Consider the following 57,671-nt stretch of genomic DNA (forward strand, 5'->3'; position numbering starts at 1 on the left):
GCTTCGTCGGGCATCCCACCAACGGCGGGGCCCCAGCCCTGGCCTATCCAGTACGCCTCCCCTTGATCCACCTGCACGGCCCACTCACTCGATCGGGTCGGCGGTCGGTTCGGGCCAGCCTTGAGGAGGGTTACCGGATAACAATCAATCGGGCAGCCTTATCCACAACGAGGATCGGCGAGCAGCGTGGACGTGACGCCGCACGTTGCGCCACCCGAGCCGGGAACCATCACCGAAAGCAGCCACTTCACCGTCGAACCTCGGAGTCCCGAACCATCAGCCCACAATTGGTAGTCGGACAAAAGGCGAAGGCCGTGGTGTCCACGAAAAGGCGCACGCAGACGACGCACCGAGGCGACAGCCCCGCTGGAAGTGGGTCCGTGACCGCGGCACCATCGTCCGTGTGTCGCCCGCAAGTCGGCGGTCGACGACCGGCGGGTTCGCTCGATCGGGGTGGTGCGGCTGTCTGTACGGTGCCCGCATGTCACAGCCACTGATCGGAGTGGTCCTCGCCGCGACCGGACGGCTGGCACCGCTCGGCGTGCCGTTGGACTTCGTCGCACGCGCCCTGCCCTGGCCCGTCGGTGTGCTCGTGCGTGACAGCGGGTCGACCGCTGGCGGGGCACGGGTCGCCGCGCTGTCTCTTGTGGAGGCCGGTGTACGGGTCGTGGTGACATTGGGTGGGACCGAGACTTTGCCCGCGGTGGCGGGTGTCTGCACCGAGCGCGAGGTGCCGTGCGTGTCCACGACGCTGCCGTGGCAGGTGTTCGCCGCCGGCCACCAACCGGGGTGGGCGTTCCATTTCGGTTGGGGGCTGGACGACATCGCGGTGGTGTTCGCCGACCTGTGGGAGTACGTGGGCCAGGCCCGTGTGGTCGGGTGCCTGTGGAACGACGGCACCCAGGGCGAGGCGTTGCGGCGGTGGTTCCGGCCGGTCGCAGCGGCGCGGGGGCACGAGCTGGTTGACCTGCCGTACCGGGAGTCCGGCGGCGAACTGCCTGATGTGGCGGGTGTGGAGGTGGTGACCGGGGCCGCGACCGCCACCGACCTCGCGACGGCGCTGCGCCACCGCCGACCTCGGCTGGTGACCTGCTCGCGTTGGTTGACCTACCCGTTCAGTGTGGCCCAGCACGGTCTGGACCGGGTCGCCACGATCGTGTCGTGGACGCCGGAGCATGCCCACCGGGCTGCTGTCCGCACACCTCGTGACCTCGCTGCCGCTTACGAGGCGGCGACCGGGTCGGGGTGGCTGCAGCCGCTCGGGTTGGCACACGCCCTGATGGAGGTGGCGTGCCACGCGGTGGCCAGTGCGGACTCCCGAGAGGGCTTGGCGGCGGTGCTGGCGCGTACTCGCCTGGCGACCCTGGCCGGTGTACTCGACTGGACGGCCGGGCCGGTGCCCGGCGTGGCGACGATTCCGTTGGCAGGTGGGCAGTGGCGCGCCAGGCCACAGCCGGAACTGGTTGTCGTGGACAACCGTCGCGCGCCGGTCGTGCCTGTCGGTGGCGAGCTGCTGGTTGGGCCGTGACCCGCGTTCAGTCCGTGGCCAATGTGAAGGTGAACCGGTAGGCCACCTCCGCCGCGCGCCCCGACGTGCGTGTCACCTTGCCCTCGCCCCGGGTGTTGGCGTATGCGCCGGTGCCGCCGACGACCGCCAGGGTCGTGTCTTCGAAACCCGTCGCGAGCGTCTTGTAGGTGCGCAGTCCGGACAGGTGCAGCTCGCCGTCCTTCAGCCGGAACACCGATGTGCAGTGCGCCGTCACCGCCGGCGGCACGGTCACCGATATGGACACCACGCCGCAGTGGGAGTATCCCTCGCCGACCTTGGCACGCCCCTGCTCATCGAGCAGGTCGCCACCAGCGACGAAGCCGCTGCCTACAGCAGGGTTTACGGGCGCGGACATCAGCGACCGTTTGGCCATCACCTCCACTGTGTCCGCCTTGGGGTCGACTGCGGTGCTGACGCCCGCGGCACCGGCGCTGACAGCACCAGCGCTCAGGAGCGCCCCGGCGAGCACGAGCACGTGCCACGGCTTGATCCGCACCCCACACCTCCATGTCCAGAACCGATGTTGTCTTCGACGCTAGTTCTGTTGCGGGGTAACGGACATCGCTAGATAGCGTGGCCACGAACGGTGGACCGACCGGCTACTCGGCACGGTCGGTATACCGGGTGCGCGGCACAGAACGCACCCATGTTGGGACGATGGTTCATACCGACGTCGACCACGTCTGGTCACGCCGACGACGTTCCTCGCGGTGACAACCCGAGAAGCGGTTCGTCCAGATCGCCATCGCGATGCTGGCGAACCGGAAGCCTCGGTTGGACACGATCCGCGGGCGCGGCCGGCGGTGGTCCACGTGCGGCGGGTTACGGCTCGAGCTGGATCTTCGGACAACCTGCAGGCGGTGCGTCGGCGGAGATACACGTGCACGTAACAGGATCGTCGGCCCGCGGTGAAGGCGGTGGGTGCGAGCGAAAGGAGTTGTCGTGCGTAGCATCACATTGACCGCAGCTGCTGCGGTGGTCACCCTGGGGAGTTTGCTGGGGCGGCGGGAACCGCTTCGGCAGAACCCGACGTCACCATCGAACAGTGCCTCGACAGCGGCGGGATTCCGCACCTGGGAATCGATACGTCGAATGAGGAACGATCCGGCTGGTGCGAAGGCGGATGGTACGACGGGCACATGCTGCGCTTCCGCTGACGGCCTTGACCTACGGGACCAGGGGGCTGACGACGCGGTCGCCGTCAGCCCCCTGGTCCCGCCACCCACCAGCTCGTACTCCGGACCGAACCGTCAGCGGAGTGGGCTCGCAGGAGCTGACGACAGCGAATCCGAGACTGTGCCAGTAACGTGAGGGTGTGAGTTCTGTTGCCCGCACCGCCGCCCCTGTCGCCGCCGTGCCTTCTCCGCCACCACCGGGCGCTCTTCGGGTCGTCGCGCTGGGTGGTCTCGGGGAGATCGGCCGAAACATGACCGTGTTCGAGCACGACGGCAAGCTGTTGGTGGTGGACTGCGGGGTGCTGTTTCCCGAGGAGCACCAGCCCGGAGTGGACGTGATCCTGCCGGACTGGTCGGTGATCCGGGACCGGCTGTCCGATGTGGTGGCCGTGGTGCTGACCCACGGTCACGAGGACCACATCGGCGGCGTGCCCTACCTGCTGCGCGAGCGTCCCGACATCCCGCTCATCGGCTCCCGTCTCACGCTGAGCTTCATCGGCGCCAAACTGGCCGAGCACCGCATCCAGCCGGTGACGATCGAGGTCCGCGAAGGCGGCCGGCTCACCAGGGGTCCGTTCGACCTGGAGTTCCTCGCTGTCAACCACTCCATCCCGGACGGGCTCGCGGTCGCGATCCGCACCGGCGCCGGTCTGGTGCTGCACACCGGGGACTTCAAGATGGACCAGTTCCCGCTGGACGACCGGCTCACCGACCTGCGGGGTTTCGCCCGGCTCGGCGAGGAGGGCGTCGACCTGTTCCTCGTCGACTCCACCAACGCCGACGTGCCCGGCTTCACCACCGCGGAACGCGACCTCACCCCCGCCATCGAGCAGGTGTTCCGCACCACGCCCGGACGGGTGATCGTCTCCAGCTTCGCCAGCCACGTGCACCGCATCCAGCAGGTCCTCGACGCCGCCCACGCCAACGGCCGCAAGGTAGCCCTCGTCGGCCGCTCCATGCTCCGCAACATGGGCCTGGCCATCGACCTGGGCTACCTCACCGTTCCCGCCGGTCTCATCGTGGACCAGAACACCATCGAAGGGCTCCCCGCCCACCAGGTCGCCCTGGTGTGCACCGGATCCCAGGGCGAACCCATGGCGGTACTGGCCCGCATGGCCGCCGGCACCCACCCCATCAGCGTCGGCGAGGGCGACACCGTCCTGCTGGCCAGCTCGCTCATCCCCGGCAACGAGAACGCCATCTACCGCGTCATCAACGGGCTCACCGCACTGGGCGCGAACGTGGTGCACAAAGGCAACGCCAAGGTGCACGTCTCCGGGCACGCCAGCGCGGGCGAACTCGTCTACTGCTACAACATCGTGCAACCGTCCACAGTGCTGCCCGTCCACGGCGAACACCGCCACCTGCGGGCCAACGCCGAACTGGCCGTGCGGACCGGAGTGAAGCGAGACCGGGTGCTCGTCGCCCGCAACGGAGACCTCATCGACCTCCACAACGGACGCGCCACGATCACCGGCACCGTCGAGGTCCACAACATCTATGTCGACGGCCAGACCGTCGGCAGCGCCACCGAAGCCACCCTCGCCCAACGACGCGCGCTCGGCACCGAAGGCGTCCTCACCGTCGTCGCGATCGTCGACCCCGACACCAGCAGGCTCACCGAGGAACCCGACATCATCGTCCGCGGCTTCGAACACGGCCCCGACGACTTCGGCCCCCTCACCTCCGCACTGGAGAAAGCCCTCACCAGAGCGGCCGAACGCGGCGCCACCACCCTGGACGACCTCGAGGACACCATCGCCCGCGAAACCGTGAAGTGGGTACGCAAAACCTTCGGCCGCCAACCCGTGGTCATCCCCGTCGTCATCGACGCCTGACACTCCGAACCGCTCCCGGCCGTGTCATGACACGCGACGCATGGGAGCCGGTCTTCGCCGCAGCAGTCCAGATGGGACCGTCCGGCCACGTGTACCGCTTCCGTGAGAGTTGGACACGCCGAGAACGCCGTCCGGTAGTTCGTCGGCTTTGGCCGCAGTCATCCACGCGTCAGTTGCACGCCGTCCGGACCTCGTGCGCGGCCTCGTGATGGCAGGCAGCCCGGTACTCGACGCCGATCCGAAAGTGGCGCGGGTAGCCCGTTTCCTCACCCAGCTGTCCAGTTCTGGATTGTCAGCCTGCTGCTGGTGAACGCGGCCAGGATGCGCTGGTGGGTCTGCCGCGGGAGTTGTCGGCCACCGGGTTCTCCGAAGGGGGTGCCGGGTCTTGCGGGTGCCTCACGGAGGAGGTCGGGTAGGCCGGGGCGGGTGAGCATGAGCAGGCCGTGGGTCGCGCGGGTGCAGGTCACGGCCAGTCTGCCGAACGAGGAGTTGAACTCGTCGAGTCGGGTGGCGCCGGACAGGGGGTGGATGGCTACCGTGATGCCGTTGGTCTGGCCCTGCCAAGAGTCCACTGTGGACGCGACGATGTCCGTGGCGGCCAGGGAGTGCTTGGTGCGCAGGCGGTCGACCATGTCTGTCGCGTCGTCCACTGCCTGGTTGCGGGTGGCGAGGACGGTGATCAGGGGGTCGCCGCCGTCGCCGGGGCGGGTGGTGAGTCGACGGCCGGTCGGGGTTCCCGTGGTGTCGTATTCCGCTCGGGTCAGGGCGAAGTCGGCGGCGAGCAGGGCATCCAGCAGTGCCTCGATCTGTCCCAGGAGTGGCTGGTCCACGTCGGCGGCTTCCGGGGTCGGCAGGCCCGCTATTTCCAGCAGTGTGGGCACTCCCGTTCCGACTGTGTGCCAGATGTCGGCCGCTGCGCCGGTCAGGCCGTCGGCGACCAGTGCGCGGTCGCCCGGGGCGGCGACGCAGTTGAGTTCCCGCCATTCCGGGTAGAACGCCCGCCAGAGGTGGAGGTGGCCGGCGGCGGGCCGCCACACGGCGGGCAGCTCGATGGCGACGGTGTGGTCGTCGTCGTCGAAGTCGGTGGGCCAGGCGCGGTACGGGTTGAAGCCGGGGTCGCCTCGCCACGGGTTCGCGCCGATCTCCAGGGGCGGCAGCTGGCCCACGTCCCCGACGCCCACGGTGATCGGGGCGGCCTTCGCGACCTTGTCGAACAGGTGGTGCGGTAGCTGCCACGCCTCGTCGACGAACAGCACGTCGAACACCGGCGGCGGTTCCTCAGGGAGGTCCCCGTCGGTGAAGTGCGCTGCCAGGCGGAAGAGTTCGCCCCGGGCGCCCAGCTTGTGGGACGTCGCGACGACCACCTTGCTCTCGACCGGGATGCCTGCCGTGCTGGTGACCACCGTGGCGTGCGCGTGGGTCTCCTCCGGCACGTCGTCGTAGCGTTTCTTGCTCGCGAACAGGCACACGCTGTCGCGGCCCAGTGCCTTCCCGAGCGCGGTCGCCAACGGGTAGACCTGCTTGTTGGTGAAGGCGATGATCGCCACGCGCGTGCAGCCGGGGTGCGCGACGGCCTCGGTGACGAGCTTCTTCAGCACGTGGGACTTCCCGGCGCCCGCGGCCGCCTTCAGCAGGATGCGCTCCACGGCCACCGTGCCCGCCAGCGCCGCGCGCAGCACGTCGACCGCCTCGTCGGCCACGGCCGTGTTCCCCGCGGCCGCGCCCGCGTGGTGGACCGCCTCCATACTCGCCCCGGGGGGCGGGGTGAATGCGAGGGTCACGGCGTCACTCCAGGTCGTCCAGGGTCAGGTCGTCCGGTGCCTCGGTGTGCGCCACCGCCACCAGTTCGGCGACGAGCGCACCCGCCGGGGTCACCTCGAACGCGTCCTCGTCGAACACCGGCGGCCACGCCTGCGGGTTCAGCTCCCCGTTGTCGCGGCGCTCGGCGAGCCGGTCGGCCCAGTCCGCCTCCGCGTTCTCGTGGGGGCGGCAGCAGTACTGGTGCTCGTCGGGGGAGTCGTCGTACGAGTACGGCCCGCAGTCCTGTTTCGGCGCGGACGTGTCGTCCGCCGCCGGTCTCGCGACGCTGAGCGCCTTGTTGCCCTTGAGGTCGCAGTACCAGCTGAAGTCCGCGACGACGAGCCGGTCGCCGGGCGCCACGTCCGGCGTGGTGTCCGGGGTCCACGCGAACCGGCGCGGCTCCTCTCCCACCGCCGCCAGCGGGCCGATCGCCATGCCTGCGAACTTGACGCTGCCCTTCAACGGGGTCATGGCCGTCCCCGGCCGTTCCACGCAGGCCTCGCCGTTGACGTGCAGCAGCACGATCCGCACGCCCGCGCCGATCCGCCGCGACTCGACGTCCAGCACGAGCGGTGCCGTGCTGACCACGGTCGCGGGCACGACCTCCCGGACCCCGGCGTCGGCGGCCATGTCCGCCGCGGCCTGCGGGTTGCCCAGCGCGGCGAGCTGGTGGCGGCATCGGCCGTCGCTCTCGATGACCGGCACGAGCGAGTTGCGCCAGTGCCGGTAGGTGCGGCCGAACCGGACCAGGTCGGAGGCGTGCAGGTCCAGCCTGCGCCGCCACACCGCCTGGGCGTCCGCCTCGATCGCGTGGTGGACGTCGCGGAGGGCGGAGTCACGCACGGCCCGCAACGCGGCGAGGGCCCGGTCGAGCACGTCGCACTTGTACGCGAGCTCCTCGGTGACGAGCGCGGTGTACCGCTGCGGGTTGGGTTCCCCGCCGCGCCCGCCGGTCAGTGCGCGGTGCACGGCGTCCGAGCGCCTGCCCGTCAGCCGGGCACCCGGTGTGTGCTGGGAGCGTTCGACGTCGTCCTCGAGTTCGCGCGGTTTGACCGGGCCCCGGGTGAGCGTCTCCGCCCACGCCACCAGGTAGTCGAGGCGCAGCGACGACGACGCGGGTCCGCCGGCCACCACGTGCTGCGCGAGGACCGCGCGCAGGTCGAGGACGGGGGAGCGAAGCGACAGGGCGCGGGCGCGGTCGTCCTCGAGGAGGAACGACACCGCGGTCCGCTCGGCCGTGTGCAGCGCGGCGGGCACGCGCGCGGGTTCGCCGCCGAACGTCAGCGGCTCGCGGCCCACCGCGCGGTCCCGTTCCCAGCGCAGCCTGCTGAGCTCGACCCCGGCGAGGTTGTCGGCGATGGAGGCGAGGACGTCCGCCGTCACGGCGTCGGGCACCACGACGTGCACCGCGTATGCGCCGTGGCGGGCGTTCTCGGCCATCGCGGCGGTGATCTCGTGACCGAGCAGCCGCATCACCCGGCGCCGGGTCTCGACCGACTGCGGCTCGTCGAACACGGTGACGGACCAGTCCCCGGGACCCGCGTCGGTGTGGCGCCGCAGCGCGATCCCGTGCACACCGAGCGCGGCGGCGTCCGCCTTGGCGAGCACCACGTCGACGGTGCCGGGGCGGCCCGCGCCGTCGACCCGCAACTGCCCGGTCCGCCTGCCGACCCCGTCCAGCGTTGCGCGCACCTGCGCGACCACCGACGCAGGTGCGCGCGCGGCCGCCTCGCCACCGGTCACCAGACAGGCGACCTGGGCACGCAGCTCAGGCGGGACACCGATCTCCACCAGCAGGTCGGCCGGGTCGGGCGAGGTCCGCACCTCGTAGCGGCAGTAGGAGAACAGGGGACAGGTGGTGCAGGTGGCCGGGTCGTACGTGGCCCGCAGGTGCGCGACGAACGGCGCGACGTCGGTGCCCGGCAGATACCGCGACTCCGCCGCCTCGCGCCGGCGTTCGGCCACCCGCATCCGTACCTCGGCGCGGTGGTCGTGCAGTGCCTCGACGAGCGCCTCGGGCTGCAGGAACGAGTTCCTCGGCACCGCCAGCACACCGTGGGAGTGCACGGCCATGCCCCGCGGCAGCCGCGACCACTCCGCCGCCGACTCCGCGCCGAGCGCCACCTGGAGGAAACCCTTGAGCAGCCGGGCGTCGTCGATCCGCGAGCGCACCCGCTCGTAGTCCTTGGCGTCGCCGACGATCAGCCACGACTCGCCGGCCGCTCCTGCGGCGACCACCGCGAAGTCCGGCTTGACCTCGGTGGCCGCGCCGTCCTCGAACCCGGCGAACGGCACCGCGAGACCGTGTACCAGGGTGGCGGCGCCTTCGGCGACGGCACGGTCGTGCGCGGCGGCCAGCAGGCCGGCGGTCTCGTCGGCGTGCACGTGGGCGTTGACGGTCACGACCTTCGTCGGCCGCTCCAGCCCGACCCGTCCGACCGTGGTGGTCGCGACCTCGCCCGCGAACTGGGCGTCGCGCACCAGGTGCTCGAACGTCATGGCCCGCGTCCACCGGGCCGCGGGAATGTAGCCGGAGTCGTCGGGGAACCCGAGTTCCAGTGCCAGCTGCCTGCGCGTCCGGCCGACGACGAGCGGATCCGTGCCTCGGAACCGCGCGCATGCCGCGTGCGTCGACGCCGCGACCGCGCCGGAACCGCCGCCAAGTGACTTGCCCGGCATCCCGGTACCCCACCCCTCATACAGCGAACGGCCACCAGGACCTGTCGGCAGAGATCAACTGCCGGGCCCGTGAGCTTACTGACCGAGGTGCGGATGCGGCCGGAGGCCGGGACGGCGCGCCGCCGATGTCACCCCGGACCTGAAGCTCGCGGCGGCGTACCGGCCATCGGCTGGGACCTGGAGTGCGTTTGGGCGTTTCTGAGTGCTTGCTCGGTCAGTGGACCGAATTGGCGATCATCCGCGATGTTCTGGCCGTAACAACTGCGCAGTGATACCTGCAGGACACGGACGGCGTCGCCGACGTTTCCCCGTCCCTCCCCCGCGATGTAGGTGGAGGTCGTGCACTGCGGAGTCGCGGCAGCGGCCGGCGTAGACGTGACGAGCAGCGCGGCGAACACAACGACTACCGCCAGCAACCATACTGTCGACCGTCTGCCTGGCTTCAGATGTGGCATCCTGCGTCATCGCACCATGGCGTCGAGTTGTCCAGTAGCGGTGTCCGGCGTTGAACAATCACGCGAAATACGAGGTCAGGACAGAAGGCGGATCAACTGCCGTGGCAAGGACGGGAAGGCCAGTCGAGTCGCGCCGGTGTGGTGAGAACGGCGTCGTGGCAGTAGAAAGCGCCATCGATCGCGGTGAGGTCACCCTGCACCCCGATGCTCGGGGGAGGTGAATGTCGAGCCGGAGATTCTCACGTCGCCGGTTCGTGCTCCGTACAGCGATATGGTGATCACCTCGGCGCGGGTACGACGGTCCGCGCTCCACTGCTCCCCCCTCGTGTGGGGCCGTCGTCGGCGCCGGTTCGGAAGTCGACCGCCATCCTCCGGCGGCGTTCGCGACCAGGTACTGCTCGGAGTGGGACAGGTCGTCGGGCATGTCGTGTCCGATCGAGGGCGCGTCCCACTTCGACCAGTGCAGATCCGCGAGATTGGGCCGGTCGTCGAGGCTGTCGTGCACGTGACCAGCGCGGCCGCCGTGTTTCGACAAGAATGGGCGAACATGGACGAGTTCTGGTCGACACTGAGTGTGATCGGGATCGTGGCGGTCGGCCTCGTGGCCCTCATCGCGGCGGTGCTGGTCTACCGGTTGGTGCGCAAGTACCGGCAGGTCCACCGGCCGGGGGTGCCGGTCTCGGCCAAGGTGGCGTTCTGGGCCCCGCTGGTCTACACCGTCTTCCCGGTGGACGCCCTCCCGGACCCGATCTACCTGGACGACATCGCCGTACTGATAGGCGGTCTGGTGTTCGTGACCGCGAAACTGCGCCACCGCGACGACACCAAACACCTGGACGCCGCTGAACGGGGCCGCTGGCCGGAACCAGGGGCCCACTCCTCACAACCCTGAACCGCGGCGGGCGAACCAGATTCTGAAGTCCGCGGCGAGTTTCTTCGCAGCGGAGTTGTGCGCCACGAGGCGCTGGGTGATCGAGAGGTGGTGAGAGACCGTCTCCCTTGGGTCGTCGCAGCGGCCTGAGTGAAGCTGGGGGCAGCCTGATCCGGGGAACGCCGGTGAGGGTGGCAAGCGGCCCCGACGAAGGCGGGCATGCCGCTGTCGGAGTACGTGCGCCGGCGCCGCATGACCGTCGCCGCTGCCGACCTCATCCGGGGTGAGGACGATCTGCTGAGCATCGCAGTCCGGCACGGATACGGGTCGACCGAGGCGTTCGGGCGCGCGTTCTGGGCCGTCCACGGTGTCGGCCCTCGTGACGTTCGTCGCGACGGAGGCCCCCTTCGCACACAACCGCAGCTCAGGTTCCGCCTGACCGTCGAAGGGAACATCCCCATGGACACCCGTATCGTCGATCGCCCCGCGTTCCGGCTCGTCGGGCACGCCGCCCGGGTTCCGCTCATCCACCAGGGCATCAACCCCCACATCCAGCAGCACATCACCGCACTGGCGCAGGAGGAGCACGCCCGGCTCAAGGCCCTCAGCGACGCCGAGCCGGCAGGCCTGCTGCAGGTCTGCGACGACCTCGACCCCGATAGCACCGAGGGCAGCGAACTGACCTACCTGCACGGCGTCGCGGTCTCCCGGGACACGCCGGTCCCCGATGACCTCGACGCCATCGAGGTACCGGCCGGCAGGTGGGCGATCTTCCGCACCACCGGACCCCATCCGCAGGGCCTGCAGAACACCTGGGCAGCGACAGCGACCGAGTGGTTCCCCTCCAACCCGTGGCGGCTGCGACCAGGTCCCTCTATCGTCACCGTCCTCGAACGCGCGGACGACTTCAGCACCGCGACCTGCGAGCTGTGGCTACCCGTCGAACCCACCTGACAACCCCCGACAAGAACCCAGGAACCGGCTCGCCAACCCCGTTGCCTGACGGGGAAGGCGGGCCAGTTTCGCGAAGCGAACACTCGCTCGTCGGCAGAAGAGTGCGTTCTTGAGAGTTGAGGTTTCTGCCGAGCAGGTGCCGGGAGCGGCACCGACGTCGGCAATGGGAGGGGGAGGACTGCCACCGCCGGCCAGATCGACCCTGGTAGCTGCGGCCAGGGAATCGCGACGCCGTCGAGTCGGCCAGTGGGTCGAACACGCGCACATGTTCAACCCTCCGATCTGCCCGTGTGGTTCGACCTCGCGATGGCGCGTCAGCGCACGTCAGATCATGCCAACGAGGTGGTCGGCAAGTAGTACCGCGGTACCGCCTCTCTCCCGCGGATGACTACCGCAGTACGACGAAACAGGACGGAATCAGGCCTAGCGTTAAGGCTATGACGAAACCTGACAGTCCACTGTGGAGGTTCGGGGTGGCCACCATGGCGCTGGCGACGGCGTTCGCTGTCGTCGCCGCCTGCGGGTCGGACGCCGGCAACAGCGCGGCGCCCGCCGCGACCGGATCGCACGGCGCGCACGCGGGCGGGTCGTCGGCTCCACCGCAGCCGCTGCGTGCCGGCGAGCGGTTCGTCGACCTGAAGATGGTCGAGGCATACACGCCCGCGCCGCCGGAGGGCGGCACGGACGAGTACCGGTGCCAGATGATCGATCCGGGCCTGACCAAGGCGGCGTTCCTGACCGGGACCGAGTTCACGCCGGAGAACGTCGCCATCGCCCACCACGCCATCGTGTACGCGGTGCCGCCGGGCGGCGCTGCCGCCGTGCGCGAGCAGGACGCGGAGACCCCCGGCCTCGGCTGGCAGTGTTTCGGCGGGACCGGCGTGGCCGGCGCCGAGGTGGAAGAGGGGGACGCGGCGTGGGTGGACACCTGGGCGCCGGGCGCCACGGAGACGCTGCTCGACCAGGACGCCGGCTACAAGCTGGAGCCGGGCAGCCTGCTCGTCCTCCAGCTCCACTACAACCTGCTCGCGACCGACGGCAAGCCGGCCGGGTCGGACCGCTCGGCGGTGCGGCTGCGGCTGACGGACGGCACGCCGCAGACCCGGGAACTCGAGACGTGGTCGCTCGACGCGCCGACCGACCTGCCCTGCGCCGCCGACGAGTCGGGTCCGCTCTGTGACCGGGCGGCCTCGATCGCGGACGTGACGAAGCGGTTCGGGCCAGATGTCGGCGAGATGGCGGACCGTCAGGTGGAGGAGTGCAACCAGGGCGGCGCGCCGAAGCCTGGTGACACCCAGACCTGCGACCACAAGGTGGAGGCGCCGATGACGCTGTTCGCCGGTTTCGGCCACATGCACATGCTCGGGCGGGCCATCAAGGTCGAACTCAACCCGGGCACGCCGAAGGCCAGGGTCGTGCTGGACGTGCCGCAGTTCGACTTCGACAACCAGCGGCTGGTGAAGCTGCCGGCGCCGGTGGAGATCGGTCCGGGGGACACGCTGCGGGTGACGTGTACGCACGACGCGGGGCTGCGCAAACGGCTGCCGCAGCTGAGCAAGCTGCCGCCCCGCTACGTGGTGTGGGGCGACGGCACCAGCGACGAGATGTGCATTGGCATCATGACGGTTTCCCCCCGCGAGCCCTGACGAAGGGGTCGAACGTGTGTGAATTCACTGAGGTATCGCAGCTGTCCACTCCTGTCGACTTCAAGCGGGGAGACACGCTGCGGGTCACCTGTACCCATGACGCCACCCCTGCGGCAGAAGCTGCCGTATTGAGCAAGTTCCCACCGCGCTATGTGGTCTGGGGCGACGGTTCCAGCGACGAGATGTGTGCAGGCCAGATGATGGCCTCGGCCACGACATGACCCGGTTGCGTTTGGATTCCCCGAGGCGGTCGCCGGTCTGGGTACTGCTGCCGCTGCGTGCTTTTCTCGGTGGCACCTTCTCCTACGCCGGTCTCTCCAAGCTCCTCGACACGCACTACTTGGACGACACCTCGCCACTCGGTGTCCACGCGCAGATGGTGAACGCCGCCCCGACCTCCCCGATCGGCCCGCTGGTCTCGCTGGCCGCCGACCACGCGACCGTCGCCGGGCTGGCGATCGCTTTCGGGGAGATCGCGGTCGGGCTCGCCACCCTGCTCGGGCTGTTCACCCGGCTCGCCGCACTCGGCGGTGTCCTCCTCTCACTCAGCTTCTTCCTGACGGTGAGCTGGACGACTCGGCCGTACTACGTCGGGGCCGACATCCTGTTCGCCGTCGCCTGGACCCCGTTGCTGATCGCGGGCGACGCCGGGGTGTTGTCACTGAGTGCCCGGCTGCGTGCGAAGGTGCGGCACAGGCTCGGCCTGCCGGTGCACCCCACGCCGGAGGAAGGCGGGACAGTACAGGACGACGTCGAGCGGCGTACCGTGCTGCGGGGCGGTCTGGTCGCGGCGGCGGCGACCGCTGCCGGAGTCACCGCGGGCAGCGCGCTGGCGCTCGCCCGGCGCCCTGCTGGCTCGCCAGCGGACTCGGTAAGCCACGGTCCGGTGATCGCTGCCGTCGACGACATCGTCGTCGGCTCGTCGAAGAGCTTCACCATGCCGAAGGGGACGCCCGCCTATCTCCTGCGCCCGGCGCCGGACACCTTCCTGGCGTTCAACGCCACCTGCCGTCATCAGGGCTGCCCGGTCTCCTACGTCGGCCCTGGCTTCCGGTGCCCTTGCCACGGCGCCACCTACGACGAGAACGGACAGGTGACCGGAGGGCCGGCACCCGCACCGCTGATCAAAATCCCGGTCAAGGTCGTTGCGGGCCAGGTCATGCTTGCCTGATCTTCGGGGCTCCGGCGGATCAGTCTGGCGTTCGCGTTCGGTGAGCACCGCGAGTCGGTTGTCCGCGGCCTGGGTGGCTGTGCGGTGTGCGGTGAACTGGCTGATGAGGCGTCGGGTGGTCCGCGGCGCGAGTAGCGCGTCGCCGGCGTCTTTGAGCAGGAAGCCGCTGGCGCCGGCCTGTAGTGCCTCGAAGACGTTGTCGTCGGTGTCGTAGGTGGTGAGGATGAGGACGCGGACCTGCCCCAGCCCGCGTGTCCCGGCGATCTGGGTGGTGGCCTGGATCCCGTCCAACGTGGGCATGCGGATGTCCATGAGGACGCCGTCGGTGCGGGTGGCGCGGGCCCGCTCGACGGAGGTCCAGCAGGACCTTGAACCCGGATCGCACGAGACCCTCGTCGTCGGCGAGCAGGACCTTGATCGGGGCGTTCACGGGCATCATGACGGTCTCAACCCCCCGGAAGTCCTGACGAAGCGTCGAACGTGTGTGAGCTCACTGAGGTCAACAAGCCGAAACAGCTCTGAGCTCACACACGTCCGCACTGAACTCACACCCGTGCGGCGTCGTGGCGGTCGGACGGGCGGTGACGTGGGCGGCTGCACGCGGACCCCGGCAGCGGAGCGGTCGATCACGCGGAGCGGTGCGGCTGGGAACCACGGTCGCGCCCCCGACGGACGCGCGAGATGAAGCGCTAAATCGGCCGGGTGAGTCTCAGGTCGTAGGCGAGGATGACGGCCTGGATCCGGTCCCGTGCGCCGATCTTGGCGAGGACCCGCCCGACGTGGGTCTTCACCGTCGACTCCGACAGCGTGAACCGTTGCGCGATCTCGCCGTTGGTGAGGCCGTGGCCGATGGCGACGAGGATCTCGCGCTCGCGGCCGGTCAGGGAGTCCAGTCGGGGATCTTCCCGCACGGGTCCGCAGAGGTCATCGTCGAGCCGGTCGGCGCACGCGTCGAGCAGCCGCCGAGTCAGTGCCGGCGCGATCACCGCGTCCCCGGCGGCCACGGCCCGGATGCCGGCGAGCAGCTCCTCCGGGCGGGTGTCCTTGAGCAGGAAACCGCTTGCTCCGGCCCGCAGCACGGCGAGCGCGTACCGGTCCACGTCGAACGTCGTCAGCACCAGGATCCGCGAACGCCGACCGGCGGCGACGATGCGCCGGATGGCCTCGATCCCCTCGACGCCCGGCATGCGGATGTCCATCAGCACTACGTCGGGATGCAGCTCGGTGGTCCATCGAACGGCCTCGGCGCCGTTCTCGGCCTCGCCGACGATCTCGGTGTCGGGGGTGTTCTCCAGCAGCATGCGAAACCCGAAGCGCTGCAGCGGCTGGGCGTCCACCACGAGTACAGAGATCATGAATGGCTGCCTTTCAGGTTCTACCGAGCGGACCTGAGACGACTGTTGAAACGGCGCTCAGGCCGGTTGGCCGCCGGCGCGGGTTCGTCGTCGGGCGGGCCGCTGTCGTGCACGACGATGTGGACCCGGCAGGCGTCGGCCATCAGGCTCAGGTCGACGGTGGTGCGCGGGCCGGCGTGCTTGAGGACGTCGCTGCTCCAAGCCACGCACCCGGCGTTCGCTCGGAACTCGGCGATGAGCCGTTCGTTCCAGCTGCCAGGGAACATGGTTTCATTCGTGTTGGCCGGGGTGGACAAGGTATTCCCTTCACTGTTCGGAGCACTTGCGGCTCACCGCTGGCGGGCGGCGACCATCGGGCGTGCGGTGATGTCGAGGTAGACCCTTTCGAACTGGTCCAATGTGGACCCCAGGTCGTGGGCCGCGATCAGGTCCAGGCTCGCCTTTCCCATCGCCGTCCTGGTGTGCTCGTCTGCCAGGACCGCGGCGAGCGGCCTGGCCAGCTCGGTCACGTCGCCGGGTGGGTAGAGCCAGCCGTTGTGTCCTGGACGCACCAGGTGGGGGAGCGCCATCGCGTCTGCGGCGACGACCGGCTTGCCCGCCGCCATCGCCTCCATGGTCACGAGGCTTTGCAGCTCGGCGGTTCCTGGCATGCAGAACACGGCGCAGCGCCGGTAGGCCCGCACCAGTTCCTCGTCCGGGACGAAACCGTGGAACCGCACTCGGTCCGCGATGCCCAGCCGCGCGGCCAACGCGGCCAGCCGGTGGCGTTCGCTGCCGTCGCCGACGAGTTCGACGTGCACGTCCGGCAGCAGGGCGGCGGCCTCGAGTAGTTCGTGGACGTTCTTCTCCACGTCCAGCCTGCCCACGAACAACACGGCCGGCGCACTGGTGGGCTCCGGCGGGCCCGCGTAGTGCGCGCGGTCGATCCCGCAGGAGATCGCCACCACGGCCCGGTTCAGGCCGTTGCGCTCCAGCAGCTCGGCCGCACGGGGAGTCGGCGTCGTGCACACCGTCGCGCGGCCGAAGACCCGGGCCAGGTCGCGCCACGCCAGCCGGGCGAGGGGACGGTGGGTGAAGCGGGGCAGCGGACCGTAGCCGAGCAGGTTCTCGGGCATGAAGTGGTTGGTGGCGACCACCGGGACGCCCGCCGCCGTGGCGGTGCGGACCGCGCTGCGGCCGATGAGGAAGTGGGCCTGGGTGTGCACGACATCGGGCTCGATCTGGGCCAGCAACTCCGGTACGGCTTTCGACGCCCGCCACGGCGGGCAGAACCGGAACGTCGGGTGGAACGGCGTGCGCAGCGAACCGATCCGGTGCACCGTCACCCCGTCGGCTGTCTCGGTGAACGTCCGGCCGCCGGTCGACGGGCAGATGACGTGTACCTCGTGCCCTCGGCCGGCCAGTCCGGACGCCAGCCGGTACGCGAAGTTCGCCGCACCGTTGACATGCGGCGGGTAGGTGTCCGCGGTGATCGCGATGCGCGGTGGGCCCTCCCGGCGTTTCCGGCGGGCGGGCGCGGCGGGCTTGGTGGTCGCGGGTACCTCGCGGGCGAGGAGCACGAGCCCGGCCACGGCGACGGCGCCGGGCACGACCATGCCGGCGAGCTGGCCGAGCGTCATCTCGCCGTAGGCGAGGACGCCGATGAGGACCGCGCTGAGCGGGTCGACGATCGTGGTCGCGCCGACCACGACGGCGGCGGGTCCGCTGGCGTAGGCCTTGTGCAGCAGCCACACCCCAGCGGGGACCGCCGCCAGAGCCTCGGCGACCACGAGGACGGCCATGCCGCTGGACAGCGGTGCCATCGCCGCCGCCCGCACGAGTGCTGAGGTGAACCCGAACAGCACGGCGGTCGCGAGCGCGAGGAACAGGCATCGGGCCCGGTCCCTGGTGTACCGGGCCGCCACGGCCAGCGCGGCCGCGCCGAGCACGGCCCACTGTGCCGAAGCGAGGTCGGGTGCCGGCAGGGCGGCGTTCGTGGTCATGGCGGACAGCACGACGAAACCGGCCACGCCGGTCACGCTCATCACCAGCGCGGTGAGCACGGCACGGGTGAGCACGGTCCGCGCGAGCAGCACCGTGAGCACGAGGGTGAGCACGCCGATCGGCTGCACCACGGCGAGTGGTGCCATGGTGAGCGCGAGGACGTGCAGTACGGCACCCAGCCCGGCGAGCCCGATCCCGGCGTACCAGCCGGGGGTGCGCAGGATCGTCTGGACCGCGGACAGCCCCAGTGCCCGACCCTCCCGACCGGCGCTCGCCTGGTGGACGGCGCGGTGTTGCAGGTGGACGGTGCCGGCGAAACAACACGCACCGGCGGCGGCGAGGCCGATGGCCAGTGTCAGCATGGTTTTCTCTCCGTTCGCAGTACGGCGAGTGCCAGCTCGCCGAGCAGGACGAGGTAGACGACGAACAGGAGCCGCTCGGTGAGGCCGTGGAACAGCGGGCCGTCGTAGGACGACGGGAGGAACACCGGCACGTGGCTCAGCAGGAACACCGCGAGGCACCCCATGCCCAGCGGGTCTGCCGCCGCAGCCGTTCGGCGAGACCGCGGTGCGCCAGCTGGTGCTCGGCGTGCCGGGCGATGAGCCCGGCCGCGGCCGGCAGGCTGACGAACAACATCAGGCCCGCGTAGCGGTGGATCTCAGCGGAGAACGTCCACGGCGCGCCGGTAGGAGTGGTGGGGAAGAACGCGCACAGCGCCAGCCCCACACACCAGCAGCACGCCAGGACCACGACCGGCCGGGTTACGGGCAGCCCCGCCCTGGCCATACCGAACAGCAGATAGCCGGTGCCAGCGGCCAACATCAGCACACAGAAGGCGAAGCTGGCCGCGCCGTACAGGCCGTAGTCGCTGACCACCTGACGTACCGGGTCGACCTCGGCGCCCAGCACGACATGTAGGACGAGTGCGGTGAACACGGACAAGCCGAAGCAGGCGAGTGCGGCGGTCGCCCACACGTCCGCGTTGTCCCGCCGGGGACGAATCAGTTCGACGGAGTACACGATTCGACTGTCATGTCCCCGAATGAAAGAACACTAAGAGTGGCCGCCGAGCAGGTTAAGAAGTGCTCAGCGGGTCAACGGCAGCCGCACCCGCAGCTCCGCGCCGCCGCCCGGCGCCTCCCCGGCCACCACACTGCCCGCGTGTGCCTCGACGATCTGCGCCACGATCGCCAGCCCGAGCCCGGAACCAGGCATGGACCGAGCGGCGGTGGCCCGGTAGAAGCGTTCGAAGGCTTTCGGCCGGTCCTGCTCGTCGATCCCCGGTCCCTCGTCGCCGACGGCCAGCTCCACCTGTTCGTCTACCGGGGATAGTCGCACGTAGACGGTGCCGCCCGGTGGGCTCCACTTCGCGGCGTTGTCCAACAGGTTCAGCACCACACGCGACAACCCGCCCGGCTGGCCGGTCAGGTCCGCCGGCACGGTCGAGACGGCGAAGACGACTCGCGGCCACCGGGCGCGGGCGCGGATGACGGCGCCGCCGACCACGTCGGCCAGGTCCAGGGGCTCGAACGGCTCCGGGTCGGTGTTCTCCGCGGCCAGCTCGACCAGCTCGGTCGTGAGGGTGGTCAGCTCCGCTGCCTGCACCCCGAGATCCCGCAGCAGCCGGGCACGGTCCTCCTGCGAGAGCACCTTGCCCGAGTTGAGCTGCTCGTCAGCGTAGGAGAGCAGCTCGACGTTGTTGCGCAGGCTCGTCAACGGGGTCCGCAGCTCGTGGCCGGCGTCCTGCACGAGCTGCTGCTGGGCGGCCTTCGACGCGCCGAGAGCGACCAGCATGCGGTTGAACGCCGTGGCGAGCCGGGCGATCTCGTCCCGCCCGTCCACGGGGATCGCGCTGTCCAGGTCCTGGGTCCTGGCCACCTTCTCCACGGCACCCGTGAGCCGGTGGACCGGCCGCAGGCCTGCCCGTGCGACACCCCAGCCGACCAGGCCCGCGAGGCCGGCGCCGGAGAGCCCGATCATGGTGAGGAGGAACTGGAGATCGTCGAGGGTTCCCTCGATGCCGGTGACCCGCCGTGCGACCTGGACCGCGCCATCGTCTCGGGGGACTGTGCTCACGCGGTAGAACGTGTCAGGGCCGGCGTCGGCGAGATCCTGGCCACTGCCGCTCGCCGCGACGTGGGCAGCCTGGGCGGCCACCGGCCCCAACCACATCGACCCCGCGCTGCTCGACACCGGCTTCCCGTCGGCATCGAGGAACCGGACGACGACGGGTGGCGGTGTGCCGGCCACCTCGAGCATCCGCCTGGCCTCCGGTGGCAGTTCCTCGATGTCCTCCCGCCAGTCGCTCGGCAGCTCATCGAGCGCGTGCATGGCCCGCAGCGCCTCGTCGGGCGTAGCCGCCCGCGCTGCCGTGTCCGTGTCGGCGCGCAGCTGGACGGCCAGGTTCCCGTACATCCGGATGTGCATCAGCCACCAGCCCGCGAGGGACACGACGACCACCGCGAGCGCGACCCCGAACGCGGAGAGCACCGCGACCCGCGCACGCAGGCTGAGCTTGTGCCGTCCCCACCTGCCCAGGCGGGTGCCCACGCGGAGCCTCACAGCGGTTCCTCGCGCAGGACGTAGCCGACGCCGCGGACGGTGTGCAGGAGCCTGCTGTTGCCGTCGGACTCCAGCTTCCGGCGCAGGTAGCCGAGGTAGACGTCGAGGCTGTTGGAGCTGCTGCCGAAGTCGAAGCCCCAGACCTGTTCGAAGAGGACGGTCCTGGTGAGCACCTGCCGAGGGTGGCGCAGGAACAGTTCGAGGATCGCGAACTCGGTCCTGGTGAGCCGGAGCTGTCGGCCCGCGCGCACCACCTCCCGGGTTGCTGGGTTCAGCGTGAGATCGTCGAACCGCAGGTCCGAGGAGGGCGTGGCCGTGTCCACCTCGTACCGCGCGCGCCGCAGCAGTGCTCGCACCCGCGCGAGCAGCTCCTGGAGGGCGAACGGTTTGGCGAGGTAGTCGTCCGCGCCGGCGTCCAGGCCCGCGACGCGCGCGGTGACGTCCCGCCGGGCGGTGAGCATCAGCACCGGCACGAGGTTCCCCTCCGCCCGCAGCCGACGACAGGTTTCCAGCCCGTCGAGCACGGGCATCGTGACGTCGAGGATGACCCCGTCCGGACGGCGCTCCCGGATGACATCGAGCGCCTCCTTCCCGTCCTTGGCGATCGTCACGTCGTAACCCTCGAACCGGAGGGTGCGCGACAAGGAGTCACACACCGCGTCCTCGTCGTCCGCGATCACGATCAGCACCCCACCACCTCCGCTGCCGATTGTTCGGGATCAGGGGCGTGATGGCCCGATGGGGCACTAAGAATCGATTAAGAACGCGGTGCGTGCCGGCCGGTCATCAGCTCCGCACGTCAGCAGCACTGCTCGCCGCGACGGCCGGACGCGCGAATCTGCGAAAGCGCCCCAGCGCCTACCGTTCGAGTGATCATTCCGTTCTGCCTGGTTCGGGTTCTCCACGCCGCCGTCCGGTCACCAGACGAGGACGGCGGGCTCGCGGGCGCGAGGGCTGGAGTTGATGACGCGGCTGGGTTTCGATCGTTTCGCCGTGCAGCACGGTGACATTGATGCGGGCAACGCGCCGGAGGTCGCGCGGCGCGTTCGGCGGGTACGTCTTCAAGCTGCCCGACGACATGCTCCCGACCTGCTAGAGCAGGACCGCGTGCGCAGGGTCGCTGAGTTCGTGGGCGACGAGTTCGGCTAACTGCCCCGGCCGGATCTGCTTGGCGCGATGGCCGCCGACGTCCGGTCACACAGCTGCCCTCCGGTTATGGGCAGCTCAAGGCGTGGACCCCGCCCGGCCGACGTGCTGCCGGCGGACGTTGTCAGCGCTGGGGTTCCGCGACAAGCCCACCCCGGCACAACTGCTCACAGTGTTCGCGTACGTGTTGCCGCCATATGCCGGGCTTCTGACCGTACGTGGCCGCCGGGACGCGGTGCTTCGTGAGACTCGAGCAGTTCATCTGTGATGAAGGAAAAGGAGAAAATCGGGAGAGTTCACTATGCCGTTGATGAGGTAAACTACGATCAACGGACCTGAGCTGCTCTGCTTTGCGCAGGGGATTCTTTATTTCCGCAGGTCAGGGAATTGCGATAATGACGTTGCAAGTCAAGGAATCGTGGTAACGGCGCTGACGGCCAAGTCCACTTGTCGTTTGGTAAAGGGGTCGCCTCTTCGGGTGTGTGTCTGCGCGGAGCGTCGAGATCCTACATCGTATCGCGTCATCGGCTCATCAAATGACTGCTGTCGGTGAGAGGGTGTCCTCGAGGTCGTCGGCCGACCGGTCGGCCTTTGGCGGGATCAGCAGGACGATGGCGGCGACGAGCGCCGCGGCGGCAACGGCCAGCCCGGCCTGTACCCCAGCGCGGCGGCCCGCGCTCTGCCGGACACGGCGTCCAGGGGCGATGAGACCGCCACATGGTCCGGCCCCGGCCGGCGGGCGTATCCGACGACCCCGGTGCGGTGTCGGTGCTGGCGCTGCCGTTGCGGCGGCGTTCGCGGTCGCTGGCCTCGGCCAGCTGGTGCCGGGCGGCGTAAGCTGATCGAGCTCCTCCTCGGACGCGCCGAGCTTCACAAGGAGAGCGTGGAACGTGGTCACGTCACTCAGCAGGGCACTCTTCCAACCGTGCTCCATTGGTGCTTTCGGGTCTTTCTGACGAAGATTCAGCATCCGGTGCTGCCCGAAGGGCTTCGATGGGCAGATGTCCGTGGAAGCCGGGTTGATCGTCCTGGGCACAGCCGCTGTTCGAGCGGCCACGAAGCTGTGGCTCGGTGACCATGCGATCGCGGCGGAGGTCGGTGGTGCCGCGGTCGACCACCTGGTCGGCCAGCTGACGAAAGAACGGGATAGGCGTAAGTTCAAGCGGCTCATGGAGGACTTCGCGGAAGCGGTGGTTGACCGGATCGAACCCATCCTCGACACCGAGTTCCGCACCTTGCCGGAGCACGAACAGCTCGCGGCGATCGACGCGGTGCGTGACACCTTCGACAAGGCCTCCCTGGCCGATGACGACCTGTTCGCGGCCGACCTCGACGCCGGGCACCTGGACCGCCTGGTCCGGCGCCGCGCCCCGCGCCAGAGCGCGCTGCTGTCAGCCGACGGCACGGCCCTCTACGACCTCCTGCTGCGGGAGTGCTGCGGCTACGTCATCGAGATCTCGCGCGGGCTGCCCGCGTTCTCGGCGAACGCGCTCACCGAGCTGCTGCGCCGGGACCGGGAGATGCTCGACGGCATCCGGGAGGTGCTGGCCCGCCTGCCACAACGAGACCGCAGCGCGGGCTTTGACTACGACTACCGCCAGCTCGTCGCACGCAAGCTCGACCACGTCGAGATGTTCGGCGTGACGCTGGCGGACGCGAGCCGCCGGTACCCGCTGTCGGTGGCCTACATCAGCCTGACCGCATCCACGGACGGGCTCGGGCCGGTGCACCGCGTCGAGGACCTGCTCGCAGGCACGCAGCGGATCTTCATCCGCGGTGAGGCCGGGCTCGGGAAGACGACCTTGCTGCAGTGGATCGCGGTACGCAGCGCGCTCAGCGACTTCCCCGCACAGCTCACGGACTGGAACGGGACGGTGCCGTTCTTCATCCCACTGCGCCGGTACGCGAGCCGGGATCTGCCCGCACCCGAGCACTTCCTCGACGAGGTCGGCAGGTACATCGCGGACGAGATGCCGGCCGGCTGGGTCCAGGCCAAGCTCCGGGACGGCAGCGCAGTGCTGTTGATCGACGGGGTGGACGAGCTCGCCGCCGGCCGCCGGGAGGAGACGCGGGCCTGGTTGCGCGACCTGGTCGGCGTGTTCCCGAAGATCAGGGTGATCGTCACCTCCCGGCCGGCCGGGGCGCCGCCGCAGTGGCTGCGCGATGCCGGGTTCTCGGTGATGGACCTGCAACAGATGAGCCGCGGGGACGTGCGGCTGTTCGTGGCGCGGTGGCACAGCGCCATCCGGTTGGGGTGCGTAGACGACGAGTCGCGACAGGCCCTCCACAGCTACGAGACAGCCTTGCTCGGGCTGCTGGAAAGCCGTGGTCATCTGCGGAAGCTCGCCGGGTACCCCTTGCTGTGCGCGTTGTTGTGCGCGCTGCACCAGGACCGCCGGGCGACATTGCCCTCCAACCGGATGGAGCTGTACGAGGTTGCTTTGCAGATGTTGCTGGAGCGGCGGGATGTCGAACGCAAGATCGGGACGATCGAGGGCCTGGGCCGGACCGAGAAGCTGTTGCTGCTGGCCGACCTCGCGTACTGGCTCATCCGCAACGGGTACACGGATGTCGACGTGCCCAGGGCGACGTACCGGATCTCCCAGCGGCTGCACCTCATGCCTCAGGTCAAGGCGAGCATCCAGGACGTCTACCGGCACCTGCTCGAACGGTCCGGTCTGTTGCGCGAGCCGGTCGAGGGCCGGATCGACTTCGTGCACCGAACGTTCCAGGAGTACCTGGCCGCGCTGGACGCCATGAACACCGACGACGTCGGCACTGTCGTCCAGAACGGTCACCTCGACCAGTGGCACGAAGTCGTGGTGATGGCGGTCGGCCACGCGTCCAAGAAACAACGCGAGGAGTTGCTGGGCCGGCTGCTGGAACGAGGCGACCTGCACCTGCTCGTGCTCGCGTCCCTGGAGACCGCTCCCGAGCTGGACGCCGACCTGCGCCGCGAGATCCAGGCGAAGACCTCGCGTCTCCTGCCGCCTGCCTCGATGCCCAAGGCGAAGGCGATCGCGGCTGCGGGCGAGTACGTACTCGACCTGCTGGCGTCCTGCCAGCCGCAAACCATCGACGAGCTGACCGCGACGATCCGTGCGCTGGCCGAGACGCGCCTCGAGGAGGCACTGCCGGTGATCGCACGATTCGCATCAGACCCACGCAGGCGTGTGTTCGAGGAGATCCTTCATTGCGTGTCCCTTTTCGACGAACAGGAGTACGGTGAAACGGTTCTCGCGAAGTCGACCCTGACACAGCTCGCGGTGCACGAGGATTACACGCTCATGGCGGCACGCTACATGTCCACTCTGAGACAGCTCGAACTGCACCACTTCGACCACGCACCGGAATCCGCGCACAACTACTCGCGGCTCCAGCCGGTGTCGACCCTGCGGCTCTTCGGATGGCCGGAGCAGGATCTCGCCGTGATCGGCACGAGGTTTCGCCTGGCCTCCCTCGGGATCTACCACATGGAGCTCGACGATCTGACCGCGCTGGACTTCGTGGAGTCGGTGGCCGAGATACGGTTCGAAGGTGGCACGTTGTCCTCGTTCGCCGGGGTGGAGCGGTGGCGGGAGTCCCTGCAGAAGGTTGTCGTCGTCGGTTCTCGGGCCACTCATATGGCGCTGGCGGACCTCAGGCGCCGCATGCCCCACCTGAAGGTCTGACGTGGACGTCCGGCGCGGCAGTCGACGGCGATCCAGTTCTCTCCCAGGTGGTGCCGCCGTACATCGACGTGGTGAGCAGTCCGTCGCGGGGGTTGACGAACGTCAGGCTCCAACGGCGCGCCTGGAGCTCGTAGGCCGTATGTTGCGGCCCTTGATCCGGCCTCGTCGAGTTTTGTGGCCAGGCGACGAAGGTCGTCTATGAGAACGACAGCGAAACCGAGTTGCCTACGACGCCCTCGGTCGCTCGGCTGAGGTGTGGCTGCTCAACCGGCCAGGTCGGGCCACGCCAACGGCAACTACAAGTACTGCTACCCGATCCGCAACAACGGTCCAATCGTGGTCAGCACGAAGAAGCTCGCCCCAGCGGCATCTCTGCAGGTCATCCGCCGCGCCGGTCACGCAGTCGCGAGTTCGCATCTGACGCGATCGGCGATCCTCTACCGGCGCTGTCCCGGATTCAACTGTCCCGAGTTCTCGACCATGATCGCGCGTCACGTAGGCGACGTGCCTCTCTGGGCTGGCGACACCTGTAAGGCGGCACGCGAGGCGGCTATGAAGCTGCCGAGGATCGGTGGCCGGGATCAGCCTGTGCCGTTCCGGGGCGTCAGTGCTTGGTGCAGGTCGGCGATGAGGTCGTCGGCGTCTTCGAGTCCGGTGGAGAGGCGGACCATGCTGTCGGCGATGCCGCGGCGGGCTCGGTCGGTGGGGTCGAGGCCGTGGTGAGTGGTGGTAATGGGTTGCGTGACAAGGCTTTCCGCGCCGCCGAGGCTGGCGGCGATGCTGAACACACGGAGTCGGTCGACCACGGCCGCGGCCGCGGTGGCGATGGCGTCACCGTCGACGAGGAAGCTGAGCATGCCACCGTGGCCGCGCATCTGGGTTTTGACGATGGCGGCTTGGTCGCCGCTGGCCAGGCCGGGGGTAGTTGACCTGGGTGACACGGGGATGCTCGGCCAGGTATTCAGCGACGGCGGTGGCGGCGACGTTCTGTGCTCGGACGCGGACGACGAGGGTGCGGATGCTGCGGGCGAGCAGTGATGCGATTTCGGGGGCGATGACCTGGCCGAGGTTCTTGCGCCAGCCGGCGATCGGGGTGAGCAGTTCGGCGGGGCCGGCGACGGCTCCGGCGGTGAGGTCGCTGTGGCCGCCGAGGTATTTGGTGGCGGAGTGGATGACCAAGTCGGCGCCGTGGTGCAGCGGGTTCTGGTTGACCGGGGTGGCGAAAGTGTTGTCCACCAAGACCAGGGCCCCGGCTTTGTGGGTGTGGGCGGTGATCGCGGCGATGTCGAAGATGTCGAGGTCGGGGTTGGACGGGGTTTCGAAGAACACGATCCGGGTGCGGTCGGTGAGCACGTCCGGTAGCTGGTCGGTTTCGCCGGCGGTGAGGAAGGTGGTCTCGATTCCGAGCCGGGGCAGGTTCTCGCCGAGTAGTTCGAAGGTGCCGCCGTAGACGTCGCCCAGGCACACGATGTGTTCGCCGGTTTTGATGTGGGACAGGAAGGTCGCGGCTTCGGCGGCCGCTCACCGTCACCGGAGTGCTCGCCGCGTTGATGCCGGCGCCCTTCGTGTGGTGGGCCGGACGCGACCCCCAACCTCTCCATGCGTCGCCCGTTCACCACATCCACCATCTCGACGGCCTTGACGAGGCACCGCACGTCGAGCCGGCCGCGCCGGTTCGTCGTGGGTCCGGTGCCGCGCGTGAGCCGCAGCACTTCCAGGCGCGCCCGGCGGAGGTGGACCAGCTGCTGCGGCTCGCCGATTCGGGCGAGGTCGCCGTGATCGGCGCGGTCACCGGGCAGCGCGGGGTGGGCAAGACCCAGGTAGCCGGGGTGTATGCGCGGCGACGGATCGCCGCGGGATGGTCGGTCGCGTGGATTCCAGGGACGCCAGTCCTCACTGGTGCCCTCCACGTTGCCATCAGAGCGGAGTGCGGCCACCGGGTCTGTCCGCAGACGTCCGAGTGTCATAGACGTGGCTTATCAGCTGATCGTAAAGTTTGCTTTGATCTGTAGCAGCACAGAATGACACAGTCGACGTCATGACGACCGACGTCTCTGGCCTAACGAGGGTGCGAGCTGACCGCGTACGCGGGATCGCCGTGGGGTTGCGGCACCTGCGGGGCCCGCTGCTCCCGATCTTGCATGCCGTCCAGCGGGATCTTGGTTACATCGATGCCGTGGATGTGCCCGTGATCGCGGATGTGCTGAACCTGTCGGTGGCTGAGGTGCACGGGGTCGTGACGTTCTACCACGACTTCCGCCGCGGCCCCGGTGGTCGGGTCATGGTGCGGGTGTGCCGTGCGGAGGCTTGCCAGGCGGTGGGTGCGGAGGCGCTCGCCGAGCACGCCACGCGGCGTCTGGGGGTCGGGTTCGGGGGGACGACCGCGGATGCCGCCGTCACGCTCGAAGAGACCTTCTGCCTCGGCAACTGCGCGCTCGGGCCGTCCGTGCAGGTGGACGAACGGGTGCACGGCCGGGTGAGCCCGGCACGGTTGGACGCGCTGCTCGCCGAGGCCGGCCGGTGACGGGGCCGGTGCGGGTGTTCGTGCCCCGTGACTCCGCGGCCCGTTCGGTGGGTGCCGATGCGGTGGCCGAACGCATCCGGGCGGTGGCAGGGCGGGAGGTCGAGGTCGTCCGGACCGGTTCGCGGGGGATGTTGTGGCTGGAGCCGTTGGTCGAGGTGGCGACCCCGGCGGGTCGGGTGGGGTACGGGCCAGTCGCGCCGGAGGACGTCGACGGGCTGGTCGCGGCGGGGCTGCTCGACGGGCGGGGCGAGAGCCTCGGGTTGGTCGAGGACCTGGCGTGGATGCGCCGCCAACAGCGGGTGACGTTCGCCCGGGTGGGGGTGGTCGACCCGCGTTCCGCTGCGGATTTCGAGGCGCATGGCGGTTGTGCCGGGCTGCGGGCCGCGCTGGCGAAGTCACCCGCTGAGGTGGTCGAGGAGGTCGTGGAGTCGGGTCTGCGTGGCCGTGGCGGGGCCGGTTTCCCGACGGGTGTCAAGTGGCGCACCGTGCTCGGCGCGGCGGCGGACGTCAAGTTCGTGTGCTGCAACGCCGATGAGGGCGATTCCGGGACGTTCGCCGACCGGATGTTGATCGAAGGTGACCCGTTCACGCTCATCGAGGGCATGACGATCGCCGCCTACGCGGTCGGTGCCCGCGAGGGCTACGTCTACGTGCGGTCGGAGTATCCGGACGCCGTCGTAGCACTCGAGGCGGCCATCGCCTTGGCGCGGGAACGCGGCTGGCTCGGCGAGCGCGTCCTGGGCTCCGACCTCGCGTTCGACCTGCACGTGCGGGTCGGTGCGGGCGCGTACATCTGCGGCGAGGAGACCGCGATGCTGGAGAGCCTGGAGGGCAAGCGCGGGATGGTCCGCGCCAAGCCGCCGATCCCCGCGCTGGCGGGCTTGTTCGGGCGCCCGACCGTGGTCAACAACGTGCTCTCGCTCGCCTCGGTACCCGCGATCCTCGCCGACGGTGCTGCCGCCTACGCCGCGCTCGGGACCGGCCGCTCCCGGGGCACCAGCGTGTTCCAGCTCGGTGGCAACGTTGCCCGCGGCGGGATCGTCGAGACCCCGTTCGGCATCACGCTCGGCGAGCTCGTCAACGACCTCGGCGGCGGCACGGCATCCGGCCGCCCCGTGCGGGCCATGCAGGTGGGTGGCCCGCTCGGCGCGTACGTACCGGTGTCCCAGTTCGACCTGCCGATGGACTACGAGGCGTTCGCCGAGGCGGGCGCCATGCTCGGCCACGGCGGTGTGGTCGTGTTCGACGACACCGTGGACATGGCCGCGATGGCACGGTTCGCCTTCTCGTTCTGCGCCAAGGAGTCGTGCGGCAAGTGCACGCCCTGCCGGGTCGGCTCCGTGCGCGGCGTCGAAACGATCGACCGCATCCGCGCCGGCGTCGACCGGGAGAAGAACCTCGTGCTGCTCGACGAGCTGTGCGAGCTGATGACCGACGGGTCGCTGTGCGCGATGGGCGGGCTCACCCCCATGCCCGTGCGCAGCGCTGTCCGCTACTTCGACGAGGATTTCGAGGGCGCATCATGAGCCTGCTCAAGGAACCCGACTACGGCACGCCCGCCCGCGAGGGCGCGGCCACCGTCGAGCTGACGATCGACGGGATGGCGGTCACCGTGCCACCGGGTACGTCGGTGATGCGCGCGGCCGCGCAGGCCGGGGCGGCGGTGCCGAAACTGTGCGCCACCGACAGCCTCGAGGCGTTCGGGTCGTGCCGGCTGTGCGTTGTCGAGATCGACGGGGCCAGGGGCACGCCCGCCTCGTGCACGACGCCGGTCGCGCCCGGGATGGTCGTGCGCACGCAGACCGAGCGGGTGGGCAGGCTGCGCCGCGGGATCATGGAGCTCTACATCTCCGACCACCCGCTCGACTGCCTGACCTGTTCGGCCAACGGCGACTGCGAACTGCAGGACATGGCCGGCGTCACCGGGCTGCGCGAGGTGCGCTACGGCTCCGGCGTGGACGCCGGCGCCAACCACCTGGACGCGCCGAAGGACACTTCGAACCCCTACTTCGACTTCGACGCGTCCAAGTGCATCGTGTGCTCGCGCTGCGTACGTGCCTGCGACGAGGTGCAGGGCACCCTCGCGCTGACGATCGACGGCCGCGGGTTCGACTCGACGGTCGCCGCGGGCGCCGGGGTGCCGTTCATGGAGTCGGACTGCGTGTCCTGCGGCGCGTGTGTGCAGGCCTGCCCGACCGCGACCCTGCAGGAGAAATCGGTCGTGGAGCTCGGGATGCCGACCCGCAGCGTGCTGACCACCTGCGCGTACTGCGGTGTCGGCTGCTCGTTCAAGGCGGAGCTGCGCGGGGACGAGCTGGTCCGGATGGTCCCGTACAAGGACGGGGGCGCGAACGAGGGACACTCGTGCGTCAAGGGCCGGTTCGCGTTCGGCTACGCCAGCCACCCCGACCGCGTGCTCGCCCCGATGGTCCGGGACTCGATCGCCGACGAGTGGCGCGAGGTCTCCTGGGAGGACGCGATCGGGTTCACCGCACGCCGGCTGCGCGAGATCCAGGCTGAGCACGGAACGGGCTCGATCGGCGCCATCACCTCGTCACGCACGACGAACGAAGAGGTCTACGTCGTCCAGAAGATGGTGCGCGCCGTCTTCGGCAACAACAACGTCGACACCTGCGCCCGCGTCTGCCACTCGCCGACCGGCTACGGGCTCAAGCAGACGTTCGGCACCTCGGCCGGCACGCAGGACTTCAAGTCGGTGGCGAACGCCGACGTGATCCTGGTGATCGGCGCGAACCCGACCGACGGGCACCCGGTGTTCGCCTCGCGGATGAAGCGCAGGCTGCGCCAGGGCGCGAAGCTGATCGTGGTCGACCCACGGCGCATCGACCTCGTGCGGTCCCCGCACATCGAGGCCGCCCACCACCTCCAGCTCGCCCCCGGCACGAACGTCGCCGTGGTCAACGCGTTCGCGCACGTGGTCGTCACCGAAGAGCTGGTCGACCGCGAGTTCGTCGCGGACCGCTGCGAGGGCTTCGCGGAGTGGACCGAGTTCATCGCCCGCCCCGAGCACAGCCCCGAGGCCGTCGAGGAGATCACCGGCGTCCCGGCCGGGGAACTGCGTGCGGCGGCCAGGCTCTACGCGACCGGGGGCAATGCCGCCATCTACTACGGCCTCGGCGTCACCGAGCACAGCCAGGGCTCCACGATGGTCATGGGCATGGCCAACCTCGCGATGGCCACCGGCAACATCGGCCGCGACGGCGTCGGTGTGAACCCGCTGCGCGGGCAGAACAACGTGCAGGGTTCCTGCGACATGGGTTCCTTCCCGCACGAGCTGCCCGGCTACCGGCACGTCGCCGACGACGACGTGCGGGGGATCTACGAGCACCTGTGGGGCGTCGACCTGCGGGACGAGCCGGGGCTGCGCATCCCGAACATGTTCGACGCCGCGGTCGACGGCTCGTTCCGGGCGCTGTTCGTGCACGGCGAGGACATCGCCCAGTCCGACCCGAACACCCAGCACGTGCACGCCGCGCTCGCCGCGCTCGACCTGCTCGTCGTCCAGGACCTGTTCGTCAACGAGACCGCGAAGTTCGCCCACGTGCTGCTGCCCGGAACCTCGTTCCTGGAGAAGGACGGCACGTTCACCAACGCCGAGCGGCGGATCAACCGCGTCCGCCCGGTCATGGCGCCGAGCACCGGCAAGCACGAATGGCAGATCATCTGCGAGATCTCCCAGGCGATGGGCTACCCGATGCACTACGAGTCCGCCGCCCAGATCATGGACGAGATCGCGCTCACCACCCCAACCTTCGCCGGCGTCTCCTTCGCACACCTCGACAAGGTCGGCAGCGTGCAGTGGCCGTGCAACGAGGCCGCCCCCGACGGCACACCGATCATGCACAAGGACGGGTTCGTGCGTGGCAAGGGCCGGTTCGTCGAGACCGTGTACGTGCCGACCCGTGAACGCAGCACCCGGAAGTTCCCGCTGATCCTCACCACCGGCCGCATCCTGACCCAGTACAACGTGGGCGCCCAGACCCGCCGCACAGCCAACGTCGCCTGGCACCCGGAAGACCTGCTCGAACTGCACCCGCACGACGCCGAGGTGCGCGGCATCCGCGACGGCGACATGGTGGTGTTGTCCAGCCGTGTCGGGCGCACCACGCTCCGGGCGGTCCTGTCCGACCGCATGCCGGTCGGTGTCTGCTACACGACGTTCCACCACCCGGTGACCGGAGCCAACGTGATCACCACCGAGAACTCGGACTGGGCCACCAACTGCCCGGAGTACAAGGTCACCGCCGTGCAGGTGGCACTCACACCGGAACAGGCTTCGATACACGAAAAGCCGGCCGAACGCCCCGTCACGGCGACCGAACGGGCGCGGACATGAGCACGACGACAGTGCCCCCGCACGTGCGGCTGGCCAACGACATCGCCGTCCAGTTCCACCACCACACCCCGAACCGGGCTGCTACCGAGATCGCCGAACACATCCGCTCGTACTGGGAGAAGCGCATGAAAGAGGCGCTTCTGGCGCACATCGACGCGGGCGGCGCGGGCCTGGACGAACTTGCCGTCCGAGCGGCGAAGCTGCTGCGACCATGACAGGCCGGCTGATCGCCAGGAAACCGGTACTGCGGCTGACCCCGGACGGAGCCCGCCGCAGGCCGGACGCCCTCGCCGTCGAGGAACCACTCGAACTCCGGGTCGCCGGGCGCGCCCTGGCCGTGACAATGCGAACACCCGGCCACGACGTCGAGCTCGCGCACGGGTTCCTGCTCACCGAAGGCGTGATCGCCCACGCCGCCCACGTCCGCGACGCGCGCTACTGCAACTCCCGCGACGACAACGGCCGCAACACCTACAACGTGCTCGACATCGGACTCGCCGCAGGCATGCCCGCTCCCGATGTCGGGGTCGAACGCAACTTCTACACGACCTCCTCCTGTGGAGTGTGCGGCAAGGCATCCCTCGACGCCGTACGACAGCGGACCCGGCACTCACCCCGCGCAGACCCGCTCCGCGTCGCGTTCGACGTCCTCGCCGCCCTGCCCGAACTCCTGCGCGAGCACCAACGGGTCTTCGACCGCACCGGCGGGTTGCACGCCGCCGGCCTGTTCACCGCGTCCGGCGAGGCGCTCGTGGTCCGGGAGGACGTCGGCCGGCACAACGCCGTGGACAAGGTGCTCGGCTGGGCCCTGCTGCAAGGACGGGTACCAGCCACCGGCAGCGTCCTCGTCGTCTCCGGACGGGCCTCCTTCGAACTCGTCCAGAAGGCGGTGATGGCAGGCGTCCCCATGCTCGCCGCCGTGTCAGCGCCGTCATCGCTGGCGGTTGAACTCGCCGAAGACACCGGACTCACCCTGGCCGGCTTCGTCCGCGACCGCTCCATGAACGCCTACACCCACACCGACCGCATCGTCACCACCGCCACCACGCTGCAGGCGTCAACGCCCAGCCCGCCCAGCTGCATCAACAACGCCACCGCGCCCACGTAGAACACAACCCGCGCCGTCTGGTCTTGATGGTCAGAAGACGCGTGCCGCCCTCCATGCATGAACAGATACCGCGCGGCCAGCACAACAAATTCACGGCGAACCGTCGGAGCTGAGGGCCGTCGGCGCGATGGCGGCCACCGAGGCGACCTGGCGGCACGTCGCCGGAACGCCGTCCCTGTCCGGTGTTCGCGCCACCGTCGTCGGCCTTGGCCAGTTCGGCGGGCGGCTCGGTGGCGGACGAGTTGGCCGCCGGCGGCATCCTGTGGGCGCCCGACTTCCTGGTCAACGCGGGTGGTGTCATCCGCGGCGCGGTCATGGACTTCCACGGCGGCACCATGGCGGACACCGCTGTCGTGGCCGTATCCGCCCCGGCTCACCGATATCTACCAAGGCCGACACCGCCGGGACCCACCCCCCGCACGCGGTCGCCGTCGCAGGCCCGTCGGCGCATCGCCCGCACGGAACGCCGTCGCGCCGCGTCCTGACGCACAGCTCAGCGGACGACGCCGTGGAGGTGTGCGTAGGCGACGGCGTGCACGCGGTCGCGCAGACCGAGCTTGGCCGGGCTGCGTGAGACGTGGGTCTTCACCGTCTCATCGCCGACGTGCAAAAGCATGGCGATCACACAGCGACACGCGACGGCCGGTTCACCGCGCTACACACCGCCAGCGTGGAGCGACCGTTCACCCCGTGCTCGACGCTCGAACTCGTCGGACGGGCATCGACCGCGGCCTCCCACTCGCCGCGACCGGCCCCGCGAACCTCTGCGACCCCCTGTCAGCCAGACCTTCACCGCCGCGATCTGGCTCCTACAGGCCGTCTGGTGGGCGTTGGTCACCTTCATGATCGCCGACTACACCAACCTCGTCCGCAAGACCGCATTACACCCGCTCCGGCCAGGCCAGAGCTGTACCGGGTTGGTTCACTGAGCGCGGTCGACCGCGCTTGCGAGCAGTAGCAGTACGGTGCGTCACCGGCGAGCGATGATCATCCGAGGGGCTCTGCGGCGGGGAGCAGGGCGTCCGGCGGATATGCCACTGCGCCTGTCGCCAGTGCGAGTGATCTCCCCTTCGCTCATAAGATCTGCGGTATCACGGCGGGTAGACGATTTCGTGCAACATCCAATCTCTTTCGTGAGGGGGAGTAAACGCTTCTGGATGATTGTCGAGGGTTGTGTTGATGTGGAAGGATCAATTGGGGTTTCGGAGATGAATCACCCCCGCTCAAGAAATCTGAATTTCTCGAATGTCGCGAGAAATGTTCTTATTATCAAGAGAGGTGTTCAGGTGTCCCTTTTCAGGAAAGTTATCGGTGCACTCTTCATCACCGGGCTCGCCGTCGCGGGCACAGCATGGTCCGCGGCAGCCGAGACGGAAGGCATTCCGGTCGAGCGAGTGTACTGTGACGAAGACACTGTCTGCTTCTTTACGGAGCCGAACTTCCAGGGTCATCAGTCCAACTGGAGTTCACCGCGCAATCCCGACTGTGACGCGATCCCCAACGCGCCCGCCCGGTCGATCATCAACAACACGGACTATCCGTGGGCCATCTACGAGAGGTGGGAGTGCGACGGAGATCCCCATTGGATCGCTCCGCGCAGCGGGGAAAGGTACGTCTACAGCTCCTATTCCTGGAGCGGCTGAGTGTGATTGACCTCGGGGGTGCTTGGCGTCGGGTAGAGTCAAGCGCTCCCGAGGTCAGTTGGCGTCGACTGAGAGGAGTCCCGTCGGTGACCTGGCGGCACTGCTCGCCGACCTCCCTGCTGCGCCACCCGGGCACACCTACCGGGCCTGGCGCGTGGACACCTAGACCACGTCCGCGGCGATCCTCGCCGGGCACGGGTGCGCCGCCGAGATCACGGGCCTCGACGACGCAGACAGGATCGCTATCACGATCGAACCGGATGGCGGTTCGCGCCAACCCGCCACGAGCCCGGTCGTCACCCTCGCCGTCCCGTGACACGACCAATCCGCGCCGAGCCCGCACCGAACCCAGCAGCGAGGCCGACGACAAAAGTGATGTGTGAACAAGGGTGACGTGGCTGCCGACTTCGAGCCACTGGACGAGACCGGTGAGCCGAGGACACTGTCTGGCCTGCTCGAGAACGGACCCGTGGTCCTGTTCTTCTAGCCTGCAGCCATGACCGGCGGCTGCACCGCGGAGAGCTGACATTCCGCGAACCTCGCCGCCGGGCAGCGTTCGAGTGCCAGGGTGCCCTATCGGTGGGTTGTGCATCCCACGGAGTGTTTGTGGAAGCTGCCTGATCCGCGGGTGGATGCAGGTTTCGCTCATTGACGGGCTGGCTGCGCCGGGGCTCGCGATTAAGCCTCCGTCGGACGGAGCGGGGGGTGGACCCTCGCACCCTGTGGGCAATCCGCACAGGGAGAAACCAATTGGAGGCAGTGGCAACACGTTCACAGATGGGAATGGCCGAACCGTGAGGATCGTCGGAATCGTTGCCGCCGAGATGGGCGCCACGTCGACACGCTAAGCAACCAGCCGACGGCCTACACAGCACACACCGCCGGAGTGATCGATGAAGCGGGTGCCGAGCATCTGATGTGGTCAGAAACTGGCTGCGTGCCCTTCGTTGTGACGCGGTTGCTTGTCGTTCTGCCGGTCAGAGGATGTCGAGTGCCTGCGTGAGGTCGGCGATGAGGTCGTCGGTGTCTTCGAGGCCGACGGACAGGCGGATCATGCTGTCGGCGATACCTCGTTTGGCCCGTTCGGCGGGGTTCAGGCCGTGGTGGGTGGTGGTGATCGGTTGGGTGACGAGACTTTCGACGCCGCCGAGGCTGGGTGCGATGGAGAACCAGCGGAGCCGGTCCACGACGGCGGCGGTCTGGTCGCCCGTGGCGTCGAGTACGGCGCTGAGCATGCCGCCGCCTCCGCGCATCTGGGTGTCGGCGATGCGCTTTGCCTCTCCGGTGGCCAGCCCGGGGTAGTTGACGCGGGTGACTTTGGGATGGGTCGACAGGAACGCGGCGACGGCGGCCGCGGTGTCGTTCTGTGCGCGGACGCGCACGGGCAGGGACCGGATGGAACGGGCGAGCAGGAACGCGGTTTCTGGTGCGATGACCTGTCCGAGTTCTTGCGCCACATGGCGACCGGCGCGAGTAGTTCGGCAGGCCCGATGAGCGCGCCGGCGGTGAGGTCGGAATGGCCGCCGAGGTATTTGGTGGCTGAGTGGATCAAGAGGTCGGCGCCGTGGCGCAGCGGGTTCTGGTTGACGGGGGTCGGCCAGCGCTACCGGCCATGACCGCCGACCAGGTCCGGGCACTGCTGGTGGACGGCGGGTGCGTGGTCGACGTGCGTCCCGCTGCCGACTTCGCGGCCGGACACATCCCCGGCGCGATCTCCATCCCGCTGCGCGACCAGTTCGCCAGCTGGCTGGGCTGGCTGCTGCCCGACGATCTGCCGCTCGCGTTCATCGCGGCTGAGGGCCAGGACCTCGACGATATCCTGTGGCAGGCGTACAAGATCGGCTACGAACGGCTCGCCGGTCACCTCGCGGGCGGCATGGCCGCCTGGCTCGCGGCGGGCGGTGGGCAGCGGCACACCGCCTTCGTGACGGCTGAGCACGCGCCCGCTGGTCCATACCTGGATGTCCGCCAGCGCAGTGAATATGCGGCGGGGCATGTCGCCGGCTCGGTCCACATCGAACTCGGCGACCTCACCGCACACAGTCGGGGTTACGACCCTGGCCGTGCTGCACGACCTCGACCTCGCCGCCCGCAGCTGTGACCGGCTGGTCGTGCTCGACGGCGGCCGGGTCGTCGCAGTGGGGCCGGTGCTCGAGGCGCTGTCGCCCGCGGTGCTGTCGGAGGTGTTCGGGGTGACCGCGGCGACGGAGCGTCACGATGACGGCATTGCCCGGGTCACCTACGGTGCACGACCGCTCGCGAAGGCGAGCTAGTGGCTCGTCTCAGTAGGTTGACCCGGTAATTGATCTTGGTGGTGGTGAGTCAGGCTGTCTCCTGCAGATCGAGTGCGGGAGGTGGTTGTGGCTCGTCGACCCGAGGTGTTCGTCCGGGCACTGTCGATGGAGGAAGGCCGCAAGCTGCAGCGTGTGACCAGAACCAGCAAGGATCCGGTCCGGTTGCGGCGGGCGATCGTCGTCATGATGTCTGGCCAGGGGCAGACGGTTCGGGACATCACCTCGTTGCTGCAGGTCAGCGCCGAGTATGTGCGGGATGTGATCCATGCGTTCAACGAGCGGGGGTTCGACGCGCTGGACCCAAAATGGAGCGGGGGACGCCCGAAGGTGATCGGTGAGCGGATCCGGGAACGGATCTGTCTGATCGCCAGGACGTCCCCCGTCGACTGGGGCATCACCGCGTTCTCCACGTGGTCGCTGGCCAAGCTGCGTGAGCATCTGATCGGCCGGGGCACTGTCGCGGCGATCAGCCGGGAGACGCTGCGGCGGATCCTGCGCGCTGGTGGTGTTTCGTGGCAGACCACCACGACCTGGAAGGCCTCCACGGATCCGGACTTCATCGCGAAGATGCACCGTGTCCTCGATCTCTACGACCACCCACCCGCGGACGGGCGTGTGGTTTGTGTGGACGAGTTCGGGCCGTTGAACCTCCAGCCCCGCAAAGGGAAAGCCTGGCGCCCGGTCACCAAGCCGGCGCGCCAGCGGGCGACCTACAACCGCCACGGCGGAGTTATGCACATGCTCGCCGCGCTGGACCTGGCGACCGGGAAGATCTTCTACCGAATCCGGGACCGCAAACGACACCGCGAGTTCCTCGACCTGCTCAAGACACTCCGCACCCGCTGGCCCGACGAGAAGCTCTATGTAGTGGTCGACAACTTCTCCCCGCACCGCCACCCCAAGGTCCGCACCTGGTGCGCCGCCCATGACGTCGAGTTGGTGTTCCTGCCCACCTACGGATCCTGGCTGAACTGATCGAGGCCGAGTTCGCCGCCCTGCGCTACTTCGCGCTCAACGGCACCGATCACCGCAGTCACGAGGAACAGAACGCCGCGATCGAGGGCTACATCCGCTGGCGCAACGCCCGCGCCCAACCCAAGACCGCGTTCGCCACCGACTCACCCATCCGAACCTGGACCCATTACCCGACCAAGGTTGCCTGACGCACCACTAGGCCGACCGGTGACCAGTCCATGAGCCCGGCGTCTGCCGGGTTCAACCGATCGGGTGTTTCTTGTCTGGTTTGCTGGTAACACGCTCGCACCAGACATGACCCCGTTGGTAGACCTTGACTGCCGCATACCCCCTCCCAGTATATTGAGGCAGCGCTGATACCCCATGGCGGTATTGCTGGCGCTGGGGCCACGGTGGCCGGTGGCGGTTGAGATCGATCGCCAGTTGCATGGATGTTCGTTGCCAGAAAGAGAACCGGAGGTAGCCGCCGTGAAGATCGTGGTGAAGGGTCCGGCCTGGAACTTCGTTCAGCATCTGCTCGAGATGACGATCGCGATGTTCGTCGGCATGTTCGCGCTCGGTATGCCCGCGGAGATGTTGTTCGAGTCGCTCGGCTGGACGGCGGTGACCGAGGATCTCGTGCCGAGGACGCTGCTGATGGCGACCTACATGAGCATCGGCATGGCCGCGTGGATGCGGATCCGGGGCTGTGGCTGGCCTGCCATCGTCGAGATGAGCCTCGCGATGTACGCGCCCTTCCTGATCATGTATCCGTTCTACTTCGCCGGCGCGGCCTCGACAACCGCCGTGATGGTCGTCGGGCACGTGCTCATGACGCCCGCGATGGTCGTCGCGATGCTGTTCCGTCTGGACGAGTACGCCGGTGCGCACAAGCGCCACAAGAAGGAGACGGTGCAGGTGGGGGAGAACCGGGAACTGGTCGCTCAGGCCGAAGGATGACCTGAACACCTGGGCGGGTTCCTGCTGAGGATCCGCCCAGGTGCTCATGTCAGTCGCGGGCGCACTTGACCCACGCGAGTTCGTCGGCGAAAGCACTGTGCTGGGCGGCTTCGGTGACCTTCGTCCACGTGCCGTCCGAGCGCCAGCGCGCCAGGCGTGCGTAGAGCGTCTGCCACGGTCCGTACGATGTCGGCACCTCGCGCCACGGCAAGCAGTGCCGATGTTTGTAGGCGATGCCTTCGAACAGATGCCGACCACGCGGTGTTGCGTCACCCAGCAAAGGTGCCAGCAGTTGCCACGTCGAGTCCGATATCTGCGGTTCGATGGGCTTGGCTGACCGGGTCTTCGGTGCGGTGGGCGGTTTTATCTGGAAGCCCAGGTCCGTGATCGCCGCTGTCATGGATTCGGGGCTCGTACGCCGAGGATCCAGCTCGACCCGGACTTCGCGTGTCTCATATGTGGCACGTGCGTTGTGGACGCCGGGGAGCGCGCGCAGCGTGTCGTCGATGAGGGTGGCGCAGTCGTCGCAGTGCATGTTCTTGATGTGGAAGATGTGGGTCGCCGTCTCCACCATGCACTCCTCCAACCCTGGTACGCAGTGCGCATCTACTAACGCGCACCGTAGGTTGGAGGCTACCGGCCCAGCCTAGTTTGCTACTAGGTTCCCTCGTAGATTTTTCGGTACCAGGGTAGGGTATGGGTCAGCGGCGGCGCTTCTTGCGCAACGCGCCTCGCAGGATGTCGGTTTCCTCGTCGGACACCGAGGCCACGAAGTGCATCAGCACGCCGTGCGGGTCTCCGGACGTGTCGAGGATGTCGCGCAGCGCGCGTGCCGCGGCCTCTTCGCGAGTCATCACCGTCTCGTACACGTAGGCCTTGCCGTGCCGTTCGCGTTCGACCCACTGTTTGCGGTGCAGGTTGTCCAGCACGGTCATCACCGTCGTGTAGGCGAGCTGTCGTCCGGTGTCGAGCCGCTCGAGCACGTCTCGCACCTTGAGCGGAGTGGCTTCCCGCCACAGCACGTCCATCACCGCGGCTTCCAGTTCGCCGAGACCGTGCATGCCACCTCCCTGTTCGGCGTCATCGTAGGGGTTCGGCGCGTCATGGGCGGAGAAGACCGCCGTCGACGGCGGCGAGGACGGGGCCTGCCGCCAGTCCGACCACGATGGACACCGCGGTCGCGACGTAGGCGGTGGCGGTGCCTGCGCGGCCTGGCTGGGGGAGATCATTACCGGGGCGCGTCGCGGGGACGAGCCACCGCAGGTAGTAGAAGACGCTGGCGACGGTGTTGATCGCCGCGATGACGAGCAGCCACCAGAGACCTGCGTCGGCGGTGGCCGTGAAGACGGTGAGCTTTCCGGCGAACACGCCCGTGGGCGGGGTGCCGACGAGCCCGAGCAGGCACACCGCCAGGCTGATCGCGAGCCAGGGACGGCGTTGGCGCAGCCCGCGGAAGTCGTCGAGGGTGCGGGCGTCGGGGAGGGCACACACGACGGCGAACGCTCCGAGGTTCGTGATCGAGTAGGCCGCGACGTAGAGCAGCAGGCTGGGCAGGGCGAGGTCGGCTCGGTCCGCGACGGCGATGGCCATGAGGAGGTAGCCGACCTGGCTGATCGTGGAGTAGGCGAGCAGGATTGGCCCAGGCAGCACGTCGATTACCGGTCCGTGACGCTGATCGTGGCGGTGAAGGTTGCGATCATCGTCGCGATCCTCGTGCTCCCGTCCTGGTTCGCGATCTCGCTTGGCGCGGCACACGGCGTGGCGTTGGTGCTGGTCGCGGTGGCCGCCGCGGTCATTCTGATCGTGGGGGCGTTCCGGCGCCGGAAGCGCGCGGGAGAAATGACCATGCTGACCACCGAGACCCGCATCGAGACCACGAACGCGAGCCCGTACCTGGTTCACCTGTGCCGGCACGCCACCAAGATCGGCAAACACTTGCGGCGCGGCCACATGCGCGGCGGGCACGCGCGCCCCGAGGTGCTAGGTGTCGAGTTCTCCGACACGCACGGGACGCTCGACCTGAGTTGGGGTCGGTGCGTCCTGGACGCCGATCCGGAAGCCCTGACCGTGCGGATCGAAGCCGCCACCGAGGAGCACCTGCGCGGGATCCAGAACATCATCTCGGCGGACCTCGAACGGTTCGGCCACCGCGACAACCTGACTGTGTCCTGGCAACACGCGTCAACCGGCCAGCGGGCAGGTGACGACGGCGATGCCGAGCAGGATGCCGAGGGCGGTGAGGAACGGCAGTACCGTCACGGTCGTCCCGGCCAGTCCACATAAGACAGTCTGGCGCAGTCTGCCAGGCGGCACGGTGCCGTGCCGAATGCGAGCGAGGCGTAACTCCACGGCATCCTGTGCCATCGCGAGTGCCGTGCCGGGCAAGTCGTGCCGGGTCACTTTCAGCAGTGCTGAATGAACGGCGGCCGGACCGCAGATCCGGACGGCCGCCATGTCGGCGGCCAGTTCCACGAGTTCGCGAATTGCTCGTGGTGCCGCGCGGAACAGCGGCACGAACGGCAGGACGGTGTGCAGGGCGTCGGCCGCCGCGACCAGGAGGTGGTGACGGCCGGAGAGGTGTGCGCGCTCGTGAGCCACGACCGCGGCGACCGCCTCGGGGGCGAGGTGCCGGGTGAGCCCTTCCGTCGCTACCACCACGCCGGGCCGTCCGGACATGCTGAACGCCAGCGGCCGTTCGTGTGCCAGCCACAGGATGTCAGCGGTATCGGAGGTCGGCCGCGCGACCATGCGCAGTACCGAGAGGTTCGCCTGCCACCTGCGGGCCCGCCGCCGGAGGCCGCGTACCGACACCACCAGCAGCCGGCAGGTGAATGCGGCCAGCAACGCCGTGCCGATGACGCCCGCGGTCTCCTCGACGCGAGGCGGCGACCCGTGCTGGACGGCCGACCAGCACTGGTGAAGCGCGGCGAGGAGCAGCCCGGTTGGTCCGTGGTCGGGCAGCAGCAACACCAGCACTGCCGCCGCGACCGCCAGGAGCACCCCCGTCATCGACACGAACCAGATGACGATCAGCAGGATTGGGTCGCGGCGCCGTAGGTCAATCCGGTGGAGGACGGGCGGAACTAACCACGCGGCGGTGAACGCACCGGCCAGGAGTGCAAGGGCGGTGGTCATCGGCGTCGATCCTGTCGACGCTCTTCGGGACATGGTTTGCGGGACAGGGTATTCACAGCGGCTCCGACGACCAGTGCGGCGATCGCGGCCGCGCCGATCCCCAACAAGTACTTCTTCATGAATGTCGTCCTCTTCGTTGTGTCTACCTACAGGGAATCTCAATACGTGACAGTTCGAACACGCACTGTGATTTCCTATAGGCGCAACACGCACACAGAGGCGAGCAGAGATCTCCCAGCGGCACTCGGTGGCCGTGGGAAAACCGGGTGGCGTCGATGGTCTGAGCCGAGCCGGATTACGCCGGCCACGGGAAGTAGCCAGGTCGCCAGCAGGACGACAGCAGCCACGGTCAGAATGACGAAGCACAGGTGCAGAAGGTCGTGCCCCACACCGGTCCCGGTATCACCCGACGGCTGCGCGTGCGAGGCCATTGGCGTCATCATCGCTGGGGCCGCCATCGACATCGACTCCGCGGACATCGCTGCGTGCCCCGTCTCATGTGGCGGAGCCGCGACGTGGTGCATGCCGAGGACGGACAGCGTCAGCGCGCACAGCAGCAAGACCTGCCGTGCTCGAGAAGCCATGCCCGGTCGCATGCGGCCCACGGTAGCGGACGGAATACGAGGGCACCCAGCCTGCGACCCGGTGTCAGGACAGCTGAACTACTAATTCAGGTAGTGGATCGTTGGTCTCGGCTGATCGGCGGCTGCGAAGGAGGCCACAACGAGGGCCGCGCCGAGGACGAGGAGGCTGTCGCGGCGGAAGCCCGAACGAGAGGCCTTCCCTCTCAGCTCGTTGCGGGTGGCGCCGCTACTTGGAGGACGCCGGTGGATGCGCGAACGTCCATAGCGGACTGTCTTTGGATGGGGCGTCAGCCAACGAGATGTCGCCGACCGCTCGGGTGTGAGCTGTCGGCGACATTGTCTGATGACGCGGTCACGTGGTGCGGTATCGATCACCTGCCTCCGGTCTGATGCCGGCGACGAGGTTGAAGGAACCGGTGAGCAGGTTGAGATTGACCAGGCCGACGACGTCGGCGATCGTGCGGTCGGTCCATCCGTGTGTGTGGAGTTCCGCGACGTCGTCGGCGGTGATCGTGGCGGGTTCGGCGAGTACGCGCACGGCGAAAGTGAGCAGGGCCGCCTCTCCGGTGTCGGTGGCAGTGGCCTCGCGTGCCAGTGCGATGTCGGCGTCGTTCAGTCCCGCGGCCCGTGCGCCGGCTTCGTGTGCCGCCATGCAGGTGCCGCAGCCGATCCAGCCCTGGGTCGCCAGCGAGATCTTCTCGCTGAGCTGCCGCGGGAGCTTGACCCGCTTCATGGCGCGCGAGAAATCGAGGTAGCCCTGCAGGAGTGCGGGGGAGTGGGCCATGGTGGCGACCATGTCCCCGACCGAGCCGTGCCGGTCGATGATCCCGTCGAGCAGTTCGCGCGACTTCTGCGGCGCGTCCTCCGGTGTGAGTGGTGCGATGGTGCGCATCGGTGCTCCTTCTCAGGCAGCCGTGGCGCCGACGGTCTCGCGGTGCTGGGCCCGCCTGCCGCGCAGCGTCACGCCCGCCAGCAGTGCTCCGGCGACGGCGATCACGGCGGCGCCGACGAAGGCGGAGGACAGGCCATCGGTCAGCAGTGCGGTGTCGGCGGTCTGTCCCGCGCCGAGTGCGCTGGCCACGGCCGTCATCGCGGCGAGGCCGAGTGCGGAGCCGACCTGGTAGCTGGTGTTGACGATGCCGGCGGCCAGCCCGCCTTCCTCGGGGCGTGCGCTCGAGATCGCGGTGCCCAGCGACGGGATGAAGGCGAGTGCCATCCCAGCGGCGGTGACGAGTGAGGCCGGCAGGACGTCGATCCAGAACGTGCCGGCCGGGCGGACGAACGACAGCCAGCCCAGCCCGATCGCCAGGACGGCGAGCCCGGCGACGACCATGGCCTTGGTGCCGAACCGGGCGGCGAGGCGCGGCGCCACCACGATCATGATCAGCATGATGACGGTGGTCATCGGCAGCAGTGCTGAGCCGCTGGCGAACGCGCCGAGGCCGAGGACCTGCTGCAGGTAGAGGTTGAGGAAGAACCACATGGGGATCCAGGCCGCGCCCAGCAGCAGCTGGGCGAGGTTCGCCGCGGCCAGGTCCGGGGTGCGGAAGATGCCAAGGCGTACCAGCGGGTTGTGGCGTCGGGCCTGAAGGGCGACGAACGCGGCAAGTAGTGCGAGCGCGATGACCAGGCCGATGGCCGTGGACGTCGAGCCCCAACCGACCTCGGGTGCCCGCACGATCGCGAACACGGCCGCGGCGAGCCCTGCGGTCACCGTAAGCGCGCCGAGCAGGTCGGTGGAGCCGCGCTGCCTCGCGCCACCGGGCATCAGCGCCGGGACTGCGGCGAGAACGACCAGCGCGATGGGGACATTGATGTAGAAGACCCAGGGCCAGCTGATGTATTCGGTGATGACGCCGCCGAGGAACACCCCGGCGGTGCCGCCCGCCGGCGCCGCGGCGCCGTAGAGGGCCAGTGCCTTCGTCAGTTCCTTCGGCGTGCCACCGAACAGCATCATCAACAGGGTCAGTGCCGACGGGGCGATCAGTGCCGCGCCCACGCCTTGCACGGCCCGCCCGATCAGCTCGACCCAGACCGTTCCCGCGGCGCCCGCGACGACGGAGCCTGCCAGCAGCACCACCCAGCCGGACGCGAAGACGCGCTTGGCGCCCAGCAGGTCCGAGAGTCTGCCGCCGAGCAGCAGCAGTCCGCCGAAGGCGATGACGTAGGCGTTGAACACCCAGGACAGGTTCTCCTGGGAGAAGCCGAGTTCTGCCTGGATACGCGGCAGTGCGACGCCGATGATCGAAGTGTCCATGATGACCATGAACTGGGCGGCGGCGATCAGTGCGAGCGCCCACCACCGTCGTGAATCTCGCGGTTCCATGATTACTCCATACTGGTAGGGGGTATACTTCGGACGGGACAGTACGCCGCTGCCTGATGCTCGCCAAGGGGGCATGGGCGCCCTTCGTCGTGACGTGCGTCTCTCGGTGAAGGGTTAACGCATATACCCCCCTCGGGTATATGTTCTGCACGTTGGCGGGATACCCGCCAGCGGTATCGCGGGGTGAGGAGAAGGACATGCGGGGATACAGCGGCGACAGGGACGGCTACCTGACACGGCTGCGCCGGGTCGAGGGCCAGATCCGCGGGCTGCAGCGGATGGTCGAGAGCGATGAGTACTGCATCGACGTGCTCACACAGATCTCGGCCGCCACCAAGGCCTTGCAGGCGGTGTCACTCGGCCTGCTCGACGAGCACCTCAAGCACTGCGTGGCCGAGGCGGTCGCCGAGGGCGGCGAGACCGCGGACGCGAAGGTGCGTGAGGCGAGCGACGCGATCGCCCGCCTGGTCCGTTCCTGAACCACAGAAAAGGGAGTCCGTGATGACCGAGAAGACCTACACGGTGACCGGCATGACTTGTGACCACTGCGTGCGGTCGGTGATCGAGGAGGTCAGCGCGCTCGACGGGGTGACCGGCGTGTTGGTGGATCTGCCCACCGGCGAGGTGACGGTCGCCGGTGACACGGAGGTCGGCGTGGCCGAGGTGCGCGCCGCCGTCGAAGAGGCCGGATATCAGCTCACCGCGTAGCGCGGGAGCACACGGAACAGACAAGGATCTGTCATGAACACTGCGGGAAAGCTCTCCGCCTACGGTGTGGCGCTCGCCCTGGTCGCCGGTGGCGCCTGGGCGATCGGCTCCGCTGTCGGTCCCCTGGGCGAGAAGACCGCCGCGCCCGCCAAGGACGCCGGTCACGGGGACGCTCACAGCGGCACTGTCGTGGAGACCGGGCAGGCCGCCGAGGCGCTGCCCGCGGGGCTGGCGTCGTCCAGGGGTGGTTACACCCTCACGCCCACCAGCACGACCCTGACCGCCGGCCCGAACACCTTCTCCTTCCGCGTCACCGGCCCGGACGGCGAACCGGTCACCCGGTTCGACGTGGAGCACGAGAAGCGGATGCACCTGATCGTGGTGCGCCGGGACACGGCCGGGTTCCAGCACGTGCACCCGGAGATGAGTGCGGATGGCACCTGGTCGGTCCCGCTCACGCTCCCTCAGCCGGGTAGCTACCGGGCCTTCGCCGACTTCGCGCCCACCGGAGGCGAGGCCACCACGCTCGGTGTCGACCTGGCCGTACCGGGCGACTTCCAGCCGACTGACTACGCCCCGTCCCGCGTGTCCACGGTGGACGGCTATGACGTGCGGCTCGACGGCGACCTCGTCCCGGGCAAGACCGCCGAGCTGACGCTGACTGTGCGCAAGGACGGCAAGCCGGTCACCGATCTGCAGCCGTATCTCGGCGCCTACGGGCACCTGGTCGCGTTGCGTGGCGGTGACCTCGCCTACCTGCACGTGCACCCGGACGGCGAGCCCGGCGACGGCGCGACCAAGCCCGGCCCGACGGTCACGTTCTACGCGGAGGTCCCGTCAGCGGGCGCCTACCGGCTGTTCCTGGACTTCCAGCACGGGAACACGGTCCGCACGGCGGAGTTCACCATCGCCACCGACGGCCACGCACTGCCACAACCGGCACCCGCACCCGCTGAGAGCGGTGGCCACGCCGACGATGGCGCCGCGGGCCACGGCCACAACTGATCTCGCGAAGGAGGAGGGTCACCATGACTGCTGACGTGGATCAGCGGAACCGCGAGATCGAACTGGTCATCGGCGGCATGACCTGCGCGTCGTGCGCGAACCGGATCGAGTTGCTACCGCGGCCGATCAGGGGTGACGCGTCGCCGCGAGCGCGCTGGGCTGGGATGCCGCAGATCGAGCTGTGGGTGAGCGCCGGGCAGCGGCACGATCAACCCGGTACCCAGCTGGCACTAGCCGATGTTCTCGACCTCGAGCCCTTCGGGCCCAGCGGTGGCCGTAGCCAGCTGTCCGAGCTGTTCGTCTCGCTGCCCTCCGCACCGGGACTCGACGAGGAAACCCGGCGGAGCCGGGCGCGCGCGACGTTGCTGGAGATGGCGCACCGGTATGGCTTCACGCAGGTCCGGGAGAACAGCTTCTGACCAGAAGAACGTTGATCCCGGTCGTGTCCACCACCAGCGGCGCCGCATATACGAGAGCGGTTGCCGTCCCTCGTACCAGGTAAGCCCGGTGTCATCGATTCCCGCGGCAGCCGCGGCTCCAAAGATGGCAGTCCAGTCGTTGGGCCGGAACGCCGATGTGACGTTTGTGATGCTTTGGACGCCATAGACGATAGGGTGGTCTGTATCCTTCGGTGGAGTCGCCTCCTAAACGTCGTTTAACGTCGGCGATCGTTTTCCGCGATGGTCCACTGGTGACAGGAGTGAGGTGCGCGATTTCGCTCTCACTCGTTTGGTCGTAAGTGATTCGGGTGAGTGCTTTCTTGGTGCGTGCCGGATGGTCTGTGTGGGTGAGCTGGTCCGTTTGGTGGCGGTGAACCGACTTTCGAGTTGAGCTGTTTGGTGGGTTCGGTGGGGTAGGGGTGTGGGGTTTGCTCGTTTTCGGAACCGCCTGCTTGTTGGTGGGTGGTTGACCTCGCCGTAGTGCCCGGACCTGGGGGTCTCGCATGTTGTCGTCGCGTTCGCGCGGCGCGCTTTCGCGTGCCGTTTTGCTGATCGTGGTTGTCGCGTTCGTGTTTGTCGGTTCGCCGGTGGGGCAGCCGTTCTCGAGTGGACAGTGGCCGGGCGCGTCGTCAGTGTGGCAGTGGCTGGGTGGGCTGTTCTCGGGACCGCCGGCCGCGTCGGCGGAACCGGGCACCAGATCGGCGGCAGCTCCGGTTGGGGCGGGTAAGCCGGAGGAGCCGCCGCGTCGGGTTCGGGAGGTGCCGGAGCGGGCGTCGGCGTCGACGCGGGTGTTCGCGATGTCGGACGGGACGTTCGAGGCGGAGGTGTCGCCGGAGCCGCAGCGGTACCGGGACGCGTCGGGTGCGTGGCGGGCGATCGATCTGTCGGTGCGGGAGTCGGTGCGGGACGGGTACCGGTTTGCCAGTGACCGCAACAACTCTGTGGTGCGGTTTGGTGAGCGGACCGATCAGCTGGTGCGGTTCGAGCATGGTGGGCGGCAGGTTGCGCTGAGTGCCGCGGTCAAGGGGCGGCCGGTCGCACCGAGGGTGGACGGCGCGACGGTCACGTATCCGGGTGTGTTCGACGGTGCGGATGTCGAGTATGTGGTCACGCCGGAGGGTGTGAAGGAGAACATCGTTCTCGCGGGCCGGGTGGATGACCCGACGTTCGAGTTCACGGTGCGTACCGCCGGTGTGGTGGCGCGTGAGCAGGCGGATGGGTCGATCGGGTTCTTCTCCACCGACACGCCGGACGGGCCGCCGGTGTTCGTGTTCCCGCGGCCGTTCATGACCGACAGCGTCCCGGATGCGAAGTCGCCGACCGGCACACGGTTCAGCGACGAGGTCACCCAGTCCGTGGAACAGCAGGGCGCGAATGCCACGGTGACGGTGCGCGCGGACAAGGCGTGGCTGGACGCGGCGGACCGGCGGTATCCGGTGCGGATCGATCCGACGATCCGGGTGGAGCCGACGCCGACGACGGGGCAGGACGCGCAGATCTGGTCGGACACCCCGACCCGGGCGGACGGCGCGCTGTACTCGTTGTCGGTGGGCACGGACCCGTGGGGGCGGGCCCGGTCGCTGTTGCGTTTCGACACGTCGACGGTGCCCGCGGGTACCGCGCTGACGGGCGCGAAGTTGCGGCTGTACTACGACAACGAGCTGCACACCGGCGCGAACAACGTGACGATCGAGGCCCGGCGGGTCACTCAGTCCTGGGCTGAGGACACGGTCACCTGGAACTCGATCAACGCTGCGATGGGCGAGGCCGGTCTGTCCACGGTGGTCAAGCAGGCGAACAAGGCGAACGTGTGGCACGAGTGGGATATCCGCAACATCGCCCAGTCGTGGGTGGCGACGCCGACGACGAACTACGGCGTGATGGTGAAGGCGACCGACGAGACGCTGGGCCGTGGCGGGGCGGTGTACCAGGCTGCGGAGTACGCCTACAACGGGGAGACGGTGAACCGGCCGAAGCTGGTGCTCACTTACGGCCGTCCGAGTGTGGACTTGCAGCCGCCGGCGACGGTGACGGCGACGGGCGCGAACCTGTCGTGGCCGGCCTATGTGGACCCGACCCCGACGGATCCGAACGATGACGTGGTCGAGTTGCAGGTGCACCGCACGGTGTTCCAGACGTTCACGCCGTCGCGGTCCACGCTGATCGCGCCGCTTCCTGCCACGGCGACCGCGTTCAACGACACGACCGCGGCGCCGACCCCGGCCAATGATCCGGATCCCTTCGGCAACGCCTACTACTACATGGTCGCGGCCAAAACCCGGGATGGGCAACTGATTCCGGGGCCGACGCAGCTGGTCCGGTTGCCCAAGGCCGGATTGATCACCCACACCTTCACCGGCAGCGCCGCGGATACCACGATCGCTTCGAACGCCACCACCACGAACCTGGACGTGCTCACCGGGCAGCCGTGGCTGATGGTGGGCAACAACTCCACCACCTACGGCAACACGCGTGCGCTGGTGCGGTTCGACAACCTGAACGCGGCGCTGCCCGCGGGGGCGCGGATCGTGGACGCGGACATGACGGTGTGGGGTTTCTACTCCGACGGCAGCGGCGCCACGTTCGACGCGCACGCGTTGTCGAAGCCGTTCGTGGAAACTCAGGCCACGTGGGCGAGAGCGTCCACCGCCACGGCGTGGACCACCGCGGGTGGTGATTTCGGTGCCCGGCTGGACCAGGTCGTCGGTATCCCGGACCAGCCGTTCATGCACATTTGGGAGAACACGCCGGTGGTGCAGGGCTGGGTGGACAACCCGGCGACCAACCACGGCTACCTGCTCAAGGTCCGGGACGAAGCCGGTGCGGCGAAGCAGCGGGTGCTGATGCTGTCCGGTGAGGCGCCCGAGGTGCGGTTGCGGCCGAGCCTGACGGTCACCTACACCGCCCCGACCGCGGAACTGACCTACCACGCCCCGGATACGCCGACGGTGCGGATGGTGTCCGACGAACAGCGCACCGTGCCGGTGACGGTCACCAACACCACCACGACCACGTGGCGGGCCGCCGACTACGCGCTCTCGCAGAAGTGGGCGCTGCCGGACGGCACCGACATCACGGGCACCAACCGGATCGACACCGCACTACCCGGTGACGTCGCGCCCGGCCAGACGGTCACGGTGGCGGCGAACGTGAAGACCACGCTGCAGGGTGTCGAGAACAACATGCGCGAACAGCAGGTCCTGTCCTGGGACCTGCGGAACAAGAACACCGGCGCCTGGCTGTCCGCCACTGGCGGCCCGCCCGCACTGCCGCAGAACGTGTCCGTCGAGGACCCGACCTCCGACGAACTGGGGTTGGAGAAGTTCTACTCCTACTCCGGAACGGCGACCGGCGCCGGCTCGAATCTTCTGGTGAACCAGTACGCGGGCAACGTGGTGTTCTCCTACGACGCGTTCACCAACCCCGGCCGCGGCCTCAACACCTTCCTCCGGTTGACCTACAACAGCCTCGACACCGCCACCACCACCTCCGGCTACGGCTGGTCCCTCGCGGCGTCCGGGCTCGTCCGATTGGGTGCCTCGCTCGAGTTGCATCCGAAGGGTCAGGACTATCCGTCCCGGGTGACGCTGCCGGACGGGGACGGCACCACGCACGTGTTCCTGCTGGACAAACACGGCTCGGTCGACCCGGCGGTGTGGACCTATGTCAGTCCGAAGGGTGTGCACCTGTATCTGCAGCGTAGGGAGGGGGAGGACACGTCGCGGCGGTGGGTGATGACCTCCCCGGATCGGACGGAGTTCTGGTTCGACGCCGAGGGCTGGCTCTCTGCGGTTCGGGACCGCAACGGCAACGAGCAGTCGTTCACCTATACCGAGCGGAAGTCGAACAACCAGCCACGCAAGTTCCTCGCCTACGTCACCGACCCGGCCGGGCGCCAGACGATGGTGCTGGACTACTACACCAAAACGGACACGCAGAATCCGCACATCATCGACCAGGTCAAGTCCATCCGCGACATCTCCGGCCGCACCCTCACCTTCGCCTACAGCGACAAAGGCCTGCTCACCGACATCGTCGACGGCGCTGGCAGCACGCAGCCCAAGCCGTTCCACTTCGACTACGACGCCACCCAGGGCAACAAGAACGTCAAACTCGTGCGCGTCACCGACCCGCGCGGCAACCACACCGACCTCGCCTACTACACCGCGCCCGTGGACCCGCAAGACAAGTGGAAAGTCCACACGATCACCGATCGGCGGAACAACACCACCACGTTCACCTACTCGGATCCGGACGGGCCGCAGGGCGCGGAGATGGACGCCACCGTCACCGACGCCGAAAACCACACCACCAGCTACCACATGGACGGCTTCGGCCGACCGGTCACCTCGGTCAACGCCAAGAACGAAACGACCACGATGGAGTGGGACGCCGACCACAACGTGGTCTCGCTGACCGAGGACAACGACGCGGTCTCGACCTGGCGCTACGACCCCAAGACCGGCTACCCCTTAGAGATCCGGGACGCGGAAGCGGTCGCCAACAACACCCCCGCCACCGTCCTCACCTACCAGACCAGGCTGGACGGCTACACCGCCGAGCTGGCATCGAAGACCAGCCCCGAAGGCCGGCAATGGGCGTTCTCCTACGACCCGAAGGGCAACCTGACACACGTCACCGACCCCAAAGGCGTCGCTACCCCCGAGGTGGGGGACTACCAGACCGTTTACAGCTATGACCAGTACGGCCAATTGCAAACCGTCACCGACGCCAACAGCAACACCACCACCTACGGCGACTACCACCCGGCCGGCTTTCCCCGCAGCACCACCGACCCGCTGACCCACACCTCGACGATGGTGCTCGACCCGCGCGGCAACCCCACCTCCCTGACCGACGCACGCCAGAAGGCCTCCAGCGCCACCTACGACACGTTCGGTCGTCCACTCGAGACCCGGGTACCCAAGGATCAGGCGGCGGGGGAGTACATCACCACTCTCGCGCCGGTCTACGACGCCAACGACAACATCGAGCGGGCCACCGCACCCAACGGCGCGGTGACCACCGCGACCTACGACCCCATGGACCAGCCAGTCACGGTCACCGCACCGCGTGACACCCCGACCGGACCGGCGCGGGTCAGCACGTTCACCTACGACAAGGTCGGCAACCTCCTCACCCGAACCGAACCGCTCGGCACTCTCACCCCGGCCGACCTGAACGACTACGTCACCCGCTACACCTACGACCCCATCTACCAGCTCACCGACACCGTCGACGCGGCCGGGAACACAACCACCTACCGGTACGACAACGTCGGCAACGTCACCACCATCGTCGACCCGCGCAAGAACACCACCACCGACACCGAGGACTACACCGCCAAGTACGCCTACGACCGCAACCACCGGCAACGCACCACCACAGACCCGGACGGCAACGTCACCAAGGTCGACTACGACCGCGACAGCAACGTCGTGTCCCAGACCGACGCGGAGAACAACACCACCACGCTGGTCTACGACGAACGCGCCAGCCTGATCGAGGCTCGTGTCCCGCACAAGACCGCTGTCACCCGCACCACCAAGTTCGTCTACGACGAGGTCGGCAACCGCATCAAGACCATCACCCCACGCGGTGTCGAAACCACCGACGACCCGGACGACTTCGTTGCCGAGACCATCTACGACCAGCTCAACCGCCCCAAGGAAAAGCTGACTCCGTTCGACCGGGACCACGCCGAGATCAAGACCCCGGACAAGACGATCTACACCTACGACCCGGTCGGCAACCTCGCCGAGGTGTCCATGCCTCCCTCGGCAGGGCAGACCGTCCGCAACGTCACGAAGTACTCCTACTTCGACAACGGCTGGCAGCGGACGTCCACGGATCCGTGGGGGATCGAGACCCGCTACGACTACAACGCGCTCGGCCAGCAAACCCTGCGCACGCTGACCAGCGCCGGCGGTTCAAGCGACCGCACGATGATCTGGGACTACTACCCCGACGGAAAACTGAAATCCCGTAGCGACAGCGGCACCCCGGTCGGCAAACAAGAAGTCGTGGTCGACAACTCCGACAGTCCTCGCGTCACCTTCATCGGCCCGGGCGAGGACGTGACGACGCGCGACACCTCCGGCACCGGCTACCACGGCTACGACTACGGCCGCGCCCCGGCAGGCACGTTCACCTGGAACCCCGTCGTCCCCTCCGACGGCACCTACGAGGTCTTCGTCCGCTACCCGGTCGCCGCCAACGGCGCGCAGTTCGGCACATACACCGTCGACACCGGCAGCAGCCGGACATCCAAGAACGTCAACCAGACCCAGGGCGGCGGCACCTGGGTCAGCCTCGGCCGCCACCAACTCACCGCGGGCACAGCCGCCAAGGTCGAGCTCTCCGATGACGTCGCGCCCGGGGATCTGCTCGCCGACGCGGTGAAGCTGGTCCGCGACAACACGGGCGTGCCTGACAACGAGGCCAAGACGTTCATCCACGCCTACGATGCCAACGCCAACCTCACCACACTCACCGACGCCAGCCCTGGCACCCCGGTCGACAACTACCAGTTGGCCTACAACGGGCTCAACCAGCTCACCAAGGTCGAAGAGAAACTCGCGACGACCATCAAGAACACCACGCTGTTCACCTACAACGAGAACGGCGCCATCCAAACGCGCGACCACGACCGCCAGGACGCGGTGTTCGACTACAACACCCGCGACCTGCTCGAGAAGGTCACCAACACCGAAACCGGCGGCACCCCGAAGGCCACCGCTTTCACCTACACCCCTCGCGGCCAGATCGACGTGGAGACCAAGGCCAACGGCAACACCGTTGATCACGGCTACCACCTCGACGGCGCCATGGCCTCCCAGGTCGAGAAGAAGACCGACGGCACCCTGGTCGCCCAGCACCTCATCGAATACACCCCCAACGGCAACCGCGCCACCGACCACACCAAGATCCAGAACGCCGACGACCACGCCGCCTACCTCGACCACATCTACAACTACACCTACGACCCGCGCGAACGCCTCTCCGACCTGGCGAAGAAGACCCCCGGTGGCACGGTGGTCGAATCCGAGACCTACCGGCATGACGCCAACAACAACGTCATCGACCAAACCGTCGACGGCACCCCAACCCAGTTCACCTACGACCGCAACCGCCTCGTCACCACCACCAGCGGCGGCAGTACCGCGGCCTACAACTACGACCCCTTCGGCCGCCTCGACACGGTGATGTCCGCGGGTCAGATCATCGAGCAGTACGTCTACGACGGTTTCGACCGCACCACCACCCACCGCAAACGCGACAGCGGCGGTGGCCTGACGTCGACGAACTACACCTACGACCCGCTCGACCGCACTACCGCCAAGACCGACAAAGCAGGCACGCCGGAGGCGAAGACCACCGACTTTGCCTACCTCGGCCTGACCGACACGGTCGTGGCGGAGGAGATCGCAGGCCAGCTCGACCGCACCTACCAGTACGACGCCTACGGCCGCCGCCTCGCCCAGTCCACCAAAGACACCGACGGTACCGGCCCAGAGGTCGCTGAGGACACCTTCTACGGCTACAACCCGCATACCGACGTCGAAACCCTCACCACGCAGGCAGGGGACACCAAGACGACGTACGGCTATACCGCCTACGGCAAGGATGACGAGCAGGCGTTCACCGGAATCGACAAACCCGACACCCAAAACCCGAGTAAGGAGCCCTTCAACTTCTACCGCTACACCGGCAAACGCTTCGACCCCGCCAGTGGCGGCTACGACATGGGCTTCCGCGACTACCAACCAGGCATCAACCGCTTCACCGTCCGCGACACCTACAACGGCGCCCTCGCAGACCTCAACCTCGGCACCAACCCCTGGACCGGCAACCGCTACACCATGGCCGGCGGCAACCCCATCACCGGCATCGAAATCGACGGCCACTACTGCGACTCCTGCAACTTCTACGACCCGGACTCAGCCGCAGGCAGCAGCGTCGGCTGCAGCTACTCCACCAACGGCTACTGCGGCCCATCCGGCTCGGGTCACTCCGAAGAGGAGCAGAGGCTGCTCCACCAGTGGCGGACCGGAACGGGCGACGGCTCCAACCAACCGATCATCCACGGCCACCGCCTGCCCACCGCCGAGGAGATGCAACAAAGCCAGGCCATCGGCATGCCCATACCGATGGCGCCGGGAGACACCTACCAACAGGCAGTGACCAACTGGGCCACCTATACCTGCAACAGCGGCAAGGCCAACCCCGGATTCTGCGAATGGTCCTACACCGTCGGCAACGAGAAAGCCAACGGATGGGACGCACTCTGGACCATCGCTGAAGCTGCACTCCTGGCTGTACCGGGTGGCAGGGGCGTTGCAAGTGGAGCGTCGACCAGAGTAACGCAAGCAGTAGATGATGCGGTCGGCGCAATGAGAGCGGCAGGACCCGCGAAGTCGGCGGTTCCTTCGGTAGCGGATGTGACCGCACTCGTGCCGACAGGGCAGACGCTCGCGACGTGGGGAAACCAGATCTGGGGTACTGGCGCTCAAGGTGCCAAGGCACTCATCGGTACCCGCAGCGCTGCCGAGCTTGCGCGAATTCCTGGGCTGAACGTCCAGAGCGCGACGACGCTCAGGAACTTCTACCAGGGCGCAGCGAACGCAGGGAAGGGCGGCGCGACAGCACCGGTTCGAGTTCAACTGCTCGACGACATCATCAAGACACTGGGCGGGTGATGATAGTGTCCACCGTGCGTACGACGCTACCTAGCCTGAAGTTGACCTGCCTTGAGGGTGACCAGTGTTCTGTCTACCTCGAGCCTTGGGGCACGGAGTACATCCTGTTGAAAGGCGATGTCTTCCACGTTCAGACGGAGGCCTTGGCGTCGGGCGACGTCGAGATCAGCTATGTGAACGGTGGGATCTCGATCGCGTTCCATGTCGACGTTCCCATCTACATCACCGACGGCACGGGCCGGAGCTTGCCGATCTGATGTTCGTCGGCGCCGCCCAACGTTCAATCTGGCGGCGCCGACCTCGTCGAGGTGGGGCCCGTTCGGCGACCGATGCGATCGTGGGGCGAGCATCGACTAGGGGCGATGAGGTGGCGTGTCCTGCTTGTGGGACGCCGACGGGTCGGGGTCCACGCGAGGACCGCATGCGCCGGGTCGCTGAGTTCATGAACGACGAGTTCGGCTACATCTGCTCCAATTGCCCTGTCCCGGTCTGCTTGGCGTGATGGCCGCCGACGTCCCGGTCACACAGCTGCCCTCTGGTTGTGGGTAGCTCAAGGCGTGGACCCCCGTCCGGCCGACGCGCTGCCGGAGGATGTGGCCGGCGAGGAGTTCGTGCTGGCTAACGCGTCGCTGTGCTGGCTCACCGCCAGCACGGACTCGCGGCATGGTGGGGTACGCGCTCGAGGCATGGGCCGCGACCCCGGGCGAACTACGGCGTGCCGACGGTGGCGATCCAGTGCGCGCACGATATCGGCGTTCGGCGGACCCGAGCAGGCGAACACGATCGGCCGCTGGACCGGTGTCGAGAACCGCAGCGGCCACTTCGCCGCGGTCGAGTACTGGCGACCCTGATCGTCGACCTCCGGCGTCGAGGTGGGTGGGGCAGTGAGACTGTGCAAGCTTCGAAGGCGCGCGGCAATGTGCGTCACGCGCGCGGCGAGGCGCTTGCGTACGTGTTGCCGCCGGATCTCGGTCCTCCGGCCGTGCGTGGCCGCCGGGGCGGCGGTGCTTCGTGTGGCTCGAGCGGTTCATATGTGATGAAGGAGAAGGAGAAAATCGGGAGAGTTCACTATGCCGTTAATGGGGGTAAACTGCATTCAACGGGCCTGAGCTACCCTGCTTTGTGTAGGAGGTTCTCGATTTCTGCAGGTCAGGGAATGGCGATAACGACGCTGGCGGACAAGTCCACTTGTCGTTAGGTCAAGGGGTCGCCTCTCCGGGTGCGCCTGCGCAGAGCGTCGAGATCCTACATCGTATCGTGTCGTCGACCTCTTGATAATTGCTGTCGGGAGGCGTTCTCGAAGAAGGCGTCTGATAGCACGGAGCGCCCCTTTAGTCGCTGGCGACGTGCCGTGTCATGTCGGCGTTCGAGCCGGTGACGTGCTGGTGGTCTCGAACCACAGTGGCCGCCGACTCGACGGTGTGACCCAAGTATCGCGGTGCTGCCGGGAGTCGTCGACGCGGTCACGGGAAGGTGCCGGATACTGCGCGACAGCGGCATTCGCTCCGCTGTAGACGTACTGTGCGCTCTCGCACTGGGCGCGATGGGCATGCTCCTCGACGGGTTCGTCCTGTGTGGACTGGTAGTGAACGGCGCGGACGTATCGTCCCTGGTCACTTGTCGTGGCGACCGATGAGGAAGGGTTGCGTTAGTCCGCGACGGTGATCACGACGTTGCCGATCTTCTGCCCGGTCTCCACGTACCGGTAGTCGTGATGCCGGACGTCGACCTGCGTGGTGGCCCACGCTGATCGACGCCTCGCCTTATTGCGGAAGCTCACATCCCGCGGTGACGCTGTCGATCGTGGAGAACTTGCCGGTGATCGCGTCGGCGAGGTCGCCCGGGTAGACGCCCTCGGCGGGCAACAGCGTCACCGACGCGGGCAGTGCCTCCGGGCGGGCCATCTCCACCAGGTCCGGCTGTTCGGCGAAGATCTCCTTGAACCGTTCGTACGCTTCCTGCTGCGTCTCTGTCCGCACCCAGTCGATCCGGTCGTCCTCGTCCAGTGCTTCTGCGGCCTGTCGCATGGCGGAATCCGGGTCGTCGCCGTCGAAGAAGGCGATCACTGTCTGCCTTCCG

At 68.3% G+C, this 57,671-nt stretch carries 49 protein-coding genes and 3 pseudogenes (1 of these 52 running past the window's edge); 29 read left to right on the forward strand and 23 right to left on the reverse strand.

Going from position 1 to position 57,671, the window contains the following annotated elements; translation table 11 throughout:
* Positions 1-481 precede the first annotated feature (481 nt).
* A complete protein-coding gene (locus FHR82_RS24945; protein WP_221464222.1) occupies positions 482-1,528 on the forward strand; it encodes an ABC transporter substrate-binding protein in 1,047 nt (348 codons plus the stop codon).
* 7 nt (positions 1,529-1,535) lie between these two features.
* Here the strand turns inward: FHR82_RS24945 and FHR82_RS24950 are convergent, their stop codons facing one another.
* Positions 1,536-2,024 carry an allene oxide cyclase barrel-like domain-containing protein gene (locus FHR82_RS24950; protein WP_184812928.1) on the reverse strand — a complete coding sequence of 163 codons (489 nt, stop codon included), beginning with the start codon at positions 2,022-2,024 and terminating at the stop codon, positions 1,536-1,538.
* Between the two features lie 840 nt (positions 2,025-2,864).
* Between FHR82_RS24950 and FHR82_RS24955 the strand changes: the two genes are divergently transcribed.
* Positions 2,865-4,562 carry a ribonuclease J gene (locus tag FHR82_RS24955; protein WP_311771259.1) on the forward strand — a complete coding sequence of 566 codons (1,698 nt, stop codon included), beginning with the start codon at positions 2,865-2,867 and terminating at the stop codon, positions 4,560-4,562.
* Between the two features lie 266 nt (positions 4,563-4,828).
* On the opposite strand, the gene FHR82_RS24960 is transcribed toward FHR82_RS24955, so the two are convergent.
* Both FHR82_RS24960 and FHR82_RS24965 read right to left on the reverse strand, forming a co-directional pair.
* A complete protein-coding gene (locus tag FHR82_RS24960) occupies positions 4,829-6,343 on the reverse strand; it encodes an AAA family ATPase (RefSeq protein ID WP_221464223.1) in 1,515 nt (504 codons plus the stop codon).
* A gap of 4 nt (positions 6,344-6,347) precedes the next feature.
* Positions 6,348-9,041, reverse strand: coding sequence for a hypothetical protein (locus tag FHR82_RS24965; RefSeq protein WP_184812929.1), 2,694 nt, complete (start codon positions 9,039-9,041; stop codon positions 6,348-6,350).
* 1,002 nt (positions 9,042-10,043) lie between these two features.
* Here FHR82_RS24965 and FHR82_RS24970 point away from each other — a divergent pair.
* From FHR82_RS24970 to FHR82_RS24985, 5 genes and pseudogenes are all read left to right on the forward strand, one after another.
* Positions 10,044-10,388, forward strand: coding sequence for a YkvA family protein (locus FHR82_RS24970; RefSeq protein WP_184812930.1), 345 nt, complete (start codon positions 10,044-10,046; stop codon positions 10,386-10,388).
* Between the two features lie 198 nt (positions 10,389-10,586).
* A pseudogene (locus tag FHR82_RS46415) lies at positions 10,587-10,748 on the forward strand (helix-turn-helix domain-containing protein); the annotation flags it as partial.
* A 78-nt stretch (positions 10,749-10,826) separates the two neighbouring features.
* Positions 10,827-11,321, forward strand: coding sequence for a GyrI-like domain-containing protein (locus FHR82_RS24975; RefSeq protein ID WP_225944537.1), 495 nt, complete (start codon positions 10,827-10,829; stop codon positions 11,319-11,321).
* Positions 11,322-11,758: 437 nt separating this feature from the next.
* Positions 11,759-12,967, forward strand: a complete 1,209-nt coding sequence (locus FHR82_RS24980; RefSeq protein WP_221464224.1) for a monooxygenase — start codon at positions 11,759-11,761, stop codon at positions 12,965-12,967.
* A 217-nt stretch (positions 12,968-13,184) separates the two neighbouring features.
* Positions 13,185-14,138 (forward strand): Rieske 2Fe-2S domain-containing protein, encoded by a 954-nt coding sequence (locus tag FHR82_RS24985; protein WP_184812932.1) that lies wholly within the window; start codon positions 13,185-13,187, stop codon positions 14,136-14,138.
* Between the two features lie 195 nt (positions 14,139-14,333).
* Here the strand turns inward: FHR82_RS24985 and FHR82_RS48045 are convergent.
* The 8 genes and pseudogenes from FHR82_RS48045 to FHR82_RS25025 all read right to left on the reverse strand — a co-directional run.
* Positions 14,334-14,450, reverse strand: a pseudogene (locus FHR82_RS48045) (DNA-binding response regulator); the annotation flags it as partial.
* Positions 14,451-14,827: 377 nt separating this feature from the next.
* Positions 14,828-15,493 (reverse strand): response regulator, encoded by a 666-nt coding sequence (locus FHR82_RS24995; protein WP_184812933.1) that lies wholly within the window; start codon positions 15,491-15,493, stop codon positions 14,828-14,830.
* 20 nt (positions 15,494-15,513) lie between these two features.
* On the reverse strand, positions 15,514-15,789 hold the full coding sequence (locus FHR82_RS25000) for an ATP-binding protein (RefSeq protein WP_184812934.1): 276 nt from the start codon (positions 15,787-15,789) through the stop codon (positions 15,514-15,516).
* Positions 15,790-15,822: 33 nt separating this feature from the next.
* Positions 15,823-17,838, reverse strand: a complete 2,016-nt coding sequence (locus tag FHR82_RS25005; protein ID WP_184812935.1) for a glycosyltransferase — start codon at positions 17,836-17,838, stop codon at positions 15,823-15,825.
* Entirely contained in the window at positions 17,832-17,987 is a 156-nt protein-coding gene (locus FHR82_RS25010) for a hypothetical protein (RefSeq protein ID WP_184812936.1), read from the reverse strand. The genes FHR82_RS25005 and FHR82_RS25010 overlap by 7 nt, the downstream gene beginning before the upstream one ends.
* Positions 17,975-18,496 carry a DUF998 domain-containing protein gene (locus tag FHR82_RS25015; RefSeq protein WP_184812937.1) on the reverse strand — a complete coding sequence of 174 codons (522 nt, stop codon included), beginning with the start codon at positions 18,494-18,496 and terminating at the stop codon, positions 17,975-17,977. The genes FHR82_RS25010 and FHR82_RS25015 overlap by 13 nt, the downstream gene beginning before the upstream one ends.
* A 66-nt stretch (positions 18,497-18,562) precedes the next feature.
* A complete protein-coding gene (locus FHR82_RS47615) occupies positions 18,563-20,038 on the reverse strand; it encodes a sensor histidine kinase (protein ID WP_184812938.1) in 1,476 nt (491 codons plus the stop codon).
* Entirely contained in the window at positions 20,035-20,727 is a 693-nt protein-coding gene (locus FHR82_RS25025; RefSeq protein ID WP_184812939.1) for a response regulator transcription factor, read from the reverse strand. The genes FHR82_RS47615 and FHR82_RS25025 overlap by 4 nt, the downstream gene beginning before the upstream one ends.
* Before the next feature lie 1,458 nt (positions 20,728-22,185).
* Here FHR82_RS25025 and FHR82_RS25030 point away from each other — a divergent pair.
* Complete coding sequence (locus FHR82_RS25030) at positions 22,186-24,855, forward strand: NACHT domain-containing protein (RefSeq protein WP_184812940.1); 2,670 nt, start codon at positions 22,186-22,188, stop codon at positions 24,853-24,855.
* 581 nt (positions 24,856-25,436) lie between these two features.
* Here FHR82_RS25030 and FHR82_RS46425 read toward each other — a convergent pair.
* Positions 25,437-25,712: a PLP-dependent transferase gene (locus FHR82_RS46425; RefSeq protein WP_376706442.1), complete on the reverse strand. Its 276-nt coding sequence runs from the start codon at positions 25,710-25,712 to the stop codon at positions 25,437-25,439.
* Positions 25,687-26,322: an aminotransferase class V-fold PLP-dependent enzyme gene (locus FHR82_RS25035; RefSeq protein ID WP_311771260.1), complete on the reverse strand. Its 636-nt coding sequence runs from the start codon at positions 26,320-26,322 to the stop codon at positions 25,687-25,689. Before FHR82_RS25035 ends, FHR82_RS46425 begins: the two co-directional genes overlap by 26 nt.
* Before the next feature lie 68 nt (positions 26,323-26,390).
* On the opposite strand from FHR82_RS25035, the gene FHR82_RS25040 reads away from it, so the two are divergent.
* The 7 genes from FHR82_RS25040 (at position 26,391) to FHR82_RS25070 (ending at position 33,329) form a co-directional block, all read left to right on the forward strand.
* The gene (locus FHR82_RS25040; RefSeq protein ID WP_184812941.1) at positions 26,391-26,867 is read left to right on the forward strand and encodes a hypothetical protein; all 477 of its coding nucleotides are present in this window, start codon (positions 26,391-26,393) and stop codon (positions 26,865-26,867) included.
* Positions 26,868-26,893: 26 nt separating this feature from the next.
* Positions 26,894-27,379 (forward strand): formate dehydrogenase subunit gamma, encoded by a 486-nt coding sequence (locus tag FHR82_RS25045; RefSeq protein WP_184812942.1) that lies wholly within the window; start codon positions 26,894-26,896, stop codon positions 27,377-27,379.
* Positions 27,376-28,905, forward strand: coding sequence for a formate dehydrogenase beta subunit (locus tag FHR82_RS25050; protein WP_184812943.1), 1,530 nt, complete (start codon positions 27,376-27,378; stop codon positions 28,903-28,905). The genes FHR82_RS25045 and FHR82_RS25050 overlap by 4 nt, the downstream gene beginning before the upstream one ends.
* Complete coding sequence (gene fdhF / locus FHR82_RS25055) at positions 28,902-31,736, forward strand: formate dehydrogenase subunit alpha (protein ID WP_184812944.1); 2,835 nt, start codon at positions 28,902-28,904, stop codon at positions 31,734-31,736. The genes FHR82_RS25050 and fdhF overlap by 4 nt, the downstream gene beginning before the upstream one ends.
* On the forward strand, positions 31,733-31,951 hold the full coding sequence (locus FHR82_RS25060) for a formate dehydrogenase subunit delta (protein ID WP_184812945.1): 219 nt from the start codon (positions 31,733-31,735) through the stop codon (positions 31,949-31,951). Before fdhF ends, FHR82_RS25060 begins: the two co-directional genes overlap by 4 nt.
* Positions 31,948-32,844 carry a formate dehydrogenase accessory sulfurtransferase FdhD gene (fdhD, locus tag FHR82_RS25065; RefSeq protein WP_184812946.1) on the forward strand — a complete coding sequence of 299 codons (897 nt, stop codon included), beginning with the start codon at positions 31,948-31,950 and terminating at the stop codon, positions 32,842-32,844. Before FHR82_RS25060 ends, fdhD begins: the two co-directional genes overlap by 4 nt.
* A gap of 206 nt (positions 32,845-33,050) precedes the next feature.
* Complete coding sequence (locus FHR82_RS25070) at positions 33,051-33,329, forward strand: hypothetical protein (RefSeq protein ID WP_184812947.1); 279 nt, start codon at positions 33,051-33,053, stop codon at positions 33,327-33,329.
* A gap of 8 nt (positions 33,330-33,337) precedes the next feature.
* Here FHR82_RS25070 and FHR82_RS25075 read toward each other — a convergent pair.
* Positions 33,338-33,466, reverse strand: a pseudogene (locus tag FHR82_RS25075) (LuxR C-terminal-related transcriptional regulator); the annotation flags it as partial.
* 511 nt (positions 33,467-33,977) lie between these two features.
* On the opposite strand from FHR82_RS25075, the gene FHR82_RS25080 reads away from it, so the two are divergent.
* Positions 33,978-34,487, forward strand: coding sequence for a peptidase inhibitor family I36 protein (locus FHR82_RS25080; RefSeq protein WP_184812949.1), 510 nt, complete (start codon positions 33,978-33,980; stop codon positions 34,485-34,487).
* Positions 34,488-35,464: 977 nt separating this feature from the next.
* On the opposite strand, the gene FHR82_RS25090 is transcribed toward FHR82_RS25080, so the two are convergent.
* Positions 35,465-35,944: a PLP-dependent transferase gene (locus FHR82_RS25090; RefSeq protein WP_221464225.1), complete on the reverse strand. Its 480-nt coding sequence runs from the start codon at positions 35,942-35,944 to the stop codon at positions 35,465-35,467.
* A gap of 155 nt (positions 35,945-36,099) precedes the next feature.
* On the opposite strand from FHR82_RS25090, the gene FHR82_RS25095 reads away from it, so the two are divergent.
* The 4 genes from FHR82_RS25095 to FHR82_RS25110 all read left to right on the forward strand — a co-directional run bounded on the left by FHR82_RS25095 (position 36,100) and on the right by FHR82_RS25110 (position 38,695).
* Complete coding sequence (locus FHR82_RS25095; RefSeq protein WP_184812950.1) at positions 36,100-36,588, forward strand: rhodanese-like domain-containing protein; 489 nt, start codon at positions 36,100-36,102, stop codon at positions 36,586-36,588.
* Positions 36,551-36,760, forward strand: a complete 210-nt coding sequence (locus tag FHR82_RS25100; protein ID WP_221464226.1) for an ATP-binding cassette domain-containing protein — start codon at positions 36,551-36,553, stop codon at positions 36,758-36,760. The genes FHR82_RS25095 and FHR82_RS25100 overlap by 38 nt, the downstream gene beginning before the upstream one ends.
* A gap of 87 nt (positions 36,761-36,847) precedes the next feature.
* On the forward strand, positions 36,848-37,756 hold the full coding sequence (locus FHR82_RS25105) for an IS630 family transposase (RefSeq protein WP_311771261.1): 909 nt from the start codon (positions 36,848-36,850) through the stop codon (positions 37,754-37,756).
* A 372-nt stretch (positions 37,757-38,128) separates the two neighbouring features.
* On the forward strand, positions 38,129-38,695 hold the full coding sequence (locus tag FHR82_RS25110; RefSeq protein ID WP_184812951.1) for a hypothetical protein: 567 nt from the start codon (positions 38,129-38,131) through the stop codon (positions 38,693-38,695).
* Between the two features lie 49 nt (positions 38,696-38,744).
* Here FHR82_RS25110 and FHR82_RS25115 read toward each other — a convergent pair whose 3' ends face one another.
* The 3 genes from FHR82_RS25115 to FHR82_RS25125 all read right to left on the reverse strand — a co-directional run bounded on the left by FHR82_RS25115 (position 38,745) and on the right by FHR82_RS25125 (position 40,345).
* A complete protein-coding gene (locus FHR82_RS25115) occupies positions 38,745-39,269 on the reverse strand; it encodes a transposase (protein WP_184812952.1) in 525 nt (174 codons plus the stop codon).
* Between the two features lie 127 nt (positions 39,270-39,396).
* Entirely contained in the window at positions 39,397-39,756 is a 360-nt protein-coding gene (locus tag FHR82_RS25120; RefSeq protein ID WP_184812953.1) for a BlaI/MecI/CopY family transcriptional regulator, read from the reverse strand.
* A gap of 40 nt (positions 39,757-39,796) precedes the next feature.
* Entirely contained in the window at positions 39,797-40,345 is a 549-nt protein-coding gene (locus FHR82_RS25125; protein WP_311771262.1) for a proton-conducting transporter transmembrane domain-containing protein, read from the reverse strand.
* Between the two features lie 15 nt (positions 40,346-40,360).
* On the opposite strand from FHR82_RS25125, the gene FHR82_RS25130 reads away from it, so the two are divergent.
* Complete coding sequence (locus FHR82_RS25130; protein ID WP_184812954.1) at positions 40,361-40,978, forward strand: DUF2218 domain-containing protein; 618 nt, start codon at positions 40,361-40,363, stop codon at positions 40,976-40,978.
* Here the strand turns inward: FHR82_RS25130 and FHR82_RS25135 are convergent.
* The 3 genes from FHR82_RS25135 to FHR82_RS25145 all read right to left on the reverse strand — a co-directional run bounded on the left by FHR82_RS25135 (position 40,877) and on the right by FHR82_RS25145 (position 44,740).
* Positions 40,877-41,830, reverse strand: coding sequence for a M56 family metallopeptidase (locus FHR82_RS25135; protein WP_184812955.1), 954 nt, complete (start codon positions 41,828-41,830; stop codon positions 40,877-40,879). The genes FHR82_RS25130 and FHR82_RS25135 overlap by 102 nt on opposite strands.
* A gap of 936 nt (positions 41,831-42,766) precedes the next feature.
* Positions 42,767-43,306 (reverse strand): carboxymuconolactone decarboxylase family protein, encoded by a 540-nt coding sequence (locus FHR82_RS25140; protein ID WP_184812956.1) that lies wholly within the window; start codon positions 43,304-43,306, stop codon positions 42,767-42,769.
* A 12-nt stretch (positions 43,307-43,318) separates the two neighbouring features.
* Complete coding sequence (locus FHR82_RS25145) at positions 43,319-44,740, reverse strand: MFS transporter (RefSeq protein WP_184812957.1); 1,422 nt, start codon at positions 44,738-44,740, stop codon at positions 43,319-43,321.
* Positions 44,741-44,937: 197 nt separating this feature from the next.
* Here FHR82_RS25145 and FHR82_RS25150 point away from each other — a divergent pair, with 197 nt between their 5' ends.
* From FHR82_RS25150 to FHR82_RS48050, 8 genes are all read left to right on the forward strand, one after another.
* Positions 44,938-45,219: a metal-sensitive transcriptional regulator gene (locus FHR82_RS25150; protein ID WP_184812958.1), complete on the forward strand. Its 282-nt coding sequence runs from the start codon at positions 44,938-44,940 to the stop codon at positions 45,217-45,219.
* A gap of 22 nt (positions 45,220-45,241) precedes the next feature.
* The gene (locus FHR82_RS25155) at positions 45,242-45,448 is read left to right on the forward strand and encodes a heavy-metal-associated domain-containing protein (RefSeq protein ID WP_184812959.1); all 207 of its coding nucleotides are present in this window, start codon (positions 45,242-45,244) and stop codon (positions 45,446-45,448) included.
* A 33-nt stretch (positions 45,449-45,481) separates the two neighbouring features.
* Positions 45,482-46,453, forward strand: a complete 972-nt coding sequence (locus tag FHR82_RS25160) for a DUF8832 domain-containing protein (protein WP_184812960.1) — start codon at positions 45,482-45,484, stop codon at positions 46,451-46,453.
* Between the two features lie 23 nt (positions 46,454-46,476).
* A complete protein-coding gene (locus tag FHR82_RS25165; protein ID WP_184812961.1) occupies positions 46,477-46,872 on the forward strand; it encodes a hypothetical protein in 396 nt (131 codons plus the stop codon).
* Positions 46,873-47,651: 779 nt separating this feature from the next.
* Positions 47,652-55,592: a DNRLRE domain-containing protein gene (locus tag FHR82_RS25170; RefSeq protein ID WP_311771263.1), complete on the forward strand. Its 7,941-nt coding sequence runs from the start codon at positions 47,652-47,654 to the stop codon at positions 55,590-55,592.
* A 5-nt stretch (positions 55,593-55,597) separates the two neighbouring features.
* A complete protein-coding gene (locus FHR82_RS25175; RefSeq protein WP_184812963.1) occupies positions 55,598-55,849 on the forward strand; it encodes a hypothetical protein in 252 nt (83 codons plus the stop codon).
* Between the two features lie 300 nt (positions 55,850-56,149).
* Positions 56,150-56,443, forward strand: coding sequence for a hypothetical protein (locus tag FHR82_RS25180; RefSeq protein WP_184812964.1), 294 nt, complete (start codon positions 56,150-56,152; stop codon positions 56,441-56,443).
* 587 nt (positions 56,444-57,030) lie between these two features.
* A complete protein-coding gene (locus tag FHR82_RS48050; RefSeq protein WP_221464227.1) occupies positions 57,031-57,228 on the forward strand; it encodes an alpha-hydroxy-acid oxidizing protein in 198 nt (65 codons plus the stop codon).
* Between the two features lie 12 nt (positions 57,229-57,240).
* Here the strand turns inward: FHR82_RS48050 and FHR82_RS46435 are convergent, their stop codons facing one another.
* Together FHR82_RS46435 and FHR82_RS25190 are read right to left on the reverse strand one after the other, a co-directional pair.
* Positions 57,241-57,372 (reverse strand): hypothetical protein, encoded by a 132-nt coding sequence (locus FHR82_RS46435; protein ID WP_260418084.1) that lies wholly within the window; start codon positions 57,370-57,372, stop codon positions 57,241-57,243.
* Positions 57,356-57,671: the 3' portion of a permease-like cell division protein FtsX gene (locus tag FHR82_RS25190; RefSeq protein ID WP_184812965.1), read on the reverse strand. It continues 272 nt past the right edge of the window; the window shows 316 of its 588 coding nt (coding positions 273-588); its start codon lies off the right edge, out of view; its stop codon occupies positions 57,356-57,358. The genes FHR82_RS46435 and FHR82_RS25190 overlap by 17 nt, the downstream gene beginning before the upstream one ends.

The organism is Actinophytocola algeriensis (assembly GCF_014203735.1).
In the GTDB taxonomy this organism is placed as follows: Bacteria; Actinomycetota; Actinomycetes; order Mycobacteriales; family Pseudonocardiaceae; genus Actinophytocola; species Actinophytocola algeriensis.

Excerpts from the sequence above, each read along its gene's own strand:
- FHR82_RS24945 (WP_221464222.1), top strand. The coding sequence starts at position 482 with ATGTCACAGCCACTGATCGGAGTGGTCCTCGCCGCGACCGGACGGCTG.
- FHR82_RS24965 (WP_184812929.1), bottom strand. The coding sequence starts at position 9,041 with ATGCCGGGCAAGTCACTTGGCGGCGGTTCCGGCGCGGTCGCGGCGTCG.
- FHR82_RS24970 (WP_184812930.1), top strand. The coding sequence starts at position 10,044 with ATGGACGAGTTCTGGTCGACACTGAGTGTGATCGGGATCGTGGCGGTC.
- FHR82_RS24975 (WP_225944537.1), top strand. The coding sequence starts at position 10,827 with ATGGACACCCGTATCGTCGATCGCCCCGCGTTCCGGCTCGTCGGGCAC.
- FHR82_RS24980 (WP_221464224.1), top strand. The coding sequence starts at position 11,759 with ATGACGAAACCTGACAGTCCACTGTGGAGGTTCGGGGTGGCCACCATG.
- FHR82_RS24985 (WP_184812932.1), top strand. The coding sequence starts at position 13,185 with ATGACCCGGTTGCGTTTGGATTCCCCGAGGCGGTCGCCGGTCTGGGTA.
- FHR82_RS24995 (WP_184812933.1), bottom strand. The coding sequence starts at position 15,493 with ATGATCTCTGTACTCGTGGTGGACGCCCAGCCGCTGCAGCGCTTCGGG.
- FHR82_RS25005 (WP_184812935.1), bottom strand. The coding sequence starts at position 17,838 with ATGCTGACACTGGCCATCGGCCTCGCCGCCGCCGGTGCGTGTTGTTTC.
- FHR82_RS25030 (WP_184812940.1), top strand. The coding sequence starts at position 22,186 with ATGTCCGTGGAAGCCGGGTTGATCGTCCTGGGCACAGCCGCTGTTCGA.
- FHR82_RS46425 (WP_376706442.1), bottom strand. The coding sequence starts at position 25,712 with ATGCTCAGCTTCCTCGTCGACGGTGACGCCATCGCCACCGCGGCCGCG.
- FHR82_RS25045 (WP_184812942.1), top strand. The coding sequence starts at position 26,894 with ATGACGACCGACGTCTCTGGCCTAACGAGGGTGCGAGCTGACCGCGTA.
- fdhF (WP_184812944.1), top strand. The coding sequence starts at position 28,902 with ATGAGCCTGCTCAAGGAACCCGACTACGGCACGCCCGCCCGCGAGGGC.
- FHR82_RS25060 (WP_184812945.1), top strand. The coding sequence starts at position 31,733 with ATGAGCACGACGACAGTGCCCCCGCACGTGCGGCTGGCCAACGACATC.
- fdhD (WP_184812946.1), top strand. The coding sequence starts at position 31,948 with ATGACAGGCCGGCTGATCGCCAGGAAACCGGTACTGCGGCTGACCCCG.
- FHR82_RS25095 (WP_184812950.1), top strand. The coding sequence starts at position 36,100 with ATGACCGCCGACCAGGTCCGGGCACTGCTGGTGGACGGCGGGTGCGTG.
- FHR82_RS25115 (WP_184812952.1), bottom strand. The coding sequence starts at position 39,269 with ATGGTGGAGACGGCGACCCACATCTTCCACATCAAGAACATGCACTGC.
- FHR82_RS25120 (WP_184812953.1), bottom strand. The coding sequence starts at position 39,756 with ATGCACGGTCTCGGCGAACTGGAAGCCGCGGTGATGGACGTGCTGTGG.
- FHR82_RS25135 (WP_184812955.1), bottom strand. The coding sequence starts at position 41,830 with ATGACCACCGCCCTTGCACTCCTGGCCGGTGCGTTCACCGCCGCGTGG.
- FHR82_RS25140 (WP_184812956.1), bottom strand. The coding sequence starts at position 43,306 with ATGCGCACCATCGCACCACTCACACCGGAGGACGCGCCGCAGAAGTCG.
- FHR82_RS25145 (WP_184812957.1), bottom strand. The coding sequence starts at position 44,740 with ATGGAACCGCGAGATTCACGACGGTGGTGGGCGCTCGCACTGATCGCC.
- FHR82_RS25150 (WP_184812958.1), top strand. The coding sequence starts at position 44,938 with ATGCGGGGATACAGCGGCGACAGGGACGGCTACCTGACACGGCTGCGC.
- FHR82_RS25155 (WP_184812959.1), top strand. The coding sequence starts at position 45,242 with ATGACCGAGAAGACCTACACGGTGACCGGCATGACTTGTGACCACTGC.
- FHR82_RS25160 (WP_184812960.1), top strand. The coding sequence starts at position 45,482 with ATGAACACTGCGGGAAAGCTCTCCGCCTACGGTGTGGCGCTCGCCCTG.
- FHR82_RS25165 (WP_184812961.1), top strand. The coding sequence starts at position 46,477 with ATGACTGCTGACGTGGATCAGCGGAACCGCGAGATCGAACTGGTCATC.